Annotated in this window: 44 protein-coding genes (1 of these 44 running past the window's edge); 24 read left to right on the top strand and 20 right to left on the bottom strand. The window is 44.8% G+C overall.

Going from position 1 to position 57,671, the window contains the following annotated elements:
* The 3 genes from BLS65_RS06170 to nudC form a co-directional block, all read left to right on the top strand.
* Positions 1-229: the 3' portion of a hypothetical protein gene (locus BLS65_RS06170; protein WP_092437006.1), read on the top strand. 41 nt of this gene lie to the left of the window's left edge; the window shows 229 of its 270 coding nt (coding positions 42-270); the start codon falls outside the window, past its left edge; the stop codon is at positions 227-229.
* 342 nt (positions 230-571) lie between these two features.
* The gene (locus tag BLS65_RS06165) at positions 572-1,237 is read left to right on the top strand and encodes a calcium-binding protein (RefSeq protein ID WP_170830014.1); all 666 of its coding nucleotides are present in this window, start codon (positions 572-574) and stop codon (positions 1,235-1,237) included.
* Positions 1,238-1,519: 282 nt separating this feature from the next.
* Positions 1,520-2,359, top strand: coding sequence for an NAD(+) diphosphatase (gene nudC / locus BLS65_RS06160; protein WP_092437002.1), 840 nt, complete (start codon positions 1,520-1,522; stop codon positions 2,357-2,359).
* Between the two features lie 95 nt (positions 2,360-2,454).
* On the opposite strand, the gene BLS65_RS06155 is transcribed toward nudC, so the two are convergent.
* The 3 genes from BLS65_RS06155 to BLS65_RS17940 form a co-directional block, all read right to left on the bottom strand.
* Positions 2,455-5,202, bottom strand: a complete 2,748-nt coding sequence (locus BLS65_RS06155) for a cation-translocating P-type ATPase (RefSeq protein WP_092437000.1) — start codon at positions 5,200-5,202, stop codon at positions 2,455-2,457.
* A gap of 140 nt (positions 5,203-5,342) precedes the next feature.
* Complete coding sequence (locus BLS65_RS06150; protein ID WP_092436998.1) at positions 5,343-5,909, bottom strand: manganese efflux pump MntP; 567 nt, start codon at positions 5,907-5,909, stop codon at positions 5,343-5,345.
* Between the two features lie 263 nt (positions 5,910-6,172).
* Entirely contained in the window at positions 6,173-6,358 is a 186-nt protein-coding gene (locus BLS65_RS17940) for a hypothetical protein (protein WP_125869787.1), read from the bottom strand.
* A gap of 101 nt (positions 6,359-6,459) precedes the next feature.
* Here BLS65_RS17940 and BLS65_RS06145 point away from each other — a divergent pair, with 101 nt between their 5' ends.
* Positions 6,460-7,347: a cation diffusion facilitator family transporter gene (locus BLS65_RS06145; RefSeq protein WP_092436995.1), complete on the top strand. Its 888-nt coding sequence runs from the start codon at positions 6,460-6,462 to the stop codon at positions 7,345-7,347.
* Between the two features lie 6 nt (positions 7,348-7,353).
* Here BLS65_RS06145 and BLS65_RS06140 read toward each other — a convergent pair whose 3' ends face one another.
* Entirely contained in the window at positions 7,354-7,983 is a 630-nt protein-coding gene (locus BLS65_RS06140) for a hypothetical protein (RefSeq protein ID WP_092436993.1), read from the bottom strand.
* A gap of 147 nt (positions 7,984-8,130) precedes the next feature.
* Here BLS65_RS06140 and BLS65_RS06135 point away from each other — a divergent pair, with 147 nt between their 5' ends.
* A complete protein-coding gene (locus tag BLS65_RS06135) occupies positions 8,131-10,041 on the top strand; it encodes a transglutaminase domain-containing protein (protein ID WP_092436991.1) in 1,911 nt (636 codons plus the stop codon).
* Between the two features lie 188 nt (positions 10,042-10,229).
* Here BLS65_RS06135 and BLS65_RS06130 read toward each other — a convergent pair whose 3' ends face one another.
* From BLS65_RS06130 to mnmA, 3 genes are all read right to left on the bottom strand, one after another.
* Positions 10,230-13,808 carry an ABC transporter permease/M1 family aminopeptidase gene (locus BLS65_RS06130; protein WP_170830013.1) on the bottom strand — a complete coding sequence of 1,193 codons (3,579 nt, stop codon included), beginning with the start codon at positions 13,806-13,808 and terminating at the stop codon, positions 10,230-10,232.
* A 10-nt stretch (positions 13,809-13,818) separates the two neighbouring features.
* Positions 13,819-14,688, bottom strand: a complete 870-nt coding sequence (locus BLS65_RS06125) for an ABC transporter ATP-binding protein (RefSeq protein ID WP_092436987.1) — start codon at positions 14,686-14,688, stop codon at positions 13,819-13,821.
* 379 nt (positions 14,689-15,067) lie between these two features.
* Positions 15,068-16,246, bottom strand: a complete 1,179-nt coding sequence (gene mnmA, locus BLS65_RS06120; protein WP_092436985.1) for a tRNA 2-thiouridine(34) synthase MnmA — start codon at positions 16,244-16,246, stop codon at positions 15,068-15,070.
* Positions 16,247-16,874: 628 nt separating this feature from the next.
* On the opposite strand from mnmA, the gene BLS65_RS06110 reads away from it, so the two are divergent.
* The 7 genes from BLS65_RS06110 (at position 16,875) to phoU (ending at position 23,517) form a co-directional block, all read left to right on the top strand.
* Positions 16,875-17,306: a YybH family protein gene (locus tag BLS65_RS06110; protein ID WP_092436981.1), complete on the top strand. Its 432-nt coding sequence runs from the start codon at positions 16,875-16,877 to the stop codon at positions 17,304-17,306.
* Positions 17,307-17,593: 287 nt separating this feature from the next.
* Entirely contained in the window at positions 17,594-18,901 is a 1,308-nt protein-coding gene (locus tag BLS65_RS06105; RefSeq protein WP_092436978.1) for a hypothetical protein, read from the top strand.
* Between the two features lie 28 nt (positions 18,902-18,929).
* The gene (locus BLS65_RS06100; protein ID WP_092436976.1) at positions 18,930-19,739 is read left to right on the top strand and encodes a phosphate ABC transporter substrate-binding protein; all 810 of its coding nucleotides are present in this window, start codon (positions 18,930-18,932) and stop codon (positions 19,737-19,739) included.
* 74 nt (positions 19,740-19,813) lie between these two features.
* Positions 19,814-21,025, top strand: a complete 1,212-nt coding sequence (gene pstC / locus BLS65_RS06095; RefSeq protein WP_092436974.1) for a phosphate ABC transporter permease subunit PstC — start codon at positions 19,814-19,816, stop codon at positions 21,023-21,025.
* 15 nt (positions 21,026-21,040) lie between these two features.
* Positions 21,041-21,922 (top strand): phosphate ABC transporter permease PstA, encoded by an 882-nt coding sequence (gene pstA / locus BLS65_RS06090; protein ID WP_394331451.1) that lies wholly within the window; start codon positions 21,041-21,043, stop codon positions 21,920-21,922.
* A 2-nt stretch (positions 21,923-21,924) separates the two neighbouring features.
* Positions 21,925-22,677 (top strand): phosphate ABC transporter ATP-binding protein PstB, encoded by a 753-nt coding sequence (pstB, locus tag BLS65_RS06085; RefSeq protein WP_092436970.1) that lies wholly within the window; start codon positions 21,925-21,927, stop codon positions 22,675-22,677.
* Positions 22,678-22,842: 165 nt separating this feature from the next.
* Positions 22,843-23,517 carry a phosphate signaling complex protein PhoU gene (gene phoU, locus BLS65_RS06080; protein ID WP_092436968.1) on the top strand — a complete coding sequence of 225 codons (675 nt, stop codon included), beginning with the start codon at positions 22,843-22,845 and terminating at the stop codon, positions 23,515-23,517.
* A gap of 1,130 nt (positions 23,518-24,647) precedes the next feature.
* Here the strand turns inward: phoU and BLS65_RS06075 are convergent.
* Positions 24,648-25,367, bottom strand: a complete 720-nt coding sequence (locus BLS65_RS06075) for a hypothetical protein (RefSeq protein ID WP_092436966.1) — start codon at positions 25,365-25,367, stop codon at positions 24,648-24,650.
* Positions 25,368-25,736: 369 nt separating this feature from the next.
* On the opposite strand from BLS65_RS06075, the gene BLS65_RS06070 reads away from it, so the two are divergent.
* Positions 25,737-27,140 (top strand): M20/M25/M40 family metallo-hydrolase, encoded by a 1,404-nt coding sequence (locus BLS65_RS06070; RefSeq protein ID WP_092436964.1) that lies wholly within the window; start codon positions 25,737-25,739, stop codon positions 27,138-27,140.
* A 145-nt stretch (positions 27,141-27,285) separates the two neighbouring features.
* Here the strand turns inward: BLS65_RS06070 and BLS65_RS06065 are convergent, their stop codons facing one another.
* On the bottom strand, positions 27,286-28,968 hold the full coding sequence (locus tag BLS65_RS06065; protein ID WP_092436961.1) for an amidase: 1,683 nt from the start codon (positions 28,966-28,968) through the stop codon (positions 27,286-27,288).
* A 396-nt stretch (positions 28,969-29,364) separates the two neighbouring features.
* Here BLS65_RS06065 and BLS65_RS06060 point away from each other — a divergent pair, with 396 nt between their 5' ends.
* Complete coding sequence (locus BLS65_RS06060) at positions 29,365-31,194, top strand: sodium-dependent transporter (RefSeq protein ID WP_092436959.1); 1,830 nt, start codon at positions 29,365-29,367, stop codon at positions 31,192-31,194.
* Positions 31,195-31,644: 450 nt separating this feature from the next.
* On the top strand, positions 31,645-32,127 hold the full coding sequence (locus BLS65_RS06055) for a hypothetical protein (RefSeq protein WP_092436957.1): 483 nt from the start codon (positions 31,645-31,647) through the stop codon (positions 32,125-32,127).
* A gap of 95 nt (positions 32,128-32,222) precedes the next feature.
* Here the strand turns inward: BLS65_RS06055 and BLS65_RS06050 are convergent, their stop codons facing one another.
* On the bottom strand, positions 32,223-34,859 hold the full coding sequence (locus BLS65_RS06050; RefSeq protein ID WP_092436955.1) for a DUF5916 domain-containing protein: 2,637 nt from the start codon (positions 34,857-34,859) through the stop codon (positions 32,223-32,225).
* 307 nt (positions 34,860-35,166) lie between these two features.
* On the opposite strand from BLS65_RS06050, the gene BLS65_RS06045 reads away from it, so the two are divergent.
* Complete coding sequence (locus BLS65_RS06045) at positions 35,167-35,616, top strand: cold-shock protein (protein WP_092436953.1); 450 nt, start codon at positions 35,167-35,169, stop codon at positions 35,614-35,616.
* A 220-nt stretch (positions 35,617-35,836) separates the two neighbouring features.
* On the opposite strand, the gene BLS65_RS06040 is transcribed toward BLS65_RS06045, so the two are convergent.
* The gene (locus BLS65_RS06040) at positions 35,837-36,544 is read right to left on the bottom strand and encodes an SAM-dependent methyltransferase (protein ID WP_092436951.1); all 708 of its coding nucleotides are present in this window, start codon (positions 36,542-36,544) and stop codon (positions 35,837-35,839) included.
* Between the two features lie 113 nt (positions 36,545-36,657).
* On the opposite strand from BLS65_RS06040, the gene BLS65_RS06035 reads away from it, so the two are divergent.
* Positions 36,658-37,581, top strand: coding sequence for a bile acid:sodium symporter family protein (locus tag BLS65_RS06035; protein WP_092436948.1), 924 nt, complete (start codon positions 36,658-36,660; stop codon positions 37,579-37,581).
* Positions 37,578-38,339 (top strand): MBL fold metallo-hydrolase, encoded by a 762-nt coding sequence (locus BLS65_RS06030; protein WP_092436946.1) that lies wholly within the window; start codon positions 37,578-37,580, stop codon positions 38,337-38,339. The genes BLS65_RS06035 and BLS65_RS06030 overlap by 4 nt, the downstream gene beginning before the upstream one ends.
* Positions 38,340-38,402: 63 nt before the next feature.
* Here the strand turns inward: BLS65_RS06030 and BLS65_RS06025 are convergent, their stop codons facing one another.
* Positions 38,403-38,828 carry a hypothetical protein gene (locus BLS65_RS06025; protein ID WP_092436944.1) on the bottom strand — a complete coding sequence of 142 codons (426 nt, stop codon included), beginning with the start codon at positions 38,826-38,828 and terminating at the stop codon, positions 38,403-38,405.
* 96 nt (positions 38,829-38,924) lie between these two features.
* Between BLS65_RS06025 and BLS65_RS06020 the strand changes: the two genes are divergently transcribed.
* Positions 38,925-40,025, top strand: a complete 1,101-nt coding sequence (locus BLS65_RS06020; protein ID WP_092436941.1) for a gamma-glutamyl-gamma-aminobutyrate hydrolase family protein — start codon at positions 38,925-38,927, stop codon at positions 40,023-40,025.
* A 274-nt stretch (positions 40,026-40,299) separates the two neighbouring features.
* Here BLS65_RS06020 and BLS65_RS06015 read toward each other — a convergent pair whose 3' ends face one another.
* The 6 genes from BLS65_RS06015 to crcB all read right to left on the bottom strand — a co-directional run bounded on the left by BLS65_RS06015 (position 40,300) and on the right by crcB (position 44,083).
* Positions 40,300-40,914, bottom strand: a complete 615-nt coding sequence (locus tag BLS65_RS06015; protein ID WP_092436939.1) for a hypothetical protein — start codon at positions 40,912-40,914, stop codon at positions 40,300-40,302.
* 108 nt (positions 40,915-41,022) lie between these two features.
* Complete coding sequence (locus tag BLS65_RS06010) at positions 41,023-41,469, bottom strand: C-GCAxxG-C-C family protein (RefSeq protein WP_092436937.1); 447 nt, start codon at positions 41,467-41,469, stop codon at positions 41,023-41,025.
* Between the two features lie 64 nt (positions 41,470-41,533).
* Positions 41,534-42,526, bottom strand: a complete 993-nt coding sequence (locus BLS65_RS06005) for a GGGtGRT protein (RefSeq protein ID WP_092436935.1) — start codon at positions 42,524-42,526, stop codon at positions 41,534-41,536.
* A gap of 12 nt (positions 42,527-42,538) precedes the next feature.
* A complete protein-coding gene (locus BLS65_RS06000; protein ID WP_092436933.1) occupies positions 42,539-43,231 on the bottom strand; it encodes an iron-sulfur cluster assembly scaffold protein in 693 nt (230 codons plus the stop codon).
* Positions 43,232-43,337: 106 nt separating this feature from the next.
* The gene (locus BLS65_RS05995; protein WP_092436931.1) at positions 43,338-43,703 is read right to left on the bottom strand and encodes a DUF190 domain-containing protein; all 366 of its coding nucleotides are present in this window, start codon (positions 43,701-43,703) and stop codon (positions 43,338-43,340) included.
* Positions 43,704-43,705: 2 nt separating this feature from the next.
* Positions 43,706-44,083 carry a fluoride efflux transporter CrcB gene (gene crcB, locus BLS65_RS05990; RefSeq protein WP_092436929.1) on the bottom strand — a complete coding sequence of 126 codons (378 nt, stop codon included), beginning with the start codon at positions 44,081-44,083 and terminating at the stop codon, positions 43,706-43,708.
* Between the two features lie 468 nt (positions 44,084-44,551).
* On the opposite strand from crcB, the gene rbr reads away from it, so the two are divergent.
* Both rbr and BLS65_RS05980 read left to right on the top strand, forming a co-directional pair.
* Positions 44,552-45,127, top strand: a complete 576-nt coding sequence (gene rbr, locus BLS65_RS05985) for a rubrerythrin (protein ID WP_092436927.1) — start codon at positions 44,552-44,554, stop codon at positions 45,125-45,127.
* Positions 45,128-46,609: 1,482 nt separating this feature from the next.
* On the top strand, positions 46,610-47,761 hold the full coding sequence (locus BLS65_RS05980) for a serine hydrolase domain-containing protein (protein WP_092436925.1): 1,152 nt from the start codon (positions 46,610-46,612) through the stop codon (positions 47,759-47,761).
* A gap of 30 nt (positions 47,762-47,791) precedes the next feature.
* Here the strand turns inward: BLS65_RS05980 and BLS65_RS05975 are convergent, their stop codons facing one another.
* Both BLS65_RS05975 and BLS65_RS05970 read right to left on the bottom strand, forming a co-directional pair.
* Entirely contained in the window at positions 47,792-48,676 is an 885-nt protein-coding gene (locus BLS65_RS05975) for a cation diffusion facilitator family transporter (protein WP_092436923.1), read from the bottom strand.
* Between the two features lie 118 nt (positions 48,677-48,794).
* Complete coding sequence (locus BLS65_RS05970; RefSeq protein ID WP_092436921.1) at positions 48,795-50,216, bottom strand: aminopeptidase P family protein; 1,422 nt, start codon at positions 50,214-50,216, stop codon at positions 48,795-48,797.
* Between the two features lie 353 nt (positions 50,217-50,569).
* Between BLS65_RS05970 and BLS65_RS05965 the strand changes: the two genes are divergently transcribed.
* From BLS65_RS05965 to BLS65_RS05955, 3 genes are all read left to right on the top strand, one after another.
* Positions 50,570-51,733: a THUMP domain-containing class I SAM-dependent RNA methyltransferase gene (locus tag BLS65_RS05965; protein ID WP_092436919.1), complete on the top strand. Its 1,164-nt coding sequence runs from the start codon at positions 50,570-50,572 to the stop codon at positions 51,731-51,733.
* A gap of 355 nt (positions 51,734-52,088) precedes the next feature.
* Entirely contained in the window at positions 52,089-55,346 is a 3,258-nt protein-coding gene (locus BLS65_RS05960; protein WP_092436917.1) for a UvrD-helicase domain-containing protein, read from the top strand.
* A gap of 366 nt (positions 55,347-55,712) precedes the next feature.
* Complete coding sequence (locus tag BLS65_RS05955; RefSeq protein ID WP_212590505.1) at positions 55,713-57,071, top strand: DEAD/DEAH box helicase; 1,359 nt, start codon at positions 55,713-55,715, stop codon at positions 57,069-57,071.
* The last annotated feature ends 600 nt before the right edge of the window (positions 57,072-57,671 follow it).

Below are 57,671 nucleotides of genomic sequence, written 5' to 3'. Positions count from 1 at the left end.
AATGTTGACAAGCCTATCATCTTGTGCTCCTTCAGGCTACGAATCTCACGAATCAGGATTTTTCTCAGGTTTATGGCATGGGTTCATTATTGTATTTTCGCTTATCGGAAAATTATTCGGTTCAGACATAGGAATTTATGCTGAACATAATACAGGATTTATGTATTGGCTTGGATTTATTATTGGAATAGGTGGATTTGGAGGGGGTGGATATTCCGCCAGAAGATAAAAAACTACACATAATAAATAGTCCTTCCTCCTGCACGCAGTGCCCAGCGAGAACCCCGAAGGGCTCATGAGCGAAGCGAATAACTTCCGGTTGAGTTACATTCTGGTTCAATGGATTTTTTCTATGGGGTTTTCAATGCATTTGTCTTTCTCGGAGGGAGGTTTACCACTGACGACTTTATTTTTCGTAAAGTATTGGTAGATTTGTATAACAAGAGCCGTGTGATGGGAGGCTGTCAAGAACGATTCTGTGATAGGCTTGGGCTGAAATGCCCTTGTCTACTCGATCATGTAACCGTTGTAGGCATTTTTAGAAAACGACACATCACATTGAAAAATGAATATGAAACTAGGAGATAGCGTAATTGTGAATCAGGGTATTAAAGCACCTGATTTGGAAGAGTTTGAAATTGGAGGATGGCAAGGTCGCGTTGTTGATATTGATACAAAATCGGACAATGACAATGTTTTGATTACGATAGAATGGGATTCGATAACATTACTACAAATTCCTAATAATTACATAGAACAATTTGAACAAGAAGGATTGGATTGGGAAAATATGACTTTGTATGAGTCGGAGTTGGAAAAGACAAAACCAAGAGATAAAAAGGGAGATGTCAAACAGACTCAAGAAAAATTGGCGGATATTCATTACTGGGCTTCGCTTGGTGATGAAGGAATACGAATTTCCAAAGTATTGGATAATGTTAATCCAAACGATGAAATGAAATGTATGCAAAAGTGGGTCGAGTACCTTGACAACGAATTGTCTTTTCCGATTCATGCCTTTGTTTTAGACTCGGAGGATGATTTCTTAATTAAAATTGGGGATAAGGTTACAATAAAATCATTGCCCCATTTTGTGGATACTTATGGAATAGTTGCATGTATACTGCTTGGTAGCAAAAAATATTACAATCCGCTTTGTGATTTGGAAGCAATTGATAAAACAAGCGCAGATTTTCAATTGATTGAGGACTATAAAACATGGTTCGCAAATAGATGACAAGAAACGCATTACAATAAATCGGACTTCAATCGGCACGTATTGCCCAGCGAATAACCCCGAAGGTCTCATGAGCGAAGCGAATAACCCCGGGGTTCAGCACTCCGAATAGTTAACTGATTGGATAAGGTTATTCAGAGGTTGTAGCCCGCTTTAACCTTTGTGTCGCCTTACTGGAACTCGTCCGCAGTTGGTAACTTTTCATGCTGCGCTCCGTTAATTGCGCAATATTTTATAGCTTTGCGATTCCCTTATTTGTAACCCCGATTATCGGTTTCTGCTATGCTTCATAATATTGAACCTCACACATTCAACAACTCCTTTCTCGAGAATGCCACGGAGCAGGAGGATGATTACATTCTTTGCTACAAGGAAAACTCCATACTGTTGCTGCAAGCCGAGCACGACTTTGTAATCCCTCGGCGTCGCGATTTCGATGAGCCTTTCTCGGATGCTACTCATTACCTGTTCTCGCTCGATGGGGTGCCTTGTTTCCTGCTGAAAGAGTATGGGGGCAGCAATGCGGCGTTTGTTTACCACGATCATCAGTTCTTACGCACCATGCCCAATAGGGAGTTGTCCTATATTGGTGCTGTGGGCTTTCATTTTCACCTGTGGCAGGACGAGCATAAGTTTTGCTCGCGCTGTGGCACCAAAACAACGTTCAAAAAGAGCGAGCGGGCTATTCTTTGTCCGGCATGCGAGCTAACGGTGTATCCCAAAATATCTCCCGCCATTATTGTAGCCATTACGTGTGGTAACAAAATTCTGTTGGCAAAGGGCACACACTATAAGTTTAACTTTTACTCGCTCGTGGCCGGTTACTCCGATATTGGCGAAACGCTTGAGCAAACCGTTGTTCGCGAAGTAAAGGAAGAGGTGGGCATTGAGATAAAAAACCTGCGATACTACGCCAGCCAACCTTGGCCATTTTCGAGTTCCATGATGATTGGCTTCTTTGCCGAGGCAGACGATAAACAACCTATCGTTATCGATACCAATGAGATTCATGATGCGCAGTGGTACAGCCGCGATGCACTTCCCGAAACGCCGGGAAATATCAGCATTGCCGGCGAAATGATTGAGCTGTTTAGGCAGGGAAAGCACGAGCGGTTACTATAAAAATGCCGGATTCACATGGGTGAGTCCGGCATTTCAGTTTTGTATCAGCTCTCGAATTATACGTAGGCTGTTATTGCCTTTTCGGAGGCTTCGCTTTAGCTTCTTTTTCTAGCCCTTATCCATTTCTCAATCCCAATGAGGGGGAATATGGCAAAGCCAACGGCAGTGGATATGAGTAAGCCATGTAAATCGAGCGGAGAGGTCTTAAATATCTTCTGCATCAGCGGAAGGTAAATGAATAGCGCCTGTAGGCCAAGAACTATTCCTACGCCCACAAATACTGTTTTATTGCTGAAGAACCCTATCTTGAATACCGAATCGTTCAGGGAGCGGCAGTTGATCATGTAGAATATCTGGAACATGATTACAAAGGTTACCCCAACGGTTTGTGCCTTGGATATGGCAAGCACCTCGGGTAGTCCCGCTGCAATGGCATTGGCGTATTCGGTGGAAAACAGGATGATGTTTCCGGCAGTCATAAGCAACGATACGGCAAATACTCTAAATACCACAAAGCCGTTGAATAGGGGAGCATCGGGCTTTCGTGGAGGCCGATGCATGATGTTGGGCTCCATTACCTCAAAGGCTAGCGGAAGTGCCAACGCTACGGCTGCTACCAAATTTATCCATAGCAGCTGCGTGGGGAGCATGGGGAGCAGTAGCGCTTTAGTTACCGGATCGAATGGAAAGAACATAATCCCATAAATAAGGATAAATGCCAATCCAAGGTTGGTGGGAAGCAGGAATGCCAGCGATTTGATGAGGTTGTCGTAAACTCGGCGACCCTCTTCAACGGCTGCGCTGATGCTGGCAAAGTTATCGTCGGCAAGAATAATGTCGGACGATTCCTTGGATACCGATGTGCCGGTAATACCCATAGCCACACCTATATTTGATTGCTTAAGCGATGGGGCATCGTTTACTCCGTCGCCGGTCATGGCCACAATTTCGCCGTTGCGCTGCAATGCGCGCACAAGCCTTAGCTTATGCTCGGGTGCAACGCGCGCAAAGATGTTGGTGTGAGCCGCTGCATAATCGATTTGTGCATCATCCATTTCGGCTAGCTCTATGCCGGTAATTACCTCTCCATTTTCGGAGAGCCCCAGATCCATACCAATGGTGCGCGCCGTTGTTTTATGATCGCCGGTAATCATCTTTACCACAATTCCAGCATCGTGGCAGGCACGAATAGACTCCTTTGCCTCTATGCGAGCCGGATCGATCATGCCGATTAATCCCACAAAGGTGAGGTTGGACTCAACATCCTCCATCTTTAGCTCCATGGATTGGTTTGGCAACCATTGTTTGGTTGCAATAGCTAAAACGCGCATGCCCTTGGCACCCATCTTCTCAATTTCGGCAGCTACGCGCTTGGTATCAATTGGTGTATCCCCAAATGCTATGCTGCATCGTTTTAGGATAACCTCGGGGGCTCCCTTTATTGCTATCAGTGGCCTTTCGCCTCCATGCAGCGTTGCCATATACTGGTTTTCCGAATCGAATGGAAGTTCATCCACCCGTGGATGCTTTTGTTTGAGATCGGAATGCCCTATAGCTGCTTTTGCTGAGGCTACAATTAGAGCGGCCTCGGTTGGGTCGCCAGTAATAACCCACGATCCATCCTCTTGCTCAAGGGTGGCATCGTTGCACAGGGTTGCTTTTATGAGTAATGTCTTTATGCTTGCGGGAAGCTTGTCGATAGCTAAACCGTCTAGCTTGAATTCGCCGTTTGGATCGTAGCCAACACCGGAAATTGTGAACGATTGCTGATGTGTCCAAATTTCATTCACGGTCATTTCATTTCGCGTGAGTGTTCCCGTTTTGTCGCTACAAATAACGGTGGTGCTACCGAGGGTTTCCACGGCAGGTAGCTTACGGATAATAGCATTTCGGCGCGCCATCCGCTGCACACCAATTGCCAATGCAATGGTAACCACGGCAGGAAGGCCTTCGGGTATTGCCCCCACGGCAAGTGCAATGGCAAATATTAAGCTATCCTTAAGCGCAACTCCCAGAAGAATGCCTTGGCCTAACGCTCTAATGGTTCCGATAACCAGAATGACAAGCGTAATGGCTACAATGCCAATGGTAAGGTATTTGCCAATGGTTGCAAGCTTTTGGGTGAGGGGTGTTTCCATTGGCGTAGCCTCGCTAAGCATGGTGGATATTCGGCCAAGCTCCGTTTGCATTCCCGTAGCGGTTACTATGGCCGTAGCGGTGCCTGAGGTAACCAGCGTTCCGCTATATACCATACACTTTCGGTCGCCTAATACCGTATTTCCTTTCACAGGTATTATGTTCTTTTGGGCGGGAACCGATTCGCCGGTAAGCGCAGCCTCTTCTACCTGAAGATTCTTTTGCGCGATAAGGCGCATGTCGGCAGGAACTCTATCGCCGGCCGCTAATAGCACAATATCGCCGGGAACAAGATCGGCAACGGGTATGGTGATGCTTTTACCATCGCGAATTACGGTGGCATTCTGCGGAACCATGTCGCTCAATGCTTCTATTGCCTTACCTGCCTTAAACTCTTGGATGAATCCTATTATGGAGTTTACAACTACTACGGCGAGTACCACCAATCCATCGGTGATTTTGCCAAGGGCGGTTGCTATTGTGCTCGATCCGAGCAATACCCATATAAGCGGGTTGTTTATTTGTCGCCACAGGAGTGTTAGTGGGCCATCCTTTGGCTTGCGATGGATCTTATTCTTTCCAAAAATGGTTATGCGGTTCGCAGCTTCTGTAGGCGAAAGCCCATCCATTGAACTTTCGAGCGTGTTGAGCACTATTTGTTGCTCTATGCTGTGCCAATGGTTAGTTGAAGTTGTCTCTTTGTTCATCTTTAAGTATTGTTTAGCGTTTAAACAATAGCTATCATCCTGTAACGTCGATGCTCTTCAACTGGGAAGTGGGCAACGATTGTGTTTGGTCGATAGAATTCCTATTTGAAGGATATTGGGTCAAAGTTATTCATAATACCCTATATTATTCCGGTATGCTCCAAAAGAATTTTGAGGCCAATGGCTATCAGCATAACCCCTCCAATTATCTCCATCTTCTTGCCCAGCTTATTCCCGATCTTCTTGCCAAACAGCATACCCAGCATGGCAGCCATGAAGGTTACTGCACCTATTACTAGTGCTGCCCATAGGATGTTCATCTGCAAAAAGGCAAAGCTAACGCCCACTACTAATGCATCAATGCTGGTGGCAATGGCCATACCAACAACAATCGAGAGCTTTAGTGGATTGCATTTCTTACCATTTGTTTCCTCCTTTTGAAAACTTTCCCAAATCATCTTCATACCTAGAATAGTTAGCATAACGAAGGCTAGCCAGTGGTCGTAATCCGACATCATCTCAGCAACTTGTAGGCCAAATAGCCAACCTATGACGGGCATCGCTCCCTGGAAGAGGGCAAGGATTAATGCTACCCTAACGGCCTGCCAAAAGCGAATGTGGCATACCACTATTCCTGTGGATACGGAAACGGCAAAGGTGTCGAACGATAGGCCAATGGCAATAGCAAGTAGTGTGAAAAACTCCATAGTGATTTTCGTTTACTGTGTGTTTCTGTATCTGTTAGTGTTTAGGTCTATAGGCAATCCTATCGCAATAAGCTTCGCTTTATTCTCCTGTAATATGAATGAAAACATCACCGATGCTGTCAAAATGCAGACGATTGCAGGGATGTAATCAACCGCAATGATTAAATCGGTAACGTCTATCATAATGAGTAAGATAAATAGCGAGGTAACCATTCGCTTTTCTATGGTGTTGGATAAGTATTTGTGCGTATGCAAAGATAATTTTAAATGTTATACTCATTCGCACCTTTTGTTGGGAGTGGATGATCCATAATTAGTGCATGCCGAACCGCAATCCATCTACTTTTATGTTTTATCTTTGCGTAGAAATATGGGTCTTGTGCAACGGTTATGCGAACTATCCGCACAATCATCATAGTGCAGGCGGATTGTTGTTGCAGTTTGTTCATCTGAACGGTGGTTTTTTCCTTACCTCATAGATAGCTTGCAACCTATTTAAAGCATAAACTTGTTTTGCAGAAAACATCAATACGATTGGGAGATACATTGAATGGAAGATAGCTTAAGAAATAAAAAAATATCTTGGATTATCAATATCGGATTGGTAAGCAATCTTCTATTGGCTATTGCAAAGACAACTGCAGGTATACTTGGTCATAGCGCAGCCCTTTTGGCCGATGGTATCAACTCAACCTCCGATGTGGTTTACTATATCTTTGCTAAGATATTTATTGGCATGTCGCAGAAGCCTGCCGATAAGGAGCATCCATACGGCCATAAGCAATTCGAAAGCATTGCCACTATAGTTATTGGTGCATTTATTATAACCACCGCAATTGCTGTGCTGTGGGATGCCATTAATAAGACCTTCGATTACTTTGTCGGTAATTCTGATAATTTGGCAACGGGCGGATATACGCTTTACATTGCGTTAATCTCGGTGGTGGTAAAGATTGTGCTGGCCAAGATATCGTTTGGCGTGGCCAAAAAGGTAAACAATAGCACCGTAATGGCCATTGCCTACGATCATAGAAACGACATTATCTCTTCCTTGATGGCGGTGATAGGAATCGTGATGGGGAGGTTTGGCTACTACTGGGTGGATCCATTGGCGGGTGCGTTGGTTGCGCTCATTATCCTTCGAACAGGAATTAGCATAATAAACAGCTCGTCGCAGGAGCTAATGCTTACTACTCCCGACGATAAGATAGCTGATCAGCTAAAGGGGATAATTCTTAGAATACCCGAAGTTAAGGAGATTGAAATGATTAAGGCTACAATGCATGGCCCTTTCATGGTAATCAATCTTATTATTGGACTCGATGGCGCCATTTCGGTAAGGGAAGGCGACGCTATTGCCACTCAAGTAGAGAATGCGCTTTACAAAGCCAACGAATATATAAAGGAGGTTCATATCCACTACCATCCGGCAAAGTAGGGTCATCTATTTCATCTTCTCATTACCGGTATAGATACGCCAAACACCAAAGGCAAGTATAAGGATTGCCCCAATAGTAACAGAACCACCTAGGCTCAGCGAAAATAGGGTAAGCACTCCCATGATAATTACAATGGTGTAGCCAATTATTTTACTTTGCTTGCCACTACGCATAAGTTGCAATCGAAGCACTTCTACCTCTTCTTGCTTGAGGTTGTAGTTTTGCTTAACTTTCTCGTCTATCTCCTCTTCATCGAGGCCTTGCAGCTTTAGATCGGTAATGTAATCGAAGGCATCATCTTTATTCTGGTTTTCATCGGCAATAATATCGAAAATATTGATGCCGCTCTCTTTCATATCAAACTGAATTGAATTGAGCGATTCCCCTTGCTCCATCCGTTCGTTTATGTGTGATCTTAGCTCATCATCCGACATTTGGGCAAGGTTTTGCTTTTGCTTTATGCCTATAATGTATTCGCTAAGTATAAGCGCCTCCTCCTGCTTATTACGCCGGATTAATTCCTTTTGAATAATAGGAATATACTCGAGTTTTGTTCCTTCGGGCTGATAAGCAATAAAAATGATATCCTCATCGCTCATCTCGCTATAAATTTCTTCTCGGGTCTTAACATTCATGGTGTGCTATTTGGTTACAAAGATATAGAAAAAGAGTGATAGCTTAAATCTGATTCGGATGGCATGCTCTATTCATTTTGTTTGCACGTAACTTTTGGCTAAGTTTGGCTTATAAAAGGGAGAATCCCCAAACAAATCAACGATTAGGTGAAGCGAGTAGCATTTTTAACCCTGTTTTTGCTGTTTTCGGCCTCGCAATTTGCGCAGGATCGGATTGCTAAGCTTACCTATTCTATTGTTGATACCTCTAAAAACCAGACAGCGCAAGTAAAGTCCATCTATGGATGGATAACCCAGAATATTGCCTATGATGTGGGGCAGTATGAGAAGGTCAGTAATAAGTATCACACTCCCGAGCAGGTTCTTCATCGCCGAAAAGCACTTTGCCAAGGATACGCTGAACTCTTCAGCGAGATGTGTCGCAGAATTGGTGTCGAGTCTTATTTCATCAACGGCTATAGCAAGGGGTTTGGCTATGTAAAGGGCACGAATTTCCTCAAAGCCGATCATTCATGGAACATCTGCTATGCCGATTCTACTTATCTAATCATTGATGCTACATGGGGGAGTGGATTCTTGGACTATGAGTATTCCACCTTTTCGAAGATTCGTATTGCGCTCACCGGGTCGGAAGGAATACGCACTAAGCTAAAGTTTGTGCCAAAGCCCACCAACGATTACTTTGCCATTTTGCCCGAGAAAGCCATTAATACACACTTTCCACTCGATTCCAAATGGCAGCTGTTACCATTGGCTGTGCCCTATCGCACCTTTGCCTTCGATTCTTCACTTGTGGATAGCCCCATCGATTTTGAGGATATGTCCTACCAAACAAGGGTTAGCAATACGAACAATAACTGTTTTGTAGATGGTGTTAACAGCATTCGCTATAATCCTTACAACCATTTCGATATTGCGTATCAATACCAACGGCAAGCAAATACGTTAACTGTTGTCGATGAAAGCATTTTTGATACCTTGAAAATTCCTCTGGTAGATACTACTATTCGCTACTACGAACGATCGTTGGATTATATAAAGTCGTTTAGAACATTGCGGCGCGATACTTATTCTGATAAACGTCAGCAGCAGGGGCAGATATACCGCGATGCTAACCGAACGGTGCGGGCTATGGGACGTATTCCAAGCACACCCAACGGGAAGTATCCTCGGGAGGAAAAAAGGTTTCTTCGAATGGATAAATCGTTAACGAAAGCAACGCACGGGGCCGAGGCGGCCCGAAAGAGTTACGCTATGGGGGTTAGCTATTCCTTTGAGCCTCCATCAAAGCGCGACACATCTACTTTTGCCAACTTGCGCATGCAAATAGCGGCGAGTATTACAATTTATACAGAACAAGTGTTTATTGTAGAGAATAAGCTGAAGGATTTGGTAGTAATTCAGGGAGGCGATACCTTAACCAACGAGGGGATTATTCCCCATCTCGATAGCGCCACCACTTGCGTGCTCACCATAAGGCAATCGCTCGACGACATGAATGAGTTTGCGTTCTTTCGCCATTGCGATACCCTAAATGCTATATATAGCCGCTACGATACGGCCCTTGTTGCGAAAACCAAAGTGAAGGTGAACTTGGCACAATCTTTTGGTGAGTTGAGCCTAAGCTTTTCCCTTGCCGAAATGGCCCTGAAGAAAATCCTTCGCCATTACGAACGAATGGCAAAGAAGAGCGGAGATAATGAACATTATTCTGCCTTAGCAACGCCTATCGCCAAGCATCTTCACCAACTGTATGGTTATAAACGTGAAGCATTAGGTTTGATGGTGCGCAACAACTATTCGTGGCAGCTGCTCGCCGATAAGTTGGATAATGAGATTTCAGTTTATGGACCCAATGGCCTTGCCACTATCAATAGGCGGATGGAGTTGTTCTATAGCTTTGTGAGTAGCCGAAATACTCGAGTTTATGATAGTGATATTGACCAAACCGAGAGCATTAAAGATGCTGCCCGCTCAAACCTTTCTTTAGCGAAGGAACAGCAACGAGCGTTGAAGAAAATACAGCAAGCAAGTAGGAAGAAGAAGGGTAAGAAATAACCTGTAGGTTTTAAACAATATACTATGGGCATAAAAAGCACTGGTCGCAAATTAGCTATTACATCGATAAAATCATTTTAGTATAATGAATTGTTCCTAACGAGTATAGCTGGAATTGTTTTGACATAAAAAATGAAACCGCCCAATGCAGCATGCATCGGGCGGTTTTATTTAAGGATGAATTGGTGTTATATCTTCTCCACCGAAACTCTATTGTCGTCGCTATCGCGGTCGATGAGCTTATTCATAGGGTCGATACCGGCTATTTCGGGTTTGGAGTTTACGATAATTTCAAACCTATTGGTGCCAGGTATAACCTTATGCTTTTGCAGGTAGAGCAATTTGTCCTCCTTACCATCCTTAGCCATTACGCCAATGTCGATATAGTCGGCAAACTTAATCTCATGCTCTACACCGGTAGAGTCTGCACGAAGTTTTTGCGATTCCACTGTTAGCACCACCTTATACTTGCCGTTGGCTAGGGTTTCTACGGTAGCCGTTTTTGCCCTATTCGAGTAAAGAGTAATGGTTTCGAACAAATCCTTAATAAGATATTTAAGGCTGTCGGGTGTAGCTTCGCTCAGGTAGGGTAGGAACTGCGTTGAAACAGGGAATAGAGGCTCCTTGAATGCCCAGTCGGCAGTAAACTTGGCTAACGCCTTGTTTAGGTTTGCCTCTCCAATGTAATCGCGCAACGAATACATGGTTACACTACCCTTATTATAGTGAATGTATCCTTGGTTTTCGTTGAGGTATAGTGGGTTTTCCTTCTCCTTCTCATACTTGCGCGAGCCGAGGTATTTATCGAGTTCATACTTCAGGAACTTGCGCATCTTGGTTTTGCCATACTCCTTCTCCATAACCATTAAGGCGGAATACTGAGCCAAGGCTTCGCTCATGAGCGTGGCACCTTGAACGTTGGCACCACAAACTTGATGGGCCCACCACTGATGCGCAATTTCGTGTGCGGTAACGTAAAACACGTAATCGATATTAGTAGAATCGCGCAAATCGGCAATGAAACCAATATTCTCACTATACGGGATGGTTGCGGGGAAACTTTGTGCAAAGCTTGCATAGCGTGGAAACTCCACAATCCGTAGATACTTATGCTGGAAGGGGCTGAAGTTTGCTTGGAAGTAGTCTAAGCTCATTCGCATCGATTTAAACATCTTGTCGAGGTTGAACTCATGCCCCTTATGGTAAAGAACCTCCAACTTTATCCCTTTATACTCCTCGCGCTTTACCTCATAGCGTGCCGAAAGGAAGGAGTAGAAGTTGAGGATCTTGCCCTCGTGGTTGTAGCTGTAGTAGTTTCGGCCATTCTGCTTCCACTCTTTCACTAAATTACCCGGAGCAATAGCAATTTGATCGGCCGATGTGCTCACCGTAGTTCTAAATCGTATCCATCCACCATCGTTTCCAAGGTATGTATTACTCCACATGGTAGAATCGGTAATGAAGGCCATGCGCTGCTTTACCGGGAGCTTATACTTCTTACGCTTATCCTTATCGCCCAACTCTTGTCCTTCGTTATAGCCAATTGTGGGAAGAACTTCCTTGCTGTTTACAAAAGTGCCATTCTCTGCAACCTTTGGTTCGTTACTCGAATTGGAGGATCCAAGTTTCTTGTAGCTATACTTAAACACAAGAGGGATGCTATCGCCCGGTTGAAGCGGTTGATGCAGCTTGGCTGCGAAGATTCCATAGTAGCGATCAAGAACATCTACCTTGTCGCCGTTGAGGGTGAATTTCTCAATGGTTAATCCCGTGTTTGAAAGGTTTAGGTAAACGCTATCAATGGCAACACTAAATGTGTTTTTAAGGAAAAGCGTTCCGGCAATGTCTAGCTTGCCATCCGAAGGGAAGATGTCTACAAAAATGTTGGCATCAACAATCTTAGGCTGAGCTTTTTTCTCTATCCACTTATACTGTTGCTCAAACTTCACCGCCATCTTCTCCTGATGCTTCGAGGTTTCGAAGGAATTCAGGATATGGGTATTGTAGAAGATAAATGCACCCGATGCTAGAAAGATTACCCCAAGCACGGCAAAGGCCATTTTGATAGTTTTCGATTGGAATCGTGCCTTGGCTCTATGCCAAGCCGATTTTGTTCCAGTCTCAGTTCCTCTATTCCAAAACAGATTGGATAACAACCAAATCATTCCGGCAAAGGCACCCCAGTAGATGGTGAACCAAGCGATGGGTGCTAGAAATGCTCCATAGCCATTCATGTCGGAATAGGTATATCCAGGTATTGCATTCGGTCGTAGCAATCCATCTTCCAATCCAATAGAACTAAGCATACCGCTAATTATATAGTAGGCCATTACCATTACAAATCCCACAAACTTATTGGGCGATATGGTTTGGATAAACATGATTAGCGCGAGCAAAATGGCATAATCGGAAAACGAAATAAGGAATAGCCCGGTGAAGTATTGACTAAATTCGAAAACATAGTAGGATCGGCTAATTTGAACAACCAAGCAGGTTGCCATGATCACTCCCAGCAGTAGTAGCGTAACCAAAAGCATGGCGATATACTTCGATGCAAAGGTTGCCCAGGAGGGGACCGGTAGTGTATCGTATATCTGATTGAGCTTAACCGTGCGTTCCTTCCATATAAGTTCGCCACTGAAGAAGGTAAGGATGATGAGAATGAACAAAGTAAAACTACCACCCATCGATTCGAGCATAGAGTAGGTTACCGGATAAAATTCCGTGCTGTATCTTGAACCCGTGCTGATGGCCCCTGAGGCAATCAGTCCGATTCCAGCCAGTAAAATGGTTATAAACGCAATTTCGGTAACTGTGCTTTTGAAGTAGAGCCATGCCTGTTTAAACATAAGCTTTATGTAGGTCATCTGTCTGAAATTCTGTGCTAATCGAGGCAGAGTAAGCAATGGACCATTCTCATTAGCTACATTTAGGTCGCTTCCCTTCTTTGCTCTCGATTTGGGAACCGTAAAGGAGAACTTTCGATAGCTAACCCATAAGATCATAAAGCCTATACCAACCCACAGAAGCCTATTGAGGAAGAGATAAAGATCGGGTGTAAGGAACTGGGTATTGTATTCCACCACGGTCCAGTAGCGTGTCATCTGGCTAAGGGATATTAAGCCAAAAGGATCGAGCACCGAGGCCACCTTGATGTTGTCTAAATTGGATAAGAGATTAACGCTAATCAGATAGCCAATGAGCAGCACCACATTGCCAAGATAGCTATATACCATCTTCTTGGTTGTAGAAGAAAGTGCAAAGAATATGGCACCGGTAAAGAGGATGTTGGGGATTGCAAGAATGAAGAAGGGTTGGAAGTATGACCATAGCATGAATGGACCCATCTTATCCTCGTGCAAACCGAAGAGTTGCGCAATAGTAGTTCCAATCATCATTCCAATGGGAAGGGATAGAAATACAAAAATGGTCATGGCGAGCGAACCAAAGAATCGGCCACCGAGGTATTGCCATTTTGTAATGGGCATACTATAAATAAAGTGGTGCGTATCGTGTTCGTAATCGCGAATGATGGGGGTGCTCATCATGGCGGACGTCACCAACATCCCGAAGGCAGTAAAGATTGCGCTCATGATGGCAAACACAAACGGTGCATTCTTGTTGGCGGTGGCCGGAATCATGCCTATTGAGATGTTCTCAACGGTAAGCATGAGGATACATAGTATCAGGAAGAGCGCAAAGTAGATATAGGTGGCCGGTCGACTGAGCCTATACTTTATTTCGAATATGAATATTCTCCAAAACATGGCAGGTGGATTAATTAGCGTTTTTAACGTTCGAGAAGTAAACATCTTCGAGTGTAGCTTCGGTTTGGCTAAAGCCTTCGCCCGGATTACCATCCGCTACTACCGTAATCTCGATCTTTCCGCGCTGCAGACGGGTCGAAATTACCTCCATGTTACTATAACTTTCCAACGTATGCTTATCAATCAGCTTCCGATAAACCTTGCCATTGAGTATTTCGATGATTTCATCGGGTTTGCCCTTTAGTAGCACCTCACCAAAGTTGATAATTGCCATTTGGTTGCAAAGACTCTTCACGTCATCTATAATATGTGTGGAGAGGATTACAACTACATTCTCCCCAATCTCGCTAAGTAGGTTATGGAACCGGTTACGCTCGGTAGGGTCGAGGCCTGCGGTTGGTTCATCCACAATAATCAACTTTGGGCTGCCAATAAGTGCTTGAGCAATGCCAAATCGCTGCTTCATACCGCCCGAAAAGCCTCCCAAATTCTTCTTGCGGTGTTGGTATAGATTCGTTTTTTGAAAAAGCAGCTCCACCAGTTCCTTGCGTTCGCCCTTGGAGGTGATACCCTTCATCTCGGCAATGTGGTTAAGCAGCGTTTCGGCCGAAACTTTGGGGTAAAGACCAAATTCCTGGGGTAGGTAACCCAATATCTTGCGCACTTCGGGCTTGCAGTTTAGCATATCGAGGTCGTCGAGAAAGGCTGTACCACTGTCGGCATCCTGAAGGGTTGCAAGGGTGCGCATCAAGGTCGATTTTCCAGCGCCATTGGGGCCAACTAAACCGAACATTCCCGTATTTATTTCGAGCGATACGCTCTTTAAGGCCGTTGTGCCGTTGGCATAGGTCTTGCTTAGATCATCAATCTTTAGAATCATAGGATAGGCTGTTTTTATAGATAGTTAGTCGAACAGCTAGCCCCGAATGTTACATATTTTGAAAATAAACTTTAACAAATGAGTTATTATTCCAGTTTTATGGAGATTAATTTACTCCAGACCACACGGATTCAGGCTTGACAGCTCGATAAATGTCCGATCTGCACATAAATTAGAGTTTGGCTAACGTTGAAGATATTGCTACATGCAACGCTTTTTGCACAGAGCTGAAACTCACTAATGGAATGGATTAAATTGCCATATACATTAGCCCGTGGCTTCGCATATTGAACTATTCTTGAGGCGCGAGCAGCAGCTGCTTAGCACACAACTGCTTCTTGCGCCGCCTTAACAAAGTGGTGAGTAGAGAATTTCCCTCTTATTCTGCAATAACACCCGAACCTAACAGTTCCTCGCCATCGTACCATGAGGCAAATTGTCCGGGAGTAATGCCGCGCTGCGGTTCTTCAAAGGTTTGGTATAATCCCTCTTCGCGCATATGCAGCGAACCGTTCTGTAGCGGTTGGCGATAGCGAATACGCATGAGGTAGTCGCGCTTCTCGCCAACTTCCATCTTAAGATCGGGACGAATCCAGTGTATCTCATTGTTGGGGATGTGCAATGCCGAACGGAATAGCCCGGGATGGTTTTGCCCCTGACCTACATATACCACATTCTGCTCAATGCTGGTGGCAATGATAAAGAGCGGTTCGAGCTTACCGCCCACATTCAGCCCTTTGCGTTGACCAATGGTGTAGTACTGTGCTCCATTGTGGTTGCCTACCACCATACCATCTTCGGGTTTGTAGTAAATAGGTTTGGCAAGGGCTGCAAGGTTGCCTTCTTCCGGTTGAGGCAGGTTGCTATAGAAATCTTTGGCTATTTCAATGATCTTTCCAGCCTTTGGAGCCAATTTTTGCTGTAGGAATACGGGCAGATCAACCTTGCCTACAAAGCATATGCCTTGAGAATCCTTCCGCTCGGCAGTGGCTAAGCCCAATTCGCTTGCAATACGGCGCACCTCGGGCTTTAGCAAATCTCCAATGGGAAACATGGCATATTTTAGCTGCTCCTGCGATAGCTGGCAAAGGAAGTAGCTCTGGTCTTTGTTGGGATCGAGTCCTGCAAGGAGACGGTAGTATGTCTCACCATCTTTTGTAATCTCATCCTTGCGGCAGTAGTGACCGGTGGCTACAAAGTCGGCGTTGAGGCGCATAGCTGCCTTCATAAATACATCGAACTTTATTTCGCGGTTGCAAAGCACGTCGGGGTTTGGAGTGCGGCCTTTCTCATATTCGGCAAACATGTAATCGACTACTTTCTTACGGTAATCCGTGCTTAGGTCGATATACTCAAAGGGAATATCAAGCTTACGCGCCACCATTTCGGCAAACATTTGGTCGTCTTCAAATGGGCAATCACCATGAAGCAGCCCGGTGGTTTCGTGCCAGTTCTTCATAAACATACCAATCACCTCATAGCCCTGCTGCTTTAGCAAGTAGGCTGCAACGCTCGAATCAACTCCCCCCGAAAGGCCAACAACTACTCTTTTTCCCATTATCCGTTCACTCCTCGAAAATTCGGTGGCAAAGGTAACAAAAGCTATTCGAAAATGTGTTGGTAAATGAGTAGGCTAATTTGGCTGTTCGCTTAAACTCCCATTCAATAATGTTGGCATTATTTAATTTGTTCGAATTATTATTGTGAATATGATTTTAGAAACCACCATTTCTCACTGATGAGGCTGAATCATATCGACGTTGCTGCGTATATTAGATGCGATGAACGGTTGTAGTTTGGGTGGCCATAGCTCGCGCAGCTGGGCACCCGGTAGGTCGAAGCAGGCGTTGAAACGGCGTCTGTTCGAGCGCAGCGAGTTTCGACGTTTTAGCCTGCAAGACCTTTCCGGGTCAGCGAGCGAGCAAGGCCTTGACCTTTTTGCCTACTTTTTGTGTCAAGACAAAAAGTGGGTGGGGTTTGGGGCAACGCCCCGAAAATAGAGCCAACGCATCAAAACTCATTTTGCTGAGCGGCTGATGTAAAACTGTATAGATATAAAAGAAAATAGAGGCCGATTCTTCTTATGGAGCCTTTTTGAAATGTTAAACGCGAAATCACAGCAAATTATTAGTAAGAGTAATGGGTTTTGTTAGATTTGTATTTGGTTCTCCTTAATACCTGTTTATATGAAGCAAGTAATTCTTCTCTCTACTGCAATGCTTTTGCTTTTTGGCTGCACAAAATCCACTTTCGAAGCCGACAAGCTGGCTATTCAGCAGGCAATGGATAATCAGGAGCAATGCTGGAGCAGTGGCGATATTGATGGATTTATGTCCGGCTACTGGAAATCAGATAGCCTTAGGTTTATGGGCAAGCGTGGCATCACAAAGGGTTGGCAAACCACGCTCGATAACTATAAAAAATCGTACCCCGACAAGGCAGCTATGGGCAAGCTTGTTTTCGAGGTTGTTTCGTATGAACCGTTGAACCCCACACAAATGTTTGTTACCGGCAAATGGACTTTACTGAGAGAAAGAGACACGCTTGGCGGCTACTACTCCCTAATTTGGCGTAAGATTGATGGCGATTGGAAGGTTGTGTTTGACCATACCAGTTAATAGCGACTGTTGCAAGGTGCTGTCCTCCGATTAAACCCGTTTTACCCTTTTTCTATCTTGTGTTTTGCTTTCGAACTGATCTACTTCTTCGAACTCAACGCCTATTGCTTTCCTTTTTAATTAGCATATCTGTGCTGTAAGCAATTTCCAAAGTCCCTCCTTGCTTTTGTTTACAATATCTTAACATTAGAACCCTATTACTTAAGGTAAAGTTAACGACTTCATAATTTTGGAGCAACTTGCATAGTATTACTTTGCATCAGGAAAAAACGCAAAACTAAACCTTTATGCAAAAACGTTTAAATCTGTTCATCGTTGCTTTGCTCGCATTCTCCGTAAATGCTATAGCGCAGGATTCAACCAATCCGGTTGATACGCTAACCAGCTATGTTGAGAAGATGAATACGGTCATTACCAATATGCAGAAGTTAAAAGTTTCGGGATATATTCAGTTTCAGTATCAAAAGGCCGACTCGATGGGTGTTAAATCCTTTGCAGGTGGCGATTTTGATGCTAAAACCGATAGCCGATTTGCCCTACGCCGCGGCCGAGTAAAGTTTGCCTATGCAGGAACCCTTAGCAACTACGTGTTGCAATTTGATGTTACCGAAAAGGGACTAGCCATTAAGGATGCCTATATAAACTTCACCGATCCATGGTTACAGGCCTTAACCATTACTGGTGGTGTGTTTAATCGTCCATTCGGATACGAAATAGCCTACTCATCATCGCAGCGCGAAAGTCCGGAGCGTGCCAGGTTTACCCAAACGCTCTTCCCCGGCGAACGTGACCTCGGCGGAATGCTCACCTTCCAAATGCCAAAAGTATCGAGATGGAACTTCATTAAAGTGGATGCCGGATACTTTACGGGTAACGGAACCAACCCTGAATTCGATAAGAAGAAGGATTTTATTGGGCGTATCGGAATTGTGAAAGCAACCTCTAGCGAGACTATTCGATATGGCTTAGGATTATCTTACTACAATGGCGGTGTTTATCAGGGAACCAAGGCTGCCTACGTGATGAGCGATGCAAGCGGAGTTCAAGTCTTTTCAAAACTAGCTGCCGACACTACTGTGGGTTCCTTCCTCAAGCGGGAATATAAGGGAATCGATGCACAGCTAACCGTGGAATCTTTTCTAGGGTTAACTACCATGCGCGGTGAGTATGTATTCGGTATCCAACCCGGCCAGAGCAAATCGTCTACCAGCCCCACCACCGACTTTACCAAGGTAACTGCTCCGGCAACCGTGCCCGACGCTTATGTGCGCAAATTCAATGGTGCCTATGTTTATTTCGTTCAATCCATTGCCAATACCCCGCTTACTTTGGTTGCCAAATACGATATCTACGACCCCAACACCAAGGTTAAAGGTGACGAGGTTGGAGCATCAGCCACTGGCATGAAGGCTACAACCGCTGCCGACCTTAAATATACCACGTTAGGATTGGGAGCCGTCTTTGCCGTATCGAACAACGTAAAGTTAACGGCATACTACGACATGGTAAAAAACGAAACGAGCAGTAATCTTTCGGGATATACCAAGGATTTAAAGGACAATGTATTCACCTTCAGAATGCAATATAAATTTTAACAAGAGTTAAATACTAAAACATAAAACTATGAAAAGATTAGTTGTTGTATTAATCGCGCTAGCCTTTGCATTCAATGGCCAAGCCCAGAAAATTAAAGGTAGCGATACCATGCTTCCGCTATCGCAGAAAGAGGCTGAAGTATTCATGAAGAGCAACCGTAGTGCAAAGGTAACAGTAACCGGTGGAGGTAGCGGTGTTGGCATTGCCGCCCTCATCGATAATACTTGCGATTTAGCCCAAACATCCCGTAAAATAAAAATGGATGAGAAAATTAAACTCCAGGAAGCTGGTGTAACCTACAAAGAGGTTATTGCCGCCTACGATGCACTAGCAGTGGTTGTAAACCCTAGCAATAAGGTAAGCCAGCTTACCCGCGAGCAGCTCGAGGGGATCTTTATTGGAAAGATTAAGAACTGGAAAGAGGTTGGAGGGGATGATGCTAAGATCATTGTTTACTCCCGCGAAACCAGCTCCGGCACTTATGAGTTCTTTAAGGATCATGTGATGAATAAGAAAAATTTCGCCTACGATGTGCTGAATTTGCCTGCCACCGGAGCTATTATCCAGAGCGTCAGCCAAACCAAGGGAGCTATAGGATATGTGGGGCTCGCTTACATCAGCAAGGAGGTTAAAGCCATTAAGGTTTCCTTTGATAAAGGGAAAAACTACATCGAGCCCTCAATGGCTACGGCAAAGAATAAAACCTATCCGGTTATCCGACCACTCTACTACTATTACAATACTAAGGTAAGCGCTCAGGTAAAACCGTTTATCACCTTTGTTCTCTCAACTGAGGGGCAAAAAATAGTTGAGCAAATTGGATATGTGCCATTGTAATATTTGTTAATAGGGGTATTACAACCATTGGGGCTTTAAATGCCTCAATGGTTATACCCATTTAAACGTAAAAGATGACAAAGTCATTCCGTAAAAACCTATTTGAGAAGATCATCGAGGGCATCCTTGCGCTCAGCGGGAGTATAACCAGCCTTACGGTGCTTCTTATTGTTGTCTTTCTTTTCAAGGAGGGGTTTGGTTTATTCAGTCAAAGTCCAATAGAAAGCAGCTATGTGCTCGTGGTAAATAAATCGAATCCTATCACCAAAATCGATTCCAAGCATGTAATGCAGATATTCGACCAGGAGATTACCAACTGGGAGTCAATGAGCGGGAAGAAAGATTCCATCATTCTGCTTCGGATGGAGGATGTAAGCACATACTATTCCGATGAGCAAATTGGCGAAAACCTCGAGAATCTACCCGCCTGTGTCAGTAATCTTACCGACAGCCTTACCGGAGTGATTGCCTTTGTGCCAAAAACCTATATCAAGGCAGGTTTTAAAGGGAAAGTGATTGAACCGGTAAACATTTCGGGGAAGGAGTTTTTCCTAGGGAAGGAGTGGTATCCTACGGCCGAACCCGCGGCACAATTTGGAATTCTGGCGCTGCTCTTAGGAACTCTGTGGGTTAGCCTTGGGGCAATACTGCTCTCCCTTCCTTTAGGACTGGCGGTGGCTATCTATATGGCCGAGATTGCTGATTCGAAAGTGAGGAATACTTTCAAGCCGCTCATCGAACTACTAGCCGGAATTCCTTCGGTTATCTATGGTTTCTTTGGATTGGTGGTGATTGTTCCCCTTATTCAGAAAGTATTCAACCTACCCGTTGGCGAAACGGCCTTGGCGGGAAGCATTATTCTTGCCATTATGGCCTTGCCTACCATCATAACCATTGCCGAGGATTCGCTGCGCACAACTCCTCGCGCCATGAAGGAGGCAAGCCTCGCCTTGGGAGCAAGCCGCTGGCAAACCATCTACCGGATTGTGATTCCCTACTCAATATCGGGAATTACAGCGGCCGCTATTCTTGGAATAGGTAGGGCAATTGGCGAAACCATGGCCGTGCTAATGGTTACTGGAAATGCTGCGGTTATTCCACATACGTTTCTGGAGCCGGTAAGAACAATCCCGGCTACCATTGCCGCGGAGTTGGGCGAATCTTCGCAGGGAGGGCTTCACTACCAGGCACTATTTATCCTGGGAAGCATCCTCTTTATCATTACGCTAATAATCAATCTCACCGTTGAGTATGTATCATCGCGGAATAAGCTAGCAAAAAGGTAATCTGAATATATTATGATGTCAGATAAGAGAAGAAAAAATCAAAAAAGTAAGCGGCGGAGCGAGCAAATTGCCTTCGGAATATTCCGCGCCATGAGCCTTCTGGTGGTTGGTATACTCTTTGTCATTCTTGGATTTATTGTGATAAAGGGAATATCGGTAATCAGCTGGGATTTCCTCACCAAGATGCCCGAGGATGGGATGACTGCGGGAGGTATTTATCCGGCAATCATCGGCACCCTTTGCCTCATTGGTGGAAGTATCCTTTTCAGCTTTCCGGTTGGAGTGCTGTCGGGTATATACATCAACGAGTATGCAACCAATGGGAAGCTGGTGCGGTTTATCCGGTTAATGACCAACAACCTTGCGGGCATCCCCTCCATAGTTTTCGGACTCTTTGGGATGTCGCTCTTCGTAAATACGCTGGGGTTTGGCGATTCAATCCTTGCCGGTTCATTGACACTTGGCTTAATGACCCTACCCGTGGTAATTCGAACCACCGAGGAGGCATTGAAGTCGGTGGATAACTCGTTCCGGCATGGCAGCTATGCGCTGGGGGCCTCAAAGCTCCAAACCGTTAGAAGGGTAACGCTGCCCATTGCCTATCCAAACATCATTACGGGATTAATCCTTTCCATTGGACGCGTATCGGGCGAAACGGCCCCAATCCTGTTCACCGTGGCGGCTTACTTCCTACCCAAATTGCCCTCGAGCGTATTCGATCAGGTAATGGCGCTTCCATATCACCTTTACGTTTTGGCCACAAGCGGTACCGACATCGAAAAATCTCGGCCAATGGCGTACGGAACTGCCCTAGTGCTTATCATGCTGGTATTAATCCTAAACCTGATGGCAAACGGTCTCCGCCGATACTTCAGTAAAAAAGTTAAAATGAACTAAACATGGCAAAGATAGAAACCATAGATGCCAATTTGAATTACGGCGAATTTCATGCGCTAAAAAACATCTCCATGCAAATGGAGGAGAATACTGTTACTGCCCTAATCGGCCCGTCGGGCTGTGGTAAGTCTACCTACCTTAGGCTTTTCAATCGTATGAACGACCTTATCGACAACGTTAAAATCTCAGGCCAAGTTTTGGTGGACGGGGAGGATATCTACGGTAAGAACGTAAGCGTGGATGATCTCCGCATTAAGGTTGGTATGGTATTTCAGAAGCCCAACCCATTCCCCAAGAGCATATTTGAGAACGTGGCCTACGGACTTCGGGTGAATGGGGAGAGAAACAAATCGTTTATTGAGGATAAGGTGGTTCAATCGCTCAAGCAATCGGCCCTTTGGGACGAGGTCTCCGATAAGCTGAACAAATCGGCCTTCGAACTCTCTGGTGGACAACAGCAGCGCCTTTGCATTGCCCGGGCGCTAGCTATTTCGCCTTCGGTAATCCTAATGGATGAGCCTGCATCGGCGCTCGACCCGCTCTCAACGGCCAAGATTGAGGATCTCATTCACGAGCTGAAAAAACAGTATACCATCGTAATTGTTACTCACAATATGCAGCAGGCATCGAGGGTAAGCGATTATACTGCCTTCTTTTACCTGGGCGAGCTGGTTGAGTATGGCGCAACCGTAGAAATATTTACGAAACCAAAATTAAAGCATACCGAAAACTATATCACCGGAAGGTTCGGATAGCAAATAGCTACTGTGCGTTTTTGATTTTTAGGCTTCTCGTTAGTATACTATTTAACAAGATTAATGAATGTCTAATCGCATGAATACCTAAGGGCCGATAGCCTTACTTTTAATGCCATATATCTAATCTGTTTTTTAATGAATTAACATCAAATAGACAAAACTATGACACACCTAGATACCGAGCTTATTAAGCTAAAACAGGAGCTGTTCGAAATGTGGTCGTTGGTAATTTCGCAGGTTGAAACCTCCCGCGAGGCTATTATGAACTACGACAAGGGTGCTGCGTCCGAAATTGCCTTTAAGGAGCGGATGGTTGATAGCTACGAGCTGCGCCTCGATCGCGATTGTGAAAATATCATTGCGCTATATAATCCGGTGGCCACCGATTTGCGTTTGACGCTAGCCATCTTGAAGATAAATACCGATCTGGAACGGATTGGTGACTTTGCTCGTGGTCTTGCAAAGTTTGTGCAGAAATGCAACAAGGAGAGTCTTAACCCAAAGCTGCTGGAGGTGTGCCAAATTGACGATCTTATAAAGAATGCCGTGGGCATGCTTACCGACGCAAAGAAGGCCTTTGAGTTCGAAAACTCGAGAATGGCGATAAGCATCTTTTCGCACGATGATTTTATCGATGAGGTGCAAAAAAAGGCCAATAAAATTATTGCCGATTACATTATCAAGAACCCCGAAGAGATTGATGAGGCCCTGAACATGCTTATTAATATCCGGAAAGTGGAGCGGATTGGCGATCACTGTAGCAACATTGCCGAGGCAATTGTATTTTACCTCGATGCAAAGGTTCTAAAGCATAGCGGGAAAAAGAAGAGTGAATAATGCATCAGGCCGTTTCTATTACAAACGGCCTTTTTTGCCTTTCGTTTAGTATCTTTTATTTTTTCAGTGGCTTTGTAAGCGTAACTACCTCTTTGAATAATCCTTGCTTGAGTAGTTTTACCAGCTGTTCCTTGGTGGGCTTGGCAATATAATGGTCAATATTGCCTTCGGCATCCTTCGTGGCGGTGAGGGAAGGGGTTAGGTCGGTAAGCTACAAATCAGTTCGAGTTAAAAGTATGCGCTCTTCTGTCAACAGAGAAAACACATATCGGGCTTACAGCCCTAAGTAATAGTTAGATTTGGATTACACAGGGCTGCGCCCAGTGCTCTTACATATTGGCCTTACAGGCCGAAGGGTTAGTTGGGAGAAGAAGGGACGAAGTCCCGAAAGGTAATAGCACAGGTTGGAGCGAAGCGTAAACCTGTGTAAGCAATAGCCGCAGCACAAAGCCCTGCAAGGGCGATAGGTTATTTTTTTTGTTGGGGCAATGCAATGTCTAAAACTATTCGAAAAGTGCACCGTTTTGCAATTTGTTATCAGTTCGATCTCCTCCGGCTCCGTAAAAGGAAGATTGAATAGGTAGGTTATTTCCGCAACCTGTTAATTATTTAGTGCAGCTAACCGTTGTATATCGAAGCCTCCAGAGGAGGTAAACGTTGGTAGGTATAAAAGGGTGTAAACCGTTTGCACGCCGTAGGTGTGCCACATTGTATCTGGTTGCGTTTATTATGGGTGTATGCCCAAACGGCGCAATATTGTGATGTGCATTTGGCAAATGCGGAGCGCGCCGAGGTATTGTTGGGTATTGTTGCGTTTCTACCATAATGTGGTGCCTACGGCACCGGGTTGGTTTGCAAGGTGTGATGGTTTTGGTCATGGTAGTTTTAAGGTTGACAACTTACCTATCTCCTCTTGCTCCTCCAATGGAGGAGTGACTGGATTGTTAGGCTGTCCTCATCTTTAGCAAGTCACCCTTCCCTTTGGGAAGGGACGGGGTTAGGTCGGTCAACTGCAAAATAGCACATCAGTTGCATTACAACCTACCATCTTTAACCACAGAGGTCACGGAGAAAAAACAACACGGAGAACACAAAGGGTGCATTGTATATTCATTCCCACAAAGTCAATTTTACCGCCGCTCTTCCTTCTCAATTTCGGCAATAATTTTTTGGGCTTCCTTAGTAATTAACTCATACGCGGCCTTGCTCGATTGCGCCATATTGAGGGTAACCGAAAGGATTGCTCTAAGCTTCGGATCAAATAAAAATTCCCTTTCTTGTTTATCAGCCTCTTCGATCGAATAATCGGTAATTCGGGATACACTGGCATTGTAGTATTTATCGACTTCCAAAAGTGATGGGATCTTTTGCTGATAGTATGATAGTATAAGTTTTTTCAACTTCTTGTTTTCAATATACCCAATCTTTCCGCTCGATTTAAACCCTTCATAGTTACCATCGCTACTTCTTCGTAGAATTATGTGTGCCGACATCATTTCCGACAAAAAAGTATCGCCCCGAGGGCCTCTCGCTATGCTATCGTACTGCTTTTTACTGAGTTTTTCTATATAGCTAAAGTCGGTAATAACTTGCGATAGGCTAGCATTTGCCTTCGCCATCATTCTTATATTGTCTGTTATGTCTGTCTTAATATCGGCAAGAAATTCTTTAACCTCTTGTTGTTGATTTTTATATTGACTTCGGCCTTGCAGCCAGATGGAGATGGTAACACCAAATACAATGATGATAATTTCAATGACAATTGTTTGGATTTTCCCCTTGATGGAGCGTTTTGCATTTCTCAGAATGCCTGAAACTGTTCTCGATTGCTCTATTTCTTCTTCTTGCATAGTTGTTCTGTTGTAGATGCGATATGACTTTGTGTGGCTATGAGCTATTTCGTTGCCAGGCTAAGACAAATCTACTGTTTCCTTTCCAATAATATCCAATCTGTTTTATGATTTGATTCTGTTTTTAGACATATTATAGCCTTTATGGCTTATTTAGTCTCCACGGGATTGATCGTATTGTTTTTTGCCTACAACGTTTGGATGTTGCAATTTGGGCTCATGCATACAGCGCGCACTTACTTTCGGCGGGTTTTATTTTACTCTTCATCTTGCTTTTTTTGTCGTTCGTCATTCTACTTGTAATCTCATTCATATCCGTTAAACTTATGGTGGCAACCCTCGTCCAACGCTCGTCTTTAAATTGATACTATGAGGAAGTTAGTTGTTTTAACCTTGATTGCCTTTGGGTTTTGCTCCTGTTACGCACAGGAAAATTCTCTGGCAATTTCGCTGCAGAATGATTCCATCGTTATTGCGTCGCTCTATAAATCGGCTCTTACCAGCAGTGGTGGTTACGACAATCTTCGGGAATTAACCAGCAAGGCTCCACATCGATTGGCTGGTTCGGAGGGATGTGCCAATGGCATAAAGATTCTATTCAACCAGCTAAAGGCATTAAATCCCGATACTGTTTACCTTCAACCGGCCATGGCACTGCCTTGGTTGCGAGGGGAGAAGGAGGTTGTATATATTGAACTACCAAAAGGTAAACGAATACTACTGCATGCATCGGCTTTAGGGGGTTCGGTAGGAACTGGTCTTAAAGGCTTAGCTGCAGAGGTTGTTGAGGTAAAGAGTTTTGAAGAGCTAAAAGCCTTGGGCGAAGCAAATGTAAAGGGCAAAATAGTTTTCTATAACCTTGCAATGGATCCAGCGCTATTCAACCCTGGCGAAGGCTACGGACGGGCTGCTTTTCAGCGCACCGCTGGAGCCTCGGAAGCCGCCAAGTATGGTGCCATTGCTACGCTTGTTCGTTCCCTCACCAATAGAATAGATACTTTTCCACATACCGGTGTAATGCGCTATGCCGATACTACGAATATGATCCCGTCGGTGGCTATTAGCACTTTCGATGCGGAGTTGCTGAGCACTAGGCTCAAGAGCGACCCCACGCAGCGCGTGTTTATACGCACTACCTGTAAGTCGTTGCCTGCGGTGGTGAGCTACAATGTTATTGCCGAACTAAAGGGTGGCGAAAAACCCGAAGAGATCATTACCATTGGAGGCCATCTCGATTCTTGGGATCTCGGGGAAGGTGCACACGACGATGGTGTGGGCTGTATGCACGCCATGGAGGTAATAAGGCTATTTAAGCAGAACGGTATCCAACCCAAGCGCACGATTCGGGTGGTTCTTTTCCTTGATGAGGAGACGCATCAGGTAGGCGCAAAAGCCTATGCCGCATCGGTTAAAGATAAGGGTGAGAAAATTTATGTAGGTATTGAATCCGATAGTGGCGGCGGAGCTCCAAAGGGATTTGGCATGTCGGCTAGTCCAGCACAAATGGAGTCTTTTAGGCAGCTAATGGGCATTTTGGCGCCCTACGACCTCTATCAGCTGCGCAATGGCGGTGGTGGTGTAGATGTTGGCTTTTTAAAGCCATTGGGTGTTCCCACCATGAATGTGCTGCCAAGTCCGCACCGCTATTTTTACTATCATCATAGCGCCTTCGATACCTTTAAAGAAATTGATATGCGGGAAGTTCAGCTTGGCTGTGCCGCGCATGCTGCGTTAGTTTATCTGATCGATAAATACGATACTTTGGGCAGTTAGGCCAAAGTTAGGGTGAGTTAGGGAGGGCCTACTGCATTGCAGTAGGCCCTTGTTTGTTGGTAACGCTTTGTCTTATTCGAATTTCACATCCAGACCTGTCTTAATTTACCATCGATTCGTTGTTGCAATATTCCGTTGGGAATATCTATTTCGTTCCTGGCATAAATAATTCAGGATGCTTTAGGTGAAAGCCTTGCTTCTGTTGAAAGGCCCAACCAATTTCCAGTAGGTTTGCTTCGTTATACCAATCGGCAATAAAGGTGATGCTGGTTGGCATTCCACGCTTATCGAAACCATCGGGTAAGCAAAGTGCTGGATGGCCAGTGAGGTTGGTGGCGAGTAGTTGGTTACCACCAAAACTCGGGCAGACGATGATGTCCACCTGTTGGAATAGTTTTGTGAACTCCTGAATAAGATGGGTGCGGATACGGTTTGCCTGAATATACTCGGTGGCGGGTATCAATCGAGCGGTTCTAAAAATGTTGGGCCAAGAGTTTTTAGTCTGAAGAACCATACGGTTGTCGAGGTTGGTTAGGGTAAGATCCGAGAAGGCTGCCGCCGCCTCTGCTTCTAAGATGATGGAGAGGGCATCCACAGGAATATTATTGGGTAGGTTTACCGCAATCAATTCATAGCCCATCTGCTTCATGGTCTCTAGCGCCAAGAAATCGTTGGCATTGCTATCCTTCTTTTCCGTAAAGAGTGACGCTACATAGCCAATTCTCAACGCCTTGTTTGCTTTACCTAGGTTGAGGTTAAAGGGTTTGTTTTCCAGTGTGATGTCTTTCCCGTCAGGGCCTTTGATGGCATCAAATACAATGGCTGCATCTTGTGCCGTGCGGCAAATAGGTCCAATCTTATCCATTGTCCACGAAAGGGCCATGGCTCCGGTGCGGCTAACCCGCCCAAAGGTTGGGCGAAGACCGGTAACACCACATACGGTAGAGGGGGAGACTATCGATCCCCATGTTTCGGAGCCAATGGAGAATGCAACTAACCCCGCAGAGGTGGCTGATGCTGGGCCTGCCGAGGAGCCGCTAGAGCCTTCGTTTGTATTCCATGGATTACGCGTTTTACCCCCAAACCAAACATCGTCCATGGCCAATTCGCCTAACGATAGCTTTGCCACGAGAATGGCTCCGGCCGAGTCGAGTTTGGATATTACTGAAGCTGTTTCCATAATCATTTGGCTACGGTATATGGGCGACCCCCACGTGGTAGGATGTGTTTTTAGGGCAAGTAGATCTTTCACTCCGTAGGGAATGCCATGAAGTGGACCTCTATATTTCCCTGCGGCAATCTCCTTGTCGGCTTGCTTTGCTTGGGCTAGGGCAGTTTCTTCAAGCAAAGTGATTACTGTATTCAATTTTTGATCGTATTTCTTTATCCTCCCAAGGTAGAGCTTCGTAAGTTCTACCGATGTTATCTTTTTTGACTTCATCAGCGACGATAGTTCAGCCACGGAGAAGAAACAGAGGCTTTCGCGATTGCGAGGAACCTGTATTACTTTGGGCAGACCAAAATTAATCGGTTCTTGAATAGTTGGCGTAGGGTAGTTTGCCGGTACAGGCGCGAAAATGGTGGCAGGTGCCGTGGAATTATTCAACGGATAGGCATGAATGGCTTTATACTTTTCCCTATTCGATAGAACTCCCTCTACCATCGAATCCCTTTCGGTACGGGTAAAAGATAGATCGAGTAGCTGCGATGCCAACTCTATGCTTTTTATAGGATTGGTGCGATAGGCAATAAGAAGTATTGCATTAAAAACTAGCGAGACTATCAGAAAGGAAAGAATTATGGTCAAACGAATACGCTTCTTCTTCATAATTTACATTTTTAATAGTGGATAGGTTCGATGCTGCTGTTTGCTAAGCACAAGTTAAGCCGAATTGTTTTATTGGACGTTTTTTTGTCGAAAAAAATTGATGTTTGAAGTTTTTGTAAGCTAAATACCTCTATCCATTTGGTATCAAATGTAGTAATGTGTTGGATAAAATCAACGCTTTTGGCTAGGAATAACTTCCATCAATTTTTTTTTTCACTATAGATTTCGTTGCATTGCAGTATTTTGCTATTTTGTTCTGAATTAGAGCAGACTACCGCAGGTTGATGGGTTGTGGATTGTAATTGGAACGTGGCAGAATTGCGATAATATATAGCTCGAATGCGCTATATTGGTAATAGATTGTAATGACCTAACCTAAAGCTATAACAACCCAAAATGAGTAAAAACTTAACGATTAAAGTTCCTGATGCATGGGGATCGCGCGTGGGACTAGTGCTGGCAATGGCCGGTAATGCAGTTGGATTCGGAAATTTTCTACGGTTTCCGGTCCAAGCGGTTCAGAATGGAGGAGGAGCATTTATTATTCCTTACCTGGTGAGTTTGCTGATTCTAGGATTGCCGCTAATTCTTATTGAATGGTCTACTGGGAGATATGGAGGCTCCTTTGGTTACCATTCCACACCTCTAATGATGCGTAAGATGGGCCGCAAAGCGATTTGGATGTATGTAGGGGTTTTCGGTATCTTCAGCAATATTGCCATTGCCTCCTACTACTGCTACATGGAGAGCTGGACCATGTCCTACGTATTCCATTCGGTTGTGGGAACATTCAATGGAATGGATCAACATCAGGTTGCTTCTTTCTTTAGTGGCTATCTCGATGTAACAACGTCCACCACCGGAATTCCGTTTGAGGCTATTGTGTTTTTCCTCCTTTGTCTCTCTCTAAATGTGTGGATTTTAAGTAAAGGTTTAAGTGGGGGTATTGAGAAAGCGGCCAAAATTGGTGTTCCATTGCTTATTGTATTCGGAATTTTTCTCGCCATTAAAGGAATTACGCTTAAAGCGGGCCACGACGGGGCTGTTTTTGATGGATTGAAGGGTTTGAATTTCCTTTGGACACCTGAGTTTTCATCGCTTGCGAACCCTAAAGTGTGGCTTGCAGCAGCAGGGCAGATATTCTTTACCCTTTCGGTTGGAATGGGCTGTATTCAGGCTTATGCTTCGTATGTAAAAAAGGATGATGACATAGCTTGCAATGCTATGTCGGCTGGATTCATGAATGAATTTGTGGAGATTGTATTGGGTAGTTCCATCATTATCCCAATTGCGGTTGGCTATTTTGGTATCGATAGGGTAATCGAACTTACCCACATGGGGGGATTGGGGTTAGGCTTTAGAACAATGCCCTTTCTTTTTGCTCAATGGGGTCCGGTGATGGCTGCACTCTCTGGTGTTGCCTTCTTTGGTTTGCTCTTCTTTGCGGGAATTACCTCGTCGTTGGCTATGGGCACGCCTGTTGTTGGCTTTTTTCAAGATGAGTTTGGCTGGCGCAAAGGACGTGCAGCGATTGGTTTTGGAGTAATAATCCTAATTATTGGATTGCCTACAGTACTTTTCTTTCAACAGGGTGTATTTGATGAATATGACTACTGGGCCGGAACGGTGGCACTATTTGTTTTCGCCATGTTCGAATCGATAATGTTTGCTTGGGTGTTTAAACTCGATAAGGGCTGGGCCGAAATTACTCGCGGCTCCGATATTCGCGTCCCACTATTTTTTAGATTTACCTTGAAATATATTACTCCAGTTGTGCTTATTGTTGTATTCGTTGCATCCTTAATTAGACCAGCAAACGACGATTGGAGTAAGATAAGTGTCACTGGTTGGTCGCTACATAGCGAGAGTATTCTTGGCCAAATTAGCCATCAGGGAGGTGGTCCGAACAATACCTATTTTGCCACCAACTTTTACTCCGAAGTGGATGGGATGGTAGTAGGATTGGTGAAGGAAAATAGCAGAAACTTCTTGCAAATTCAGAGCTCTGTTGGCTCACCTACCAACTATTTGGTTGAGGATGACTACAAGATTGTTGTTCAGCCGGGAGAACACGTTTCAGTGGGGTCACCTATATTCGAGGGAGGGGTAACTAACAAGATATTCTATAGCGATATGGCTCGGATCTTCTTGGCTTCCCTGTTTTTACTGATTTGCTTCATGGTCTACTATGCATACAGGAAGCGGGTAAGAGAAAATACTCTTTAATTGGGTTGAACCGATCGATAAACGTAGTTTTATATTTTTACTGCAAACAAATAAGAAGAAAAAATGAATACATCGGCAATTATAACCCTAGTGTTGGTTTGGGGTGTGGTCATTAGCCTCACGGTTTTCTTTTTTATAAAGATACTAAGAGCTAAGAAGTAAGCCATTTCTGCAAGTTGAGTAGCGGCACTATTCTTCTTGATATAGAGGGGGTTTTGCCTTCGATAATACCTTATCCGTTGCTATTATTTCGGTAGCGGATGAGGTTTTTTTGTAAGCAGACTGTATTGATAGGATACTGAACTAAACCTTCGGCAGAGCAAAGAGTGTTTTCGGTTCGCTTGTGCTAAGGATTATAAGTTTACCGTTTAATACCAATGGTTTTCTTCCTCAATTTTCAAGATTCCTCTATGTAAAATATTTCTTGCCATTACCGAATAATATACTGTAATGCGAACTATATTTGGCGGTTCAAATTTTATATGGTTTATGAAGTATAATCATGAGTTGGCTGGTTCTCTTCGAACTTTGCACCTTGTTTTTTTAATGGGATCCCTTTCTTTTCTGATTATTTCAATGTCTTTTTCTAGCGAAATTAGCCGTTTGTTAAATAGCCCTAAGTATTATAGTGAATCAGCAATTGTAAGCAGCCTTGCAACTGTTGGGTTCTTAACTATAGGTAACTCGCAGTTCAATAAGCTTGCTGTTGATGGGGAAACACTGGATGTGGATGAGCGCTATTTCTCATATAAGCGTGCGATGTTTAACCAGTTTGTGTTGGCCAATATCGTTATGGTTATGCTTGGGGTTCTATATATGGTTTTTAATCGCGGATTATTTATTGCCGAAGCATTTGGGGTCATCGGTATTCAGCTGGCCTTGTTTCCCACAAAACGGCGATTAGTAAGAGTGCTTAAGTTGGAAAAGAGTTAGATTTTTCTCGTAAAATATAAAGAGACGCAATTAACGCGTCTCTTTTTTTTGCTCTGTGGTGAAGAATAAGCTGTCCGTTTAACGCAGATATCCTATCAACTCCCAAATCGGTAGGAGAATTTTACCAAGAAAATATTTCTGGGATGATCTGTGTATAGATCCATTAGGTTGGATCGAAAGCGGAAGTTGCCGGATTCCTCATAGCCACTTCGGGTTTGAGACCAAACAAAGTATGCTGTTGATCCGGGAATAAATTCCCAGCGGACCACCATGTTTGATAGAAACTCTTTAACGTTGAAGTCGAGATCGGATTTGGATATCTCGTATTCTATATTCCCGTCAGCATTGTCGTCGAATAGGTAGGTGTTCGTGCTATTGTTATATGTCAGCTGGGTTGCATCATATAGGCTAAACCGATCGGTATAGTTTGATGCCTTGACTGCAGTGGCATATTTAAAATTAGAATACTTCCCTGTGGCAATGAATGGTTGTCCCCAATACTGGAGCGACAAATCAGGGGTAATGGAGATGTTGATGCGCAGCGACATGCTGAAGGTTTTCTGCTCAATGCTAGCCAGCAGATATCGATTATCCGATCCAAATGAATAGACATCGATATACTGCAATTCGTTATGGCTATTTGATAGTGATGGCTCTATGCTAATGTTGGTTCGGCTGGAGGGTTTTAATGTAAATGAGGTGTTTATGCCCCACTCTGCTGCGAAATTAGTGGTAAGCCCCCAAGATTTGTAGTAGTTTAGGGAGCCTGAGAACTTCTTTTGTTGGTTCGAGCCGAAGGAACTCCAAAAGTTTACCGATCCGGGTTGCTTAAATGCCGGACCACCCCTCAAAAGGGTATTCGAAGTGCTTTCGAAATCGACATTTGATCCAAATCCAGCATACCAAAAATTCTTGAAGGTGGCGTTTAAATTGATATTCCCCCCTACGCCTAAGAATTTGCCACCATAGTCCCATTTGTTCGATTGGTTGAAGTTAATACTTGCTTTCCTGAATATAGAGAATGGCTGGGGTATTCTATATGCAACCCATAAAACTTCACTAACATCATTAGCTTGGCGCATATATCCAAGATCGTTGACATCAAGCATGGGCGATTTCCATGAGGAAGCAAGCATAAACATAAGCTTTCCGGATGATTTTCCAATCTCGAACTTTCCTCCAGTTCCGGTAAGCTGGGTTCGCGATGAATCTACACTTACATTTCGGGCATCGGGGCGTTGAAAATACCTAGCTGGGGCGGTTTGCGTGTTTGTAATTGCGCTGCTATCGCCCTCTACATGGCTAATGTAGCTGTTCATGCTCACATAGTAGGTCTTGTCTTTCCAATAATGTTTTACATTGATTCCGGCTGTGTGGGCCGATCGGTGTAAATATTTAAGATCTTCAGATGTTATGTCACGAATGGTCGATGTGGCTATTCCTCCAATCTGAGTGTTTCCCCTATTGAAATCTTTCTCAACACGTGCCACTGCATAGTTGGTGAGCGGTTCCACCATAACCATCCGATCGGTACTATTATCCTTGATTTCTGCCATCGTTTTATCGGTTATGCTCTCAAGTATGCCAATCGAAAGTCCATTGGAGCTCTTTCCCGTGATTTTTGCGGCTCCAAGGATGTTGGTAAACTGGGGCATATCGATGTATTCGTTATCGTTGAGATCGGGGTTGTAGTGTGGCTTTCTTCCTATGCGGCGGGAGTAGAAAATGGATTCACTACCCAAATCGCCATCCCCAAACATGAGCGGAAAGTTAAAGATATTCCTTCCCTCAATAAAGAATTGTCGCTTTTCGCTATAGTAGGATTCATATGCCGAAAGGTTGACCTGCGACGGATCTGCTTCTACTTGGCCAAAATCGGGGTTTACCGTTACGTCCATCGTTATATTGTTGGAGATGCCAAGGCGTGCGTCAAATCCTATTTTTGCTGTCTCATTATGCCCCGACTGAAGGAATGGATTGTCTTCCTGTTTCTGGTAATTGTCGGTGAGTGCAACTATGTAAGGCGTTATGCGTGCGGTTCGCTTTGGCATTACGGTGCCTTTCCAATTTAGAATTCCATACTGAGAAACCCAACCCGATTGCTCTTTGTTGGCGGGTTGCCAAAGGCTTGTTTCTTGCGATCGGTAAACGATGCGAGCCAGTTGGAGTCCCCATGTTTGGTTTTCGACAGCCTTAAACCGTAGTTCGGTAAGGGGGATTTTGATCTCTGCAAACCAACCCGATAGGTCGGTAGATGTTTTAACCCACCATATAGGATCCCAGTTGCTATCCTCTTCGCCGTCGTTTGAGATGGCATAGTCGATTTTTGTGCCAGCTGCATTTACCCAGAAGGCAAATGCTGTTCTATGATCGTTGTAACTGTCAAGTTCAATACCTACAGCATCCCCATCGCCTTCATCGCGTCTACTCAATCGGTGTGAGATGCTATCCGGGGATCCATCCTTTGCCCATATGGCGACGTAAATAAAATCGTCGTCGTAAAGAAGTTTAAAGGCTGTTTGTTGATGTGGCTGTTTGTTTTCGAAAGGCCGGAACTGTGTAAATCCTGAAACCCATTCCGCTTCTTTCCATGCATCATCGGATAGTGTCCCGTCTATTGTGGGTGCTATTCCACTAACCCTAGTAATTGATACCTGCTTTTTTTCGTTTGGGGTAGCTATACTGCATAGCGATACCAATACTATAAGGAAGGTTAGTGATGTTTTCTTCATTCTTTGGGCTTAGGGTGAAGGTTGATTTAAGAACGCAAATCACTGCTTCGTGCTGCATCATATTTTCGACTATTGGAGCGGGAAATGCTTACATAGTTTAATGGTAAAACGTTTATTCTTTCATATCTCCTTATCGCATTAGGATAGAATACCTGATAAGTATGATTTTGTCTTGATTAAATTGCGACAAAACAATAAGATAGATGAAGAAAAGTTGTAGATTTGCAAAATTGATTAGCATTGTGAGGAGGAATGTCATTTTCATGGGTGCTCGTTATGTCTTTTTAAACTAAACTTAATACAAACTATGGGGAAACCTCGCGAATCGTGGAGTAAGCAAGACAAGGAAAAGCAGAATCTGAAGAAAAAGAAGGAAAAGGAAGAGCGCAAGATTGAGCGAAAAGCCAATAAGGGCAGTGGGCTTGATGATATGATCGCTTACGTAGATGAAAATGGACAGCTTACTTCTACTCCGCCCGATCCCACACGAAAACTCGAAATCAACATCGAAGAGATTGAAATTTCTGTTCGCAAACAGGAGCCTGGCGAACCTGCCGATTTAATTAGAAAAGGAACTGTTACCTTCTTTAACGATTCTAAAGGCTACGGTTTTATTAAGGATTCAGAAACACAACAATCTGTTTTTGTGCACGTCAACGGTCTTGTTGAAGGCATTAAGGAAAACGATAGAGTTGTATATGAAGTGGAGATGGGACATAAAGGCCCTACCGCTGTAAATGTGAAACTCTTAAAATAAGCAGTTTCTTTTTTGGTGTGGATAAATTATTGCTGGCAATGAGCAGTAAGCTATAACTGGCCTAGTAACCCGAGGAGAGAACTTTGGTTTGTTGCTTGTATTCTTGCGGCAATTTTAGATATAGCATAAAACACAAAAGCCATGCATCATTAGATGTTTGGCTTTTGTGTTTTATATGGAATGCATTAAACCTTAAATTGTTTTGAACTGAGCAGCGGGGTTACTCCATCATTAAAAGGAAAATGGCGGGACGCTTGTGCAGTTCGGGTAGCGCATGTTTCCACTCCTTAACCGTCTTGGTGCAGATATACTCGGTTTCGAGGGTTATGTCTACCGCAATACAAAGCAGCGTGTTGTTACGGCACGTGGAGAGTATGTCGTTAAGAAGCTGCATGTTTCGATATGGCGCTTCAATAAATACTTGGGTCTGCTTTTCGCGTGCCGAGAGTGCTTCTAGGTCGCGCAGTTTTCTTTGGCGCTCAGGTGGTTTAATGGGGAGATAACCTTGAAAGGCAAAGTTCTGTCCATTAAGCCCCGAAGCCATAAGCGAGAGTAGTATAGAGGATGGTCCGGTAAGCGGAACTACTCTGATATTGTTCTCGTGAGCCATTCGCACCAGCGGCGCACCTGGATCGGCAACTGCTGGGGCACCTGCCTCCGAAAGCAAACCAATGTCGACACCCTGCTGAGCCGGTTTAAGCATGGGATAAATAATGGAGTGGTGTGTGTGCTCGTTAAGTTCGAAAAAGGTGAGGCTGTCGATGGGGTTCTTTACTTTAATACTGCTAAGAAAGCGGCGCGCACTGCGCAAATCTTCCACTACAAAACAGGTAAGCGATTGCGCAATCTCAATGGTGTGTATGGGTAGAACGTCAGCCGGATTTCCTTCGCCCAGCGTTGTAGGAATCATATAAAGTTTTCCTGTCATGGTAATGTTTTCGGCAAAGTTAACCCGAATTATTTACAAATTAGGTATATTTGACCTATCGGTTTTTATGCACTCCGAATCGCGAGAACGGTTCACCAATACTATTGAAACGAATGCAATTTATCTATAAGTTAATACTAAATAGAAACTCAATACTTGTTTTTGCCGTAATTCTTGGCCTTGTAGCTGGTGATTTTGCCTCGATATTTCAGCCTTTTTCCTTTTTTGTTCTCGCTGTCACCATGTCTTTCTCGATGACGGGAATAAGGATGCAGTCATTGCTCAATCCAAAGGCTATGTTGGGTCCCATGCTTCTTGGTGCTTTTTTGAACTATGCGGTATTTGGACTAGTTGTTATCTCCCTTGCTTACTTTGTTATGCCTACCGAGAATCTATTCTATGGTTTTGTGGTAATTGCAGCTGCTCCTCCTGGTGTGGCAATTATTCCATTTAGCTACATTCTTAAGGGCGACGTGGAGTATTCGATTGCTGGGGTTCTTGGGGCATTTTTAGCTTCTGTGGTGGTGGCTCCGCTCTTTATAAGTCTTTTTGCTAACCATACCGACGTAAGTTCATATAGTCTTTTTATTCTTATGGTTAAGTTGGTTTTGATTCCTTTGGTCATCTCACGATTCATGCTTTATAAACCCTTATTTCGATACATTGAACCTGTCCGAGGGAAGGTTGTCGATTGGGGTTTTGCTGTTCTTATATTTATTGCTGTTGGCATGAATCGGCAAGTGTTCTTCTCGGCACCAACTATTCTCCTGCTGGTAGGAGGGGTGTTGTTGACGGTTACTTTTGGGTTGGGAACCATTTATAGTCTGATTGCAAAACGAATGGGGATTCAACGTCCTCGGGCAACAACTCAAACCATGCTTGCTACCATAAAGAGTACAGGCTTTTCTGTCTTTACTGCGCTAACACTATTTGGCAAGGAGGCTGCAATACCTTCGGCCGTGATGGCCGTTGTTGTGCTGCTTTACCTTATATTTCTTTCAATAAAGAGTAGTAAACTTAAGATGACAGTATCGTGAGGCTAACATTTTTAGGCACCGGTACCTCCCAGGGCGTTCCGGTTATTGCATGCCCCTGTCCGGTTTGTCAGTCGGATCAGGAGCACGATAAGCGGCTGCGGACCTCTGCTTTGGTGGAAGTGGATGGGGTAACAATCTTAATCGATGCCGGACCCGATTTCCGTCAGCAAATGCTGCGTGCTCACGTTAAGCAGCTCGATGCAATCTTGCTTACCCATGAGCATAAGGATCACATTGGGGGATTGGATGATGTGCGGGCTTTCAACTTTGTAAATCGAAAGCCTATGGATATTTATGCCGAGGATAGGGTTCAGGATGCACTCAAGCAGGAGTATGCCTATGTCTTTGCTGAGAATCGTTACCCAGGTGTTCCAGAGATGAACCTGTTTACTATTGATGGCTATCCTTTCGATATTAATGGTGTTAAGGTAACTCCAATTCGTTGCTTTCACTATAAGATGCCCATATACGGCTTTCGTATCGGAGATCTCACCTACATTACCGATGCCAACTTCATTTCAGAGGAGGAGAAGGAAAAGGTTGTGGGCTCAAAGTATATTGTTGTAAATGCCCTGCGGAAGCAAAAGCATATTTCTCACTTTACACTCAGCGAAGCGTTGAAGTTGGTGCAGGAGTTGAGTCCGCGCAAGGCATTTATTACCCACGTATCGCACCAATTGGGATTTCATGCAGATATACAAGCAGAGCTCCCACGCAATGTGGTGTTGGCTTATGATGGGTTGGTGGTGGATATATAACAATATGCCAATCGAAGGGATCTTTAAGAATTTGTCTTAAGTGCTTTTTGCTAATTATGTTCGTTACGATATATCTGGATGCTGCCAAAACTTAATCCAGTTCGATTTGCCTGAAGTAAGCATATATAGCAAGAGGAGCATCACACCAAGAGCCGCACTAAGCCCTATTTTTCGACCCACAACTCCGCCTACAAAATAATTGGTGCCTATAATCAGCACCAAAAAAAGAACTCCTCCTGCGTTTCCAATAATGTTGTAAGTGATGTTGCCGCCACACACGAAGTGAAACTCTTCTTCCTCCGAAGGGACGGTAAACTCTTTACTACCACTCCAATTCAGCCAGATCTTTACCTTGTCGCCAGCCGATACAGATAGTTGTATCTCTTCGCCAATCTTGAGTTCGGCAACCTGCTGGTTGTTTACCATTACCTTATAGGGTAGGTGTGCATTCATTCGCTCCTTATTCCTTTTTATGGTTATGGTTGGCATGTTGTTTTTTTTAAAATGGGTGCACTAAAATAGCAAGAAAAATTAGTTGTTGGCGTGTTGCCTTTTTTATACCTTGCCCATAATAAAACTCAAACCATGAAGCAACGGATACTTCTCTTCGCAACCATTATTCTGATTGGATGCAACCATGCTCCGCAAGGGTCTAATCACTTAGACTCGGCTACAACTACTCGGCAAATAATCGTAATGCATCCCACTGTAAATAACCTTAAGACGTTTCTCTATCTTACTGAAAATGCTCTGTTCCCTTTGCCAAAGGATTATAGGGTGGTGGGGGTTTACCATGCGAAGGAGATTTATGACTACAAAAAGGCACAAAAGTTCATCGACGAGCAGGGTTTGAGTAACGTATCCCTGCTAAAGGTTGATAATGTTATTTGCGCCGATAGTTTATATGCCAAGAACAGTTGTACGGAACTCTTTACCAAACTTTTTAATGAGTCACAGGGTGCGATCTTCTTTGGCGGTCCCGATATTCCCCCTTTTACCTATGGTGATTCCACCAACCTGCTGACCGTTGTAACCGATCCCAACCGACACTATATGGAACTCTCTTTCCTGTTTCAACTCCTTGGCGGGAATCAAAACGTAGGATTTAAACCGCTAATGGATGAAAAACCTGATTTTCGCATTCTTGGGATATGCTTGGGTATGCAAACTATGAATGTGGCAACAGGTGGAACGCTCTATCAAGATATTCCGACCGAACTATACGGAAAGCGAAGTGTTGAATCGGTATTGGCCATGGATGCAAACCAGCAACATCGAAACTACAACACAAACTTCACTGACGATACGTCCTTGATTTGGGGTGGCTTTCATCAGATTTATGTAGTTCCTGGGGCAAAAATCGTAAGCTTACTTTCGGTAAATGGCGTAAGGCCTTTTGTGCTTAGCAGTCATCATCAAAGCGTAAAGAAGTTGGGAATGGGGCTAAGGGTTGCTGCTTGGTCGATAGATGGGAAGGTTGTGGAGGCCATTGAGCATAATCGGTTTCCTAATGTTATTGGACTACAGTTTCATCCTGAACCAACACTGCTTTACGAGCGTGGCATTAAAATAAAGATACAGTCGAATAAGCCCGCCGAGCAATCCTTTGAGGAACTTTATCCCGGGGAAAAGGGTGCGTCGTTTCATATAGCATTTTGGGCAATGATGGGGGAGATGTATAAGTAATGTGATAAAGCGTTCCATTGTGTTCTGTCTGGCGGAGGCGTTAGAATGTATATACATTCAGTTGGATATGTATGATGGGGCCAAAACCGAATCATATAAATGCACTAATGATGGGGTGTTTGCTATATCAAGAATAAAGACCAGGTAAGTGCTTGTGCCGATTGGACAAAGTCGTTGGAGCAGGGCAATTCGCTTGCATCAATATATATCGACAAATACTGCCGGAAGTGATAAGATGCTTTGCGTTTTATTGTTATAAATTGAGGCGTAGGAGCTATACACTGGAATCATTCGATGTATGGAGAGCAACTTCCTTTCTGTTCAGATACTCAATTCGGAGCATCAGCAAAAGGAGTAGTCCTGTGCATGCCACGGCGCGAATAGCGTAAACCGAGGCAAGGGTTCCTTTACTCGAGAAAAGCGAAATTCCGGCTACAGCAGACATGGCAAGCCACACAGTGAAAGATTCGGTGTTTTTACGCTCGATGAGCATGCGGCGAACCACAGGAAAGTAGGCAATAACCATAATGGTTTGCACTGCAATATTCGTTATAAAGTGGTTGTGGGTAAATGCCCAAAAAACCACTACGAGTATTACTGCCGCAAGACATCCTAAGTCGAAGCGGGTAAAGCGGGAACTTTTTTCTCCTCTAAATAGCACGAAAGCCATAACAACGGAAACAAGCACTAAATCGGAAGTGTTCAGGATGTTATCCATAGGTTTAAAGTTGCCATCGGCGAGGTAAGTGGCTAGGCTAATGGCTACTGCTACCACAAAGAAAAGCCACATGGCTAGGGCCGGTTGGATTTTATTTTTGTAAATGAGATAACAGTATTGTATGTTGATAGCGGTATTGATAACCAGAACGATAATTGCAGAAAGAGTCATGGTGTAAACTCGATTATTGGAAGGCCAAACTTACATGTTTTTTAAAAATCATGATGCCTATTATTGCGTAATAATTAGGAGTTCGTGTAGGATTAATTGATCGGATTGTCACACCGTTTTTTGCTCAACCATGTCGAAAACTATACCGGCAGCATCGGCAATCACCTTGCGGCAGATTATTTTGTGGTGCTTCCGTTCGGCAACTTCAGCTTCGCTGGCGTGCTTTTTTAGAAGTTCATAACAGTTGCTCGTGCCATGGATATCTTCAACCAAGCGATTGAGGTCGCGTACCCTTTTGTATGCGGCAAGCTTGGTGGTCATGTCCTTGGGGTCGGTATTGCCATAGGCGAGCCCAAGCACCATAAATCCACCGGTAACGGCACCGCATGTCTGACGTAAGCGGCCCATTCCTGCCCCAAATGTGGAAGATATAAGCTTAGCGGTATGCTCATCGAGATTGTAGGATGGTGCAAATGCAAGTAAGATGGATTGCGAACAGGCATATCCCTGATCGAAATATTGGAGGGCACTATTGATTGTTTCTTCTTTGGTCATGCGACTATAAATAAAAAAGGATTGACGGACATCCCGTCAATCCTTTTGGTCTTTATAAAAAAGGTTATGCTTGCGAAACAGCAACAGCCACGGCAACCGAAGCGCCTACCATTGGGTTGTTTCCCATACCAATCAATCCCATCATCTCTACGTGAGCAGGAACCGAGGAGGAACCGGCAAACTGAGCATCGGAGTGCATACGGCCCATGGTGTCGGTCATGCCGTACGAGGCAGGACCCGCAGCCATGTTGTCGGGATGCAAAGTGCGGCCAGTGCCACCACCCGAAGCAACTGAGAAATACTTTTTACCTTGCTCTATGCACTCTTTCTTGTAGGTGCCAGCAACAGGGTGTTGGAAGCGGGTTGGGTTGGTAGAGTTTCCTGTGATGGAAACATCCACACCTTCACCGTGCATGATGGCAACGCCTTCGCGAACATCATCGGCACCGTAGCAGTTTACCTTAGCCTTATCGCCTGTAGAGTATGCGGTGCGTGCAACCTCATGAACAATGCCGGTTGCATAGTCGAACTTGGTTTGAACGTAGGTGAAACCGTTTACACGGGCAATGATCTTTGCAGCATCCTTGCCTAATCCGTTAAGGATAACGCGTAGAGGCTCTTTGCGAACGCGGTTTGCCGATTTGGCAATACCGATAGCACCTTCGGCCGCAGCAAACGATTCGTGTCCAGCAAGGAACGCAAAACACTTGGTCTCCTCACGGAGTAGCATCGCGGCAAGGTTTCCATGGCCCAACCCAACCTTACGGTCGTCGGCAACCGAACCCGGGATGCAGAAGGCCTGAAGGCCGATGCCTAGGGTTGCAGCAATTTCGGCTGCATTGGTTTGTCCTTGTTTGATGGCAATAGCTGCACCTACAATATAGGCCCACATGGCGTTCTCAAAAGCAATGGATTGAACATCCTTCACAATTTTGTATACATCCACACCTTTGTCGTCGCAAATTTTCTTGGCTTCTTCAATTGAGGAAATTCCGTAAGAATTCAACACTTCGTTGATCTTGTTGATTCTCCTGTCGTAACTTTCAAATAATGGCATATCTATCTCCTCCTATTCTTTGCGTGGGTCAATTACTTTTACTGCTTCATCCATACGGCCATACTTGCCCGATGCTTTAAGCAGTGCTTCGTTGGCGTCGGTGCCGGCTTTAATCATGTCCATCATGCGGCCGAGGTTCATGAATTCGTAGCCAATAATTTCGTTGTTGGCATCAAGTCCAATCTTTGTAACGTATCCTTCAGCCATTTCGAGGTAGCGAGGACCCTTAGCCATGGTTCCATACATGGTTCCTGTTACGCTGCGTAGACCTTTTCCAAGATCTTCGAGACCGGCGCCAATTGGCAGTCCGCCTTCGGAGAAGGCCGTTTGGGTACGACCGTAAACGATTTGGAGGAATAGCTCGCGCATAGCGGTATTAATGGCATCGCAAACTAGGTCGGTATTGAGAGCTTCTAGAATCGTTTTGCCGGGAAGAATTTCAGCCGCCATTGCTGCCGAATGGGTCATGCCTGTGCAACCGATAGTTTCTACTAGCGCCTCTTGGATAATACCTTCCTTAACATTCAGTGTGAGCTTACAAGCACCCTGTTGAGGAGCGCACCAACCAACACCGTGGGTCAAACCCGAAATGTCCTTTACCTCTTTCGCCTTAACCCATTTACCTTCCTCTGGAATGGGAGCAGAGCCATGATTTGCACCCTGAGCGACGCAGATCATACCTTCAACTTCGTGTGAATACATCATACAATCTAATTTTGAATTTGAAATATTTCTAGAACGAATGCGGTGATTCGTTTTTGTGATTCGTTTTCAATAGTAATGCTCTTTATATCTTTTCCCAGATGACAGGTTAATCGGTAATGTTACTTTTACTTCCTTTTTTGTAGAGCACGATGTTGGCTTTCTCCTCCGTTATCATGCACCCGTTTTTTATCTTTTCGAAGTAAGGCAAGATGGTTTTGGTGAACTTTTCAATCTTCTCCGATTCATCCAGAATTTCAACTACAACGGGCAGTTTTTCTGAGATATCCCAGAACTTTGTTGAACTTATTGCGCTGCTTCCACCGTAACCAATAATACCTTTCAAAACCGTTGCTCCAGCAAGACCATATCGTTTGGCCGCAAAAACTATTACTTCGTAGAGTGGTGCATGCTTAAACTTATCGGTATTGCTAATAAAAATCCGTAACAACTTTGCTTCGCCCTTGATTTCCATAGCTAAAATATCTTAGTGGTTATGTTGCCCAGATAGGTTGCCATTAATCCTAAAAACACGCTTAGTCCGGTATACATTGCAACATAAAAGAAGTTCCCATCCTTGAGCATCGAAACGTTTTCGTAGGTAAATGACGAGAAGGTGGTGAACCCTCCGCAGAAACCAACCGTAAGGAATATGCGCAACTCGGTGCTCATGAAGCTGGTTCGTTCCGAAATACCAAAAAACAAGCCAATAAGAAAACAACCCAGAATGTTTACAACAAAAGTGCCGTATGGAAACCCTGACAATACTGCACTTTGAATGTATCGTGCTGTGATAAAGCGGGAAACGCCCCCGATAAAACTGCCTGTGCCAATGATTAGGATAAGCTTTAACATACAAAGTTTACTTCTACTTTTGCGTTGATCTATAAAGTTGTAAGTCGGAGTTATCTGCTTCCGTTAGGTAAATAAGGGATAATTCCACAGCCCAGCAAAAGTAAGGAAAAAATGCAATTAATTGTCCTGTCTGTATAAGTTTTGCTTGCAAACGATTGCATAAAGCGTTGTAGACGAATGTATATTGGCATAATGTGGTAACAAACAAATAATGCTGGCTTTTTAAATCATCATTCATAGGTAATGTTTTTATTAGTGGGGAGGTATGTGACCTTTGATCTGAATAGTGTTTTTTCGCTGGCTATTTTGATGTATTTGTCGAAGCGCAGCTAATTGCTGCTGTTTTATATAGACTTTATCCAAATAAAGGTCGAAATGGTCGAAGGAATTGCAAACCTCGTCATATCGCAGTAATTTTATCGGTGATTAATGACGTGAAAACAAATACCAACTAATTCATTATAAGCAATGGTAATACTTTCGGGAACAGAGACTGAGAAAAATCTCCTCAAGGCATTCGCTGGGGAATCACAGGCTAAGAATCGCTATACCTACTATGCGGAAATCGCAAGCGAAGAGGGCTTTGAGCAAATTGCTGACCTATTTATTGAAACTGCATTTCAAGAAGAGCAGCATGCAAAAGTATTCTTCTCTTTCCTCGAAGGAGGAATGGTTGAGATTACGGCTTCCTATCCAGCCGGCGAACTAAGCACCACCGAAGAAAATCTTAAGGCTGCAGCCAATGGCGAGCATGAGGAGTGGACTACTCTCTATCCGCATTTTGCCGAGGTGGCTGAGAAGGAAGGGTTTAAGAAGGTTGCAACCGCATTTAAACTTATTGCGAAGATTGAGGCCGAGCATGAGGCTCGTTATCGCAAGTTGCTCGAGCGTGTTGAGGTCGATAAGGTATTTGAGCGCGAAGAGGCTATCGACTGGGTTTGCACTATTTGTGGACACGTTCACCATGGAAAGAAGGCGTTGCAAAACTGTCCTGTTTGTAGCAATCCTCAGGCTTACTTCGAAGAAAAAGCCACCAATTTTTAGGCTACAGTATCGAGTAAAATAGTGAGGGCCTCCCGCGTGGAGGCCCTCTTTTTGTTCAACTCGAGCAGAATTTCTACTGAGTGGTATCGTGGACTTGAGGTTTTGCTTGAGTAACTTTTCTGACTTTAAAAGGATGATTCAATCCTTGCTTGAAAACCTCGTTCTAGTCCCACTTGTATTGCGCTAGTAGCGTTTCTACTCGTAACTATGCGCAAGGTAGTGCATGTAAAAGGCAAAGTCAAGTATATGCCTAACTTTTTTATGAAAATTGGTGTAATTTTTTCTTAGGTCAAAAGAGGTGGGTAAAAAACGAGGCCCTGTCGTCTTCAGGGCCCCTTCTGGTTCTACTCGAGCAGAATTTCTACTGAGTGATATTTTGGACTTGAGGTTTCATGACCGCAATTATCTAACCGACTAAAATTAAATTAACCCTTAGATAAAACCCCTTCCGTTTGTCCCGTGTTTTACTGTGCTACTAGTAGTATTTCTACTCTGCATGCAAGTTATAACTTTGGGGAAGTAAAGTCAAGATAATCTTGAACTTTTTTCTACATGTTCGTGTAATAGTTTCTAGACTTCACTTATTGAATTAGTTGTGTTTTTTTTCTGTAGCATTCTAACGCCTCTTCAACAAATGCGCCGAAAGTCCGCTTGTTGGTCACCCCTTAAAAAATGAGGCCCTCTGAATGAGGGCCTCTTGATCTATACCTGAGTAGAATTGCTACTGAGTGATTTCGTGGACGAGGGATGCTTTCTTAGAATTTATTCTTAAATCGTCGTTAACATTTTGTATTCACTAACCAAAACAAAGTAACTGCATTCCCTATTCTCTGTCCGTCTAGTTGTAACGTTTAGTAGTATTTCTACTCTGCATGCAAGATACAACATTAGGGAAGCGAAGTCAAGTATAATCCCAATTATTTTTCATCCGTTCGTGTAATTGTTTTTATTTTCTTAGAAATGAGAATGATGTGGTGGTGTTTAAATGCTATTTTTCGTTTATAAAGAGCAATATGAAATGGAATGTTACCTATTAGCAAAAAAAATGAGGCCCTCTGAATGAGGGCCTCTTGGTTTATACTCGAGCAGAATTTCTACTGAGTGATCTCGTGGACTTGGGTAGCGCAAAGAAAAATTAAAAGAAACGATTTTAGTTAATTTTGAATACTTGTGATTCCTAATCTATTATCATCTTTTTAAACCTTATGTTAATTCGCTAACCCTTTATACCGCCCTTGTTATTATTGAACTTAGTAGTGTTTCTACTCTGCATGCAAGATATACTATGGATAAGACGAAATCAAGTAAAATCGCAACTATTTTTCATTCGTTCGTGTAATATTTTGAATATTTCAAATAATGAGACAGTTATGTTTGCCTCTTTTGTATAGAGATATAAAAACCCCAATACATTTACCGTGCTAAAGGAAAACTTGTAATTTTGACCTCGCCTTTTATCTTCGATTTATCTATAGTAAAAGTATGAGATTCCATTCCGGCGTTCCCGAATTCCCCTTTCTGCTAAGGTATATAGCCTTTGGTGCACTTACTCGCGGCAAACAGTCGGCCTTCGATCACAAATATTTCTCGAAACGGCATTTTCCTGCTACTGGAGGTTCTGAGTTTGCCTATCAGCTGGATACTTCCATGGCAGCGATTCGCATTCGGCATAACGCCATAGATACCACCCTTGATCAGCTGCTCGAATCGTCTGATACACTCACTTTTCTAATGATCAGGGACGGCAAAATAGTTTATGAGCGCAATTATGGCCAGGCAGACACATCTACTCCGTTGCTCAACTTTTCTGTAACAAAAACGATGGTGGCCTCCTTGATTGCTTTGGCCATTCATGACGGACTTATAAACAGAATCAATGATCCCATTGGTGATTATTTGCAAGATATTCCCGATTTTGTGAAGCGGAGAACTATCCAAAGTTTGATGGATATGGAGACAGGCATTCGTTATACTACGCACCGTAAGCCTTCGAGTGATATGATCAAAATGTGGTTTCATCGCGATATTCGCTCGCTGCTTAAGAATTTGCAACCTTCGGAGGAGAACGATATGTTCCTCTACAACGATTTACATCTTCATCTTTTGATGTATTTGCTTGAGCAGCTGGTGGGCGATGTTTCTGATTACTTCTACCGAAAACTCTGGCAGCCGCTTTCCCCCGAATCAGATGCTTTTTGGGGGCTCGATAGTTCCTCCTCCGGTTTTCTGAAAGGCGATGGAGGATTTGTGGCTTCTGCTCGTGACTTAGCCCGTTTTGGATTGCTCTACCTAAACAACGGCGTATCCAATGGTAAGCAAATCCTCCCCTTTGAATGGTGCAATGCAATGGGCAAAAAGGGCAATAGCCGGATGGACAAGGAGTATTTCGACTTATACCGACAAAAGGGACATGCTTGGTATAATCAGTGTTTCGTTAACGAGCGCACATGGTACCGTAACTTCTGGTGGCAAATAGATCAGGGCAAGGAGCGTAACGATTTCTTTGCTATGGGAATATTGGGGCAGTTTGTTTATGTTTCTCCATCAACGAACACGGTTGTGGTTCGCCAAGGCAACTCCTGGGGCCTCGACGGCTGGTGGCCGGGAATACTTGAGAAGGTTGTGAATGGTTAAAAGGTGAAAGTTAAAGGGTGGTTACCATTTTTAGCATTTTTCTTGGCAACACTCTTCTTCTTGAGTTTCTATTTCAAGGGTTACGTGGTTGTAGCCATTGGCAATCAGTAACTCCTTAAGGTTTTTCTTTAGCGTGATATGTTCCTCTAGGTTGAGGGAGGTGGAAACTACAACATGGAGCGTTAGTATCTTGTAGTCTCCATCCATAGACCAAAGGTGAACGTCGTGAATATCCTGAACATGAAGATTGCTCATGATAAGTGCTTTTATTTCGGCAATGGCATCATTATCAGGAACGCCTTGGAGGAAAATCTTTAGGCCAGTGCGTAGGTTTTTGTACACGTTGGAGAGTACCCACAGGGTGATGGCAATGGAAAGTATTGGGTCCAGAACCGTCCATCCGGTAAACTTAATCAGGATGGCCCCAACCAATACCGCCGCCCAACCAAGTACATCCTCGAGTAGGTGAAGTCGGGCCGCCCTCTCATTGAGCGACTTTCCATAGGAGAGTTTGTATGCAGCCACTCCATTTACGAGCAGGCCAACAATCGCCAACCAGATCATTCCGGTTGCGTTGGTCTCTTCGGGCGCAAAGAGGCGGGGAATGGCAACCGAAATCACATATGCTGATCCTGCAAGCAGCAATACTGAGTTTATCATCGCGGCGAGGATGGAGAATCGTCCATAGCCATACGAAAACTTCCGATCTCTACCCCGCTGCGATAGTTTTTGGAAATACCAAGCCAGTCCAAGTGCAATGGTATCGCCCAAATCGTGCAGGGCATCGGAGATAATTGCAACACTATTGGTGTAAAACCCACCTACAATTTCTACAATTGTAAAGAAGAGGTTCAACCAGAATGCTACTTTTATGTTGCCGGTTGCGTGGTTATGATCGTGATGGTGCTTTTCCATATGAAAATACGGTTATGCTTGACAAACCGTTAATGCTGTAATTTGTTTTGTGGCGAGCCCCCTTTTCCTGTTAAAGACAGTGGGAGTGTAGTATTGCACCACACCCCATTTGTTGTAGCTAGTGAATTGATTGTTGAAAAAGAGTTCGTTTGCTCGTAAATGTCCGCTCATTTTCTACATCTTCAATTGTTTTAGCCAGAGGATCGCCCAAGAGTCTATGTCCGTTTTCTGTAATTAGGAAATCCTCCTCGTTGCGGAGGCCACCAAAGTTCCTGTATTCCTCAAGTTTGTCGTAGTTAAGGAATTCTGCGTGTCGCTTTTCCCCTTTCCACAGGTCGATTAGTGCAGGGATGAAGTAAATACCCGGCTCAATGGTAAGAACAAACCCTGGCTTTAGCGGGCGAGCAAGCCTTAGCGATTTTATTCCGAAAAGCGTACTCTTTGGCTTTCCTTCATAGCCAACGTAAACTTCGCCGAGATTTTCCATGTCGTGCACATCGAGCCCCATCATGTGGCCTAAGCCGCAGGGGAAGAACATCGCGTGTGCCCCTGCTTCTACAGCATTGTCGACGTTGCCGCGCATCAAACCAAGGTCTTTCATGCCTTGAGCAATGGTTTTGCATGCCAGCATATGGATGTCTCGAAAGGCTACACCCGGTTTCAGCGCATTTACTGCTGTCGTATGGGCGTCGAGGGCAACTTGGTAGATGTCCTTTTGGCGGGAGGTGAAGGATTTTCCAACGGGAAAAGTGCTACTCATATCTCCGGCATAGCCCATGACTGTTTCGGCTCCGGCGTCTAGCAGGAATAGGTCCCCATCCTTTATGATGTTGCTGTGGTTGTGGTTGTGTAAGGTTTGTCCGTTGATGGTGGCAATGATGGGAAAGGAAAGGTTTCCGTTGGACGCCAGGGCCACACTTGCTACCATCGCTGCAATATCACTCTCGCGCATGCCGGGCTGAGCAAAGCGCATGGCAGTGCGGTGCATCTCCACGGTTACGTTTGCTGCTTTTTCTATCTCCATCACCTCTTGATCTTCCTTGATGGCTCGCTGTTCCACAACGGCACGTATCATTTGCGTAGAGGTGTGTTTGGGTTGCTCGTCGGGATTAATGCCAAGCAACTTAAATAGTTTGATTTGATTTTCGGGACGATAAGGGGACAGGAAGTGTATGGTGCGATTCTTCAATTGGGCACTGCGAAGGTAGTCGGATAATGCAGATAGCGGTCTCACATCGGTAATTCCTGTGGCATGAGCTTTTTCGCGCAACGAAGGTTGGGTTCCCATCCATACGATAAGGTCGATGGTGAGCTCGTCGCCGAAGAGGATAGTGCGGTTTTCGTCGATATCAATAATAGCGGCGAGGCTTGGGGTATTAAGCCCAAAGTAGTAGAGGAAACTGCTGTCCTGTCTAAAGTGGTAGGTGTTGTCGGCATAGTTCATGGGGCTCTCCTCGTTGCCAAGAAAGAGCATGATGCCTGTTGGAATGCTTGGAATCAGGGAATTCCGCCTCCGTGTATAGGTTTGATTGCTAAACATAATTGTATTGGCTTTTATTGTCGGTATTTACCGGCAAGTGTTAGAGAATAGATGTCGTTTGAAGTTGAGGAGTGGGCCGCTAGCAGATCCAGCAGGCAAAAAGACACTTGTAGGAGTGATATACTTGTCGAAGGGGAGATGGAGTAGTTGCCATCGCTAAAGTTGTTTTGGTAAATCTATGAATTTATTTCGAAAATGGAATAGCCACCGGGAGTGATAATTATGCAAGTCTGTAATTATTACTACCTTTGGCCCTTCATAATCGTAACTATTTAATAGCAGTTGACGCGGTTTTTCGCCATTGAGACGCTTGGGAATTATGCGATTATCGATTTACGTTAAAAACAATCACATTGGAAAAGTTTGAGATTATTGCCAAAACCCTCTTCGGCTTCGAACAGCTGCTGGCCGATGAGCTTCGTGAAATCGGCGCCACCGATATTGAAATTCTAACTCGTGCCGTGAAGTATAGGGGCGATAATGCGATCCTCTACAAAAGCAACCTGTTGCTGAGAACTGCCATAAAGATACTGAAGCCAATTGCCAGCTTCAATGCGAAAAATGAGGATGAGTTTTATGATAAGGTAAAGAGAATTGATTGGTCTGAGTATATGACCACCGAGGATACTTTGGCCATTGATGGTATTACCTTTAGCGATGTCTTTACCCATTCGCAATACATCGCGCTGCTGACCAAGGATGCCATCGTGGATCAATTCCGCGACAAGACAGGTGTTCGACCAAATGTAGAACTCGAGAACCCCAACCTTCGTGTAAACGTACATATTGCCGATACTACAGTTTCCATATCACTCGATAGCAGTGGAAAGTCGCTGGGAAAGCGGGGATATAAGACCGAACAAAACGCAGCACCGCTAAGCGAGGTGATGGCTGCCGGTATCATCAAACTTTCGGCTTGGGACACCACTCGTCCATTCATCGATCCTATGTGTGGCTCGGGAACTATTCCAATTGAAGCAGCCCTAATTGCCCGTAATATCCCCGTTGGAAATTTCCGCCACTTCACCTTCGAGAACTGGAAGGATTTTGATTTATCCTTATGGGAAGCGATTAAACGCGAGGCCAACGCTGCGATTGTCCCATTCGATGGAAAGATTATGGGTTTCGATATTGATCCTAAATCTGTGCAAATATCGCGCGACAATGCCAAACGTGCCGGCGTGGATGATATTTTTACCGTGGAGCACATGGACTTCTTCGAGACCAGCCCCGGGTTCGACAATGCGCACTTGGTGATGAATCCACCCTACGGCGAACGCCTCGAGGAGAAAGAGGACATGATTGACCTTTACAAAGCCATTGGCGACCACTTTAAGCAGCACTACAACGGCTGCGATGCATGGGTTTTGAGTGGAAACCTCGAAGCTATCAAGTTTATTGGATTACGTCCATCGCGCAAAATATGGCTCTACAACGGCCCCATTGAGTGTAAGCTCCACAAGTTCGAAATGTACAGGGGCAGCAAAAAGGCCTCGAAGCAGGAGAGCCAGGAGTAGTCGCTATTCAGATATTATATGAGGGTATTTGCTGGTGAGCAGATACCCTTTTTTTGTTGCGGTTGTGTTGTTACGTCTTGCTTGTTATGTCGCTGAGCATGCTCGGTACCTCAAAACGATTTCAGTTTGTCCTGCTGAGCATGCTCGGTACCTCAAAACGATTTCACTTTGTCCTGCCGAGCATGCTCGGTACCTTGAAATGAATTCACTTTGCCTTGCCGAGCACGCTCGGTACCTCAAAACGATTTTCATTAACCTTACTGAGCAATGTTTCTATAGGATTGTGCAGCCCTGCACCTTACCTACTTCGTCCTTCCGACTATAAATACTATCTTTATCCTTCAATTCAGAATAGATGTCGAAGCTCGTTGTATATAAAGCCTCTGCCGGTTCGGGGAAGACTTTTCGCCTTGCCGCCGAATACCTTAAGCTGGTACTGGCCGACCCTATGGCCTACAAAAAGATTCTGGCTGTTACCTTTACCAATAAGGCAACCGGGGAGATGAAGGCGCGCATTTTGGGGGAACTTAATCGTCTATCCAAGGGCGAACCTTCCAATTTGGCCAGTGAGGTTGCCTTGGCGATGAATATTTCGCTCGGCGTTCTTTCCGAAAGGGCCAAGAAGGTGCTGAGTCTTATTCTGCACGACTATTCCCGCTTTTCGGTATCCACTATCGACAGTTTTGTGCAGCGCGTGGTGCAGAGTTTGCTATGGGAGATAGGGCAGGAGGGGAACTTCAATCTGGAACTCGATGAGATGCCTGTGCTGGAAAAGGCGGTGGACGATCTGCTCGATTCTGCTTCGGAAAATCCGGAGATGCTCCAGTGGCTTTACAGGATGGCGCAAGGAAGGGTAAGCGATGGTCAATCGTGGGATGTCCGCGAATCGCTGGTATCTCTTGGTCGGCAGCTTTTTACCGAGAGCTTTCGCACCATGGATCAGGCCGAGGTGGCGCAGTTTACCGATAGAGCACGCGTAGAGCAGCTACAAAAGGAACTCGACAAGCTTTGTTTCGATGTGGTAGGAACGCTCAACGTGTTGGGTAAGCAGGGAATGGATGCCATAACTGGCAACGGGCTCGTTTATGGCGATTTCTTTCAGGGCGAAAAGGGTCCCTTTGCCTTCTTTCGAAAGTTGGTGGCATTATCCATAAAGGATGAGCTGCTCCCAGCGGCAAACAGCTATGTCGCTAAGATGAGGGACGAACCGTCTGGCGAGGGTTGGTGCTCCGGCACAGCCAAGAAGGATTCGGGTAAGAAGAGCATGATTTGCAGTATAGTTCCTGCTACGCTTCACCCTGCCTTGGTTCATGCCATTCTCGTTATCGAGAGCCAGAATGCTGTTTGGTGCAGCGCTCGTTTGCTTCAGAAGCATCTCGATTCGCTGGCCCTGCTAGCCGATATCTGGAATAAGATTCGCCAACAGGCCAAGGACGACGGATTTCTACTGATTTCTGATACCACCATGCTTCTGCGCGAGTTTGTTAAGGATAGCGATACCCCTTTTGTGTATGAGAAAACGGGCATGCGCTACGCCAACTATATGATTGACGAATTTCAGGATACCTCCAGCGTGCAGTGGGGTAACTTTATGCCGCTGGTTTCGAACAGCCTTGCCGAGGATAACTTCAGCATGGTGGTGGGCGACGTAAAGCAGGCCATTTACCGCTGGCGTGGCGGCGACTGGCGTATTCTTGCTCAAGGGTTGGCCGAGGATCTATCCGTATTTGGCGTAGACGAGGAGCCGCTCAATAGCAACTATCGTAGCTTACCCGCGGTGGTAAACTTCAATAATCGTTTTTTCTCAAAGGTGGTAGAGTCGGCGGCGGCGCGCATCAAGCGCGAGAATATAGCCATGCCGTTTGATTTGGGTGAACGGTTATCTTCGGAACTAACGGGTGCCTATGCTCAGGTGGAACAAAAATCTGCTGTTAACGACAGTGCTACCGGCTATGTGCGCGTTGATTTCCTCCCGGTTACCGGCAGGAGCAACATGACCGAAGCGGTGGCCGAGGAGTTGCCAGCCTTGGTGGAGAGCCTTCAGGCGCGTGGCTACCTTCCTGGTGATATTGCCATTTTGGTTCGCCGAAATACCGATGGACAAGCCGCTGCCGATATGTTGCTCTCGCACAAGCGACGGAATCCCCACAGCCCCTACAGCTTCGATGTGGTGAGTCAGGATGCCTTACGGCTCTCCTCCTCCCCGGTGGTGCGCTTTGGCGTGGCCGCACTTGGGTTGGTGGTGAATCCTACCGATGGTGTGTCGCGCGGTGTTATGCTTCGTGAGTTGGCAATTCTGAGAAAGGATAGCGAATCCATTGTTTGGCATACCTGTTTTACCGAAAAGATTTACGAGGATATAACCGATTGGCTGGCCACCCTCAGAACCCTTCCCGTTCAGGAAGCGCTGGAGGAGATCATCAACCACTTTGAACTGAATCTGCTCAAGGGGGAGTTGGCCTTCCTCACCGAACTGCACGAGCAGGCCACCAACTTCTCGCGCAAGGGAAATCCAGACATTAGCCGTTTCCTGCAGTGGTGGGAGAAGAAGGGTGTAAATCTAGGCCTCTCCGTTCCCGAAAAGCAGTCGGCAATTACCATAATTACAATTCACCGTTCCAAGGGGCTTCAGTTTCCGGTAGTAATTATTCCTTTCTTCTCATGGTCCATTGAGCATAAGAGCGGCAGCTACCTATGGGTTAGCCACGATAAACCTCCGTTTAACCTTCTTCCTAAGTATCCCATTAAAACTTCGAAGTTGGCCGAAAGCAGCCTCTTTGCCGATCAGGTGGCCGAGGAGAAGTTGCGCGCCATGGTAGATACCCTCAATATGGTATACGTGGCCTTTACGCGACCCGAACGCGAGCTCTACATCTTTGCTCCGGCTAGGGATAAGGAGAAGGTTAATGGCGATCAGAAGGTCGAGAATGCTTCCCATCTGTTGGATGAGGTGTTGTTTGCCCCCAATAGCGATGTGATGGTGGAAGCAGCAAGGGTAATGACCACCGGCGAGGAGATCTCTAGTTTTGAGGCGGGTGTGCTCGAGGTGCCTAAGTTTACTCGAAAGGGTGATACCGTGACGCGTCAACCAATGGAGAGTTACCCCTCGGGTAAGGTGCCGCGGGGTATTCGCCTAAATCTGGAGGCAACCGATTTCTTTCTTCCCGAGCCCTCGAAAAAGGTGGTGGTAGTGGGACACGGTAAGTTGATGCACGAGTTGTTGGCCAATATTACCCACCGCGAAAAGCTCCCTGAGGCCATCGATGCTTTTGTTCGAGAGGGACGCGTACCATTAAACGATGCTGCAATGTTGAGCGAAAGCCTTACAGCGAAGCTATCTGTTGAACCATTTGCCGGCTGGTTCTCGGGCGAGTTTACCATAAAGGCCGAGGCTACCATTCTAACGCCCGACGGTCGCACCTACCGACCCGATAGGGTAATGGTGAAGGATGGCGCCGCCGTGGTTGTCGACTTTAAGTTTGGGCACGAGGATGCCTCGCATGCCAAGCAGGTGAGGAGTTATGCTGCCTTGCTAACCCAGATGGGATACTCACCCGTTTCGGGCTACGTGTGGTATGTGGAGCGGGATGAACTGCAGCAGGTGGTTGGATAATGTGTCAATGTGCCCTTGGACATTAACGATTGTGAGTGAGATAGTTTTGTCGATGTTGAAAAGGCTCTAGCCGATTAGGCAGAAGGCGATAGCAGAAAACATATAGGAATTGCATCCAGCTTAACCAAGTAAAACGTTGTATTGAGTTTGATTAATCAGTGTAACTCTGAGGCACCTTTGGCAGATATATTTGTATCTCTCTTTTCGTCGTTTATGTAAATGCTTGCATTTTTTCTTTATTAAGAATTTGTACAAATCTGTGTAATCTGTAGTGAATCCTATTCGTATCCATCCTTTAACGTGATCCTTTTAACCTCTTCGATTTGCCAAGCCGCAGAATAGCACTATCTTTGCCCTCTAATAAAAATGACAACAGTGACTTTCGACGAACTAAATTTATCCACGCCGCTGCTCAACGCCCTTAACGATGCAGGCTATGAGAATCCTACGCCTATCCAAGTTAAGGTTTTTCCCGTTATCATGTCGGGCCGAGATGTGGTTGGAATTGCACAAACCGGAACAGGAAAAACGCTTTCATATCTTCTTCCATTGCTGCGCATGCTTCCTTTTTCGGAACAGCGTCATCCCCGGGTACTGATAGTTGTTCCTACCCGTGAACTTGTAATACAGGTTGTTAAGGAGTTAGATATGCTCACCAAGTATATGACCATACGCAAGTTGGGCGTGTATGGCGGAACCAATATAGTTACCCAAAAGCAGAAGGTTTACAACGGTGTGGATGTGCTAGTAGCTACTCCCGGTCGTTTGGTCGATCTTTCGTTGAGTGGAATTCTTCGCTTGCAATCGATTCAGAAGTTGGTTATCGACGAAGTGGACGAAATGCTTAACCTAGGGTTTCGTACGCAGCTCATCAACCTGATCGATGCATTGCCTCCCCGTCGCCAGAATCTTATGTTCTCGGCAACCCTTTCGGAGGACGTAAGCAATCTTATTAATACTTTTTTCTCCGAACCGGAGAGGATTGAGGTGGCTCCGCACGGAACACCCCTCGAGCAAATTATTCAGCGGGCTTACCATGTGCCCAACTTCTATACCAAAATTAACTTTCTGGAATACCTGCTCAACCGCGATGAGGAGATGACAAAGGCGCTCGTCTTTGTTGAATCCAAGAAGATGGCCGATAAGGTTTACGATCATCTCGTAAAGAGTTACCCCGATATTATTGGCGTTATCCACTCCAACCGTTCGCAGAACCAGCGTTTCAGCGCTGTTCGCCACTTGGAGGAGGGAAGTATTCGTGTACTAATTGCCACCGATATTGTAGCTCGTGGATTGGATATTAGTGGGGTTACCCACGTAATAAACTTTGATACACCCGATGTTCCAGGCGATTACATTCACCGTATTGGACGAACTGGTAGGGCCGATAAGGTGGGTATTGCCATCACCCTTATAAACGAAGTGGAGCAGCCTTACCAAGCGGCCATTGAAAAGATGATGAAGAAGAAAATCCCACTTCTTCCGCTACCCGAAGATCTTACCATCTCTCAGGTTTACACCGAGGAGGAGCGACCTAAGCTGTTCGATAAGAACTACGTTAAGAATCCTAAGCGCAGCGCATTGAGTTCTGCCTTCCACGAGAAGAAGGATAAGAACAAGAAGATCAATCTTGGGGGTCCCGGTAGGCGTAACCCTAAGTTTGGGAAAAAGAATACCAACCCAGAGTTGGATGCACCTAAGTATAATCGGAAGATAAAGTTCTAAGGATATTCCCACAGGAAATTTGTAATAGAAACGGACGCGATTATTTGCGTCCGTTTCTATTATGTTATGAATGGCATATTACGTCACGGTTTATCAGCGCAACCTACCGTTATCTACCGACGGATCGAACGAGCAATGGGCCAAATAAGAACGAAAGAAGAATTAAACTGTAGTGCTAAAGTAACTAAAAGAGGGAGGTGCCGAAAGGTGTCTCTTCTTTACTTGTAATATGTTCTTTTACTTATAATTATAGTGTATAACCTTAAATCCGCAGGTCGATTGCTAGGTTTTAAATCTTAGCGTATTTAGGTTTGCTTGGTGGATATTTTGCCATTTTTTTGGTTCGACATAGCCCTTCTTTGCGTCACTTCTTCCGTTTTTCGCTCCCCCTATGGTTTGCAACTTCCTTTTTTGGAAGCCTGCAACAATAAAAACCGTAACGAACCGTAAGTGTCAGGTATTCAATTACTAGCTATTGAGGCGCGGGCATACCTTTCCCATTGGGCACAGCAGCGTGGCCGCTTCACTCCAGCAGCAGGTGGTATTTCTTGGCCGAAAAGAGCTTTAGGATGCGCTGTCGTCCCCGCATTATCCACTTGG

It is taken from the genome of Williamwhitmania taraxaci (assembly GCF_900096565.1).
Classification (GTDB): domain Bacteria; phylum Bacteroidota; class Bacteroidia; order Bacteroidales; family Williamwhitmaniaceae; genus Williamwhitmania; species Williamwhitmania taraxaci.
Note: the sequence above shows the minus strand (reverse complement) of the source record. Positions and strands in the feature narration are given on the sequence as shown.

Excerpts from the sequence above, each read along its gene's own strand:
- BLS65_RS06100 (WP_092436976.1), top strand. The coding sequence starts at position 18,930 with ATGAAAAGATTAGTTGTTGTATTAATCGCGCTAGCCTTTGCATTCAAT.
- BLS65_RS06050 (WP_092436955.1), bottom strand. The coding sequence starts at position 34,859 with ATGAAGAAAACATCACTAACCTTCCTTATAGTATTGGTATCGCTATGC.
- pstB (WP_092436970.1), top strand. The coding sequence starts at position 21,925 with ATGGCAAAGATAGAAACCATAGATGCCAATTTGAATTACGGCGAATTT.
- BLS65_RS06010 (WP_092436937.1), bottom strand. The coding sequence starts at position 41,469 with ATGACCAAAGAAGAAACAATCAATAGTGCCCTCCAATATTTCGATCAG.
- BLS65_RS06130 (WP_170830013.1), bottom strand. The coding sequence starts at position 13,808 with ATGTTTTGGAGAATATTCATATTCGAAATAAAGTATAGGCTCAGTCGA.
- BLS65_RS06015 (WP_092436939.1), bottom strand. The coding sequence starts at position 40,914 with ATGACTCTTTCTGCAATTATCGTTCTGGTTATCAATACCGCTATCAAC.
- BLS65_RS05955 (WP_212590505.1), top strand. The coding sequence starts at position 55,713 with ATGACAACAGTGACTTTCGACGAACTAAATTTATCCACGCCGCTGCTC.
- BLS65_RS06070 (WP_092436964.1), top strand. The coding sequence starts at position 25,737 with ATGAGGAAGTTAGTTGTTTTAACCTTGATTGCCTTTGGGTTTTGCTCC.
- BLS65_RS06145 (WP_092436995.1), top strand. The coding sequence starts at position 6,460 with ATGGAAGATAGCTTAAGAAATAAAAAAATATCTTGGATTATCAATATC.
- BLS65_RS06025 (WP_092436944.1), bottom strand. The coding sequence starts at position 38,828 with ATGCCAACCATAACCATAAAAAGGAATAAGGAGCGAATGAATGCACAC.
- BLS65_RS06005 (WP_092436935.1), bottom strand. The coding sequence starts at position 42,526 with ATGCCATTATTTGAAAGTTACGACAGGAGAATCAACAAGATCAACGAA.
- mnmA (WP_092436985.1), bottom strand. The coding sequence starts at position 16,246 with ATGGGAAAAAGAGTAGTTGTTGGCCTTTCGGGGGGAGTTGATTCGAGC.
- BLS65_RS05960 (WP_092436917.1), top strand. The coding sequence starts at position 52,089 with ATGTCGAAGCTCGTTGTATATAAAGCCTCTGCCGGTTCGGGGAAGACT.
- BLS65_RS06000 (WP_092436933.1), bottom strand. The coding sequence starts at position 43,231 with ATGATGTATTCACACGAAGTTGAAGGTATGATCTGCGTCGCTCAGGGT.
- BLS65_RS06045 (WP_092436953.1), top strand. The coding sequence starts at position 35,167 with ATGGGGAAACCTCGCGAATCGTGGAGTAAGCAAGACAAGGAAAAGCAG.
- BLS65_RS06075 (WP_092436966.1), bottom strand. The coding sequence starts at position 25,367 with ATGCAAGAAGAAGAAATAGAGCAATCGAGAACAGTTTCAGGCATTCTG.
- BLS65_RS05975 (WP_092436923.1), bottom strand. The coding sequence starts at position 48,676 with ATGGAAAAGCACCATCACGATCATAACCACGCAACCGGCAACATAAAA.
- BLS65_RS06060 (WP_092436959.1), top strand. The coding sequence starts at position 29,365 with ATGAGTAAAAACTTAACGATTAAAGTTCCTGATGCATGGGGATCGCGC.
- BLS65_RS05980 (WP_092436925.1), top strand. The coding sequence starts at position 46,610 with ATGAGATTCCATTCCGGCGTTCCCGAATTCCCCTTTCTGCTAAGGTAT.
- BLS65_RS06035 (WP_092436948.1), top strand. The coding sequence starts at position 36,658 with ATGCAATTTATCTATAAGTTAATACTAAATAGAAACTCAATACTTGTT.
- BLS65_RS17940 (WP_125869787.1), bottom strand. The coding sequence starts at position 6,358 with ATGAACAAACTGCAACAACAATCCGCCTGCACTATGATGATTGTGCGG.
- nudC (WP_092437002.1), top strand. The coding sequence starts at position 1,520 with ATGCTTCATAATATTGAACCTCACACATTCAACAACTCCTTTCTCGAG.
- BLS65_RS06155 (WP_092437000.1), bottom strand. The coding sequence starts at position 5,202 with ATGAACAAAGAGACAACTTCAACTAACCATTGGCACAGCATAGAGCAA.
- crcB (WP_092436929.1), bottom strand. The coding sequence starts at position 44,083 with ATGTTAAAGCTTATCCTAATCATTGGCACAGGCAGTTTTATCGGGGGC.
- BLS65_RS05995 (WP_092436931.1), bottom strand. The coding sequence starts at position 43,703 with ATGGAAATCAAGGGCGAAGCAAAGTTGTTACGGATTTTTATTAGCAAT.
- pstC (WP_092436974.1), top strand. The coding sequence starts at position 19,814 with ATGACAAAGTCATTCCGTAAAAACCTATTTGAGAAGATCATCGAGGGC.
- BLS65_RS06150 (WP_092436998.1), bottom strand. The coding sequence starts at position 5,909 with ATGGAGTTTTTCACACTACTTGCTATTGCCATTGGCCTATCGTTCGAC.
- BLS65_RS06065 (WP_092436961.1), bottom strand. The coding sequence starts at position 28,968 with ATGAAGAAGAAGCGTATTCGTTTGACCATAATTCTTTCCTTTCTGATA.
- BLS65_RS05970 (WP_092436921.1), bottom strand. The coding sequence starts at position 50,216 with ATGTTTAGCAATCAAACCTATACACGGAGGCGGAATTCCCTGATTCCA.
- BLS65_RS06020 (WP_092436941.1), top strand. The coding sequence starts at position 38,925 with ATGAAGCAACGGATACTTCTCTTCGCAACCATTATTCTGATTGGATGC.
- phoU (WP_092436968.1), top strand. The coding sequence starts at position 22,843 with ATGACACACCTAGATACCGAGCTTATTAAGCTAAAACAGGAGCTGTTC.
- BLS65_RS06125 (WP_092436987.1), bottom strand. The coding sequence starts at position 14,688 with ATGATTCTAAAGATTGATGATCTAAGCAAGACCTATGCCAACGGCACA.
- rbr (WP_092436927.1), top strand. The coding sequence starts at position 44,552 with ATGGTAATACTTTCGGGAACAGAGACTGAGAAAAATCTCCTCAAGGCA.
- BLS65_RS06040 (WP_092436951.1), bottom strand. The coding sequence starts at position 36,544 with ATGACAGGAAAACTTTATATGATTCCTACAACGCTGGGCGAAGGAAAT.
- BLS65_RS06105 (WP_092436978.1), top strand. The coding sequence starts at position 17,594 with ATGCAAAAACGTTTAAATCTGTTCATCGTTGCTTTGCTCGCATTCTCC.
- BLS65_RS06140 (WP_092436993.1), bottom strand. The coding sequence starts at position 7,983 with ATGAATGTTAAGACCCGAGAAGAAATTTATAGCGAGATGAGCGATGAG.
- BLS65_RS06165 (WP_170830014.1), top strand. The coding sequence starts at position 572 with ATGAAACTAGGAGATAGCGTAATTGTGAATCAGGGTATTAAAGCACCT.
- BLS65_RS06110 (WP_092436981.1), top strand. The coding sequence starts at position 16,875 with ATGAAGCAAGTAATTCTTCTCTCTACTGCAATGCTTTTGCTTTTTGGC.
- pstA (WP_394331451.1), top strand. The coding sequence starts at position 21,041 with ATGTCAGATAAGAGAAGAAAAAATCAAAAAAGTAAGCGGCGGAGCGAG.
- BLS65_RS06055 (WP_092436957.1), top strand. The coding sequence starts at position 31,645 with ATGCGAACTATATTTGGCGGTTCAAATTTTATATGGTTTATGAAGTAT.